General features: G+C 68.0%; 50 protein-coding genes, 1 tRNA gene and 1 other RNA gene (1 of these 52 only partly in view). 32 read left to right on the top strand and 20 right to left on the bottom strand.

Annotation, left to right across the window (positions count from 1 at the left end; translation table 11 throughout):
* Positions 1-159 precede the first annotated feature (159 nt).
* The 5 genes from AC1DNC_RS02880 (at position 160) to AC1DNC_RS02900 (ending at position 7518) form a co-directional block, all read left to right on the top strand.
* A complete protein-coding gene (locus AC1DNC_RS02880; RefSeq protein WP_476861059.1) occupies positions 160-1512 on the top strand; it encodes a glycoside hydrolase family 76 protein in 1353 nt (450 codons plus the stop codon).
* A 165-nt stretch (positions 1513-1677) separates the two neighbouring features.
* Positions 1678-2715, top strand: a complete 1038-nt coding sequence (locus AC1DNC_RS02885) for an iron ABC transporter substrate-binding protein (protein WP_476861060.1) — start codon at positions 1678-1680, stop codon at positions 2713-2715.
* 3 nt (positions 2716-2718) lie between these two features.
* On the top strand, positions 2719-4311 hold the full coding sequence (locus AC1DNC_RS02890) for an ABC transporter permease (protein WP_476861061.1): 1593 nt from the start codon (positions 2719-2721) through the stop codon (positions 4309-4311).
* Entirely contained in the window at positions 4308-5483 is a 1176-nt protein-coding gene (locus AC1DNC_RS02895) for an ABC transporter ATP-binding protein (RefSeq protein WP_476861062.1), read from the top strand. Before AC1DNC_RS02890 ends, AC1DNC_RS02895 begins: the two co-directional genes overlap by 4 nt.
* A gap of 106 nt (positions 5484-5589) precedes the next feature.
* Positions 5590-7518, top strand: a complete 1929-nt coding sequence (locus AC1DNC_RS02900; RefSeq protein ID WP_476861063.1) for a glycogen debranching N-terminal domain-containing protein — start codon at positions 5590-5592, stop codon at positions 7516-7518.
* Here AC1DNC_RS02900 and AC1DNC_RS02905 read toward each other — a convergent pair.
* A complete protein-coding gene (locus AC1DNC_RS02905) occupies positions 7471-8283 on the bottom strand; it encodes a phosphatase PAP2 family protein (RefSeq protein WP_476861064.1) in 813 nt (270 codons plus the stop codon). The genes AC1DNC_RS02900 and AC1DNC_RS02905 overlap by 48 nt on opposite strands.
* Positions 8284-8324: 41 nt before the next feature.
* Complete coding sequence (locus tag AC1DNC_RS02910; protein ID WP_476861065.1) at positions 8325-8942, bottom strand: YdeI/OmpD-associated family protein; 618 nt, start codon at positions 8940-8942, stop codon at positions 8325-8327.
* Positions 8943-8985: 43 nt separating this feature from the next.
* On the opposite strand from AC1DNC_RS02910, the gene AC1DNC_RS02915 reads away from it, so the two are divergent.
* The 7 genes from AC1DNC_RS02915 to AC1DNC_RS02945 all read left to right on the top strand — a co-directional run bounded on the left by AC1DNC_RS02915 (position 8986) and on the right by AC1DNC_RS02945 (position 15749).
* The gene (locus AC1DNC_RS02915) at positions 8986-9780 is read left to right on the top strand and encodes a VOC family protein (RefSeq protein ID WP_476861066.1); all 795 of its coding nucleotides are present in this window, start codon (positions 8986-8988) and stop codon (positions 9778-9780) included.
* Positions 9781-9826: 46 nt separating this feature from the next.
* On the top strand, positions 9827-10366 hold the full coding sequence (locus tag AC1DNC_RS02920) for an NUDIX hydrolase family protein (RefSeq protein WP_476861067.1): 540 nt from the start codon (positions 9827-9829) through the stop codon (positions 10364-10366).
* 121 nt (positions 10367-10487) lie between these two features.
* Positions 10488-11594 carry a DUF6707 family protein gene (locus AC1DNC_RS02925; RefSeq protein ID WP_476861068.1) on the top strand — a complete coding sequence of 369 codons (1107 nt, stop codon included), beginning with the start codon at positions 10488-10490 and terminating at the stop codon, positions 11592-11594.
* Positions 11595-11672: 78 nt separating this feature from the next.
* A complete protein-coding gene (locus AC1DNC_RS02930; protein WP_476861069.1) occupies positions 11673-12398 on the top strand; it encodes an SRPBCC family protein in 726 nt (241 codons plus the stop codon).
* A gap of 33 nt (positions 12399-12431) precedes the next feature.
* Positions 12432-13730, top strand: coding sequence for a tRNA guanosine(34) transglycosylase Tgt (gene tgt, locus AC1DNC_RS02935; RefSeq protein ID WP_476861070.1), 1299 nt, complete (start codon positions 12432-12434; stop codon positions 13728-13730).
* 131 nt (positions 13731-13861) lie between these two features.
* Positions 13862-14611: a dienelactone hydrolase family protein gene (locus AC1DNC_RS02940; protein WP_476861071.1), complete on the top strand. Its 750-nt coding sequence runs from the start codon at positions 13862-13864 to the stop codon at positions 14609-14611.
* A gap of 175 nt (positions 14612-14786) precedes the next feature.
* Positions 14787-15749, top strand: coding sequence for a type IV toxin-antitoxin system AbiEi family antitoxin domain-containing protein (locus AC1DNC_RS02945; RefSeq protein WP_476861072.1), 963 nt, complete (start codon positions 14787-14789; stop codon positions 15747-15749).
* A 61-nt stretch (positions 15750-15810) separates the two neighbouring features.
* Here AC1DNC_RS02945 and AC1DNC_RS02950 read toward each other — a convergent pair whose 3' ends face one another.
* Both AC1DNC_RS02950 and AC1DNC_RS02955 read right to left on the bottom strand, forming a co-directional pair.
* Entirely contained in the window at positions 15811-16509 is a 699-nt protein-coding gene (locus AC1DNC_RS02950) for a queuosine precursor transporter (protein WP_476861073.1), read from the bottom strand.
* 264 nt (positions 16510-16773) lie between these two features.
* Complete coding sequence (locus AC1DNC_RS02955) at positions 16774-18165, bottom strand: MFS transporter (protein ID WP_476861074.1); 1392 nt, start codon at positions 18163-18165, stop codon at positions 16774-16776.
* Between the two features lie 142 nt (positions 18166-18307).
* Here AC1DNC_RS02955 and AC1DNC_RS02960 point away from each other — a divergent pair, with 142 nt between their 5' ends.
* Positions 18308-19171 (top strand): hydroxymethylpyrimidine/phosphomethylpyrimidine kinase, encoded by an 864-nt coding sequence (locus AC1DNC_RS02960; RefSeq protein WP_476861075.1) that lies wholly within the window; start codon positions 18308-18310, stop codon positions 19169-19171.
* Between the two features lie 241 nt (positions 19172-19412).
* On the opposite strand, the gene AC1DNC_RS02965 is transcribed toward AC1DNC_RS02960, so the two are convergent.
* From AC1DNC_RS02965 to AC1DNC_RS02975, 3 genes are all read right to left on the bottom strand, one after another.
* The gene (locus AC1DNC_RS02965) at positions 19413-20687 is read right to left on the bottom strand and encodes a serpin family protein (RefSeq protein WP_476861076.1); all 1275 of its coding nucleotides are present in this window, start codon (positions 20685-20687) and stop codon (positions 19413-19415) included.
* Positions 20688-20938: 251 nt separating this feature from the next.
* Complete coding sequence (locus AC1DNC_RS02970) at positions 20939-22687, bottom strand: pyruvate dehydrogenase (protein WP_476861077.1); 1749 nt, start codon at positions 22685-22687, stop codon at positions 20939-20941.
* A 361-nt stretch (positions 22688-23048) separates the two neighbouring features.
* Positions 23049-24533, bottom strand: coding sequence for a helix-turn-helix domain-containing protein (locus tag AC1DNC_RS02975; RefSeq protein ID WP_476861078.1), 1485 nt, complete (start codon positions 24531-24533; stop codon positions 23049-23051).
* A 168-nt stretch (positions 24534-24701) separates the two neighbouring features.
* Between AC1DNC_RS02975 and aceA the strand changes: the two genes are divergently transcribed.
* The gene (gene aceA / locus AC1DNC_RS02980; protein WP_476861079.1) at positions 24702-26030 is read left to right on the top strand and encodes an isocitrate lyase; all 1329 of its coding nucleotides are present in this window, start codon (positions 24702-24704) and stop codon (positions 26028-26030) included.
* Between the two features lie 310 nt (positions 26031-26340).
* Positions 26341-28005, top strand: a complete 1665-nt coding sequence (aceB, locus tag AC1DNC_RS02985; protein WP_476861080.1) for a malate synthase A — start codon at positions 26341-26343, stop codon at positions 28003-28005.
* A 234-nt stretch (positions 28006-28239) separates the two neighbouring features.
* Here the strand turns inward: aceB and AC1DNC_RS02990 are convergent, their stop codons facing one another.
* A complete protein-coding gene (locus AC1DNC_RS02990) occupies positions 28240-29388 on the bottom strand; it encodes an MFS transporter (protein WP_476861578.1) in 1149 nt (382 codons plus the stop codon).
* Between the two features lie 194 nt (positions 29389-29582).
* Between AC1DNC_RS02990 and AC1DNC_RS02995 the strand changes: the two genes are divergently transcribed.
* Together AC1DNC_RS02995 and AC1DNC_RS03000 are read left to right on the top strand one after the other, a co-directional pair.
* Positions 29583-30119 (top strand): N-acetyltransferase family protein, encoded by a 537-nt coding sequence (locus tag AC1DNC_RS02995; RefSeq protein ID WP_476861081.1) that lies wholly within the window; start codon positions 29583-29585, stop codon positions 30117-30119.
* 72 nt (positions 30120-30191) lie between these two features.
* Positions 30192-30908: a DsbA family oxidoreductase gene (locus AC1DNC_RS03000; RefSeq protein ID WP_476861082.1), complete on the top strand. Its 717-nt coding sequence runs from the start codon at positions 30192-30194 to the stop codon at positions 30906-30908.
* 15 nt (positions 30909-30923) lie between these two features.
* On the opposite strand, the gene AC1DNC_RS03005 is transcribed toward AC1DNC_RS03000, so the two are convergent.
* Entirely contained in the window at positions 30924-31172 is a 249-nt protein-coding gene (locus tag AC1DNC_RS03005) for a hypothetical protein (RefSeq protein ID WP_476861083.1), read from the bottom strand.
* A gap of 176 nt (positions 31173-31348) precedes the next feature.
* Here AC1DNC_RS03005 and AC1DNC_RS03010 point away from each other — a divergent pair, with 176 nt between their 5' ends.
* Positions 31349-31987, top strand: a complete 639-nt coding sequence (locus AC1DNC_RS03010; protein WP_476861084.1) for a TetR/AcrR family transcriptional regulator — start codon at positions 31349-31351, stop codon at positions 31985-31987.
* Positions 31988-32059: 72 nt separating this feature from the next.
* On the opposite strand, the gene AC1DNC_RS03015 is transcribed toward AC1DNC_RS03010, so the two are convergent.
* A complete protein-coding gene (locus AC1DNC_RS03015; RefSeq protein ID WP_476861085.1) occupies positions 32060-32740 on the bottom strand; it encodes a LytR C-terminal domain-containing protein in 681 nt (226 codons plus the stop codon).
* Positions 32733-33032, bottom strand: coding sequence for a type II toxin-antitoxin system VapB family antitoxin (locus AC1DNC_RS03020; RefSeq protein ID WP_175322235.1), 300 nt, complete (start codon positions 33030-33032; stop codon positions 32733-32735). Before AC1DNC_RS03020 ends, AC1DNC_RS03015 begins: the two co-directional genes overlap by 8 nt.
* 212 nt (positions 33033-33244) lie before the next feature.
* Here AC1DNC_RS03020 and AC1DNC_RS03025 point away from each other — a divergent pair, with 212 nt between their 5' ends.
* Positions 33245-34156, top strand: a complete 912-nt coding sequence (locus tag AC1DNC_RS03025; RefSeq protein WP_476861086.1) for an HAD family hydrolase — start codon at positions 33245-33247, stop codon at positions 34154-34156.
* 37 nt (positions 34157-34193) lie between these two features.
* Positions 34194-35834, top strand: coding sequence for a stealth family protein (locus AC1DNC_RS03030; protein ID WP_476861087.1), 1641 nt, complete (start codon positions 34194-34196; stop codon positions 35832-35834).
* A 27-nt stretch (positions 35835-35861) separates the two neighbouring features.
* On the opposite strand, the gene AC1DNC_RS03035 is transcribed toward AC1DNC_RS03030, so the two are convergent.
* From AC1DNC_RS03035 to AC1DNC_RS03050, 4 genes are all read right to left on the bottom strand, one after another.
* Positions 35862-36806 carry a phosphodiesterase gene (locus tag AC1DNC_RS03035; protein WP_476861088.1) on the bottom strand — a complete coding sequence of 315 codons (945 nt, stop codon included), beginning with the start codon at positions 36804-36806 and terminating at the stop codon, positions 35862-35864.
* A gap of 206 nt (positions 36807-37012) precedes the next feature.
* Entirely contained in the window at positions 37013-38224 is a 1212-nt protein-coding gene (fdhA, locus tag AC1DNC_RS03040; RefSeq protein ID WP_476861089.1) for a formaldehyde dehydrogenase, glutathione-independent, read from the bottom strand.
* Positions 38225-38509: 285 nt separating this feature from the next.
* Positions 38510-38995 carry a glutathione peroxidase gene (locus AC1DNC_RS03045; protein WP_476861090.1) on the bottom strand — a complete coding sequence of 162 codons (486 nt, stop codon included), beginning with the start codon at positions 38993-38995 and terminating at the stop codon, positions 38510-38512.
* A gap of 130 nt (positions 38996-39125) precedes the next feature.
* Positions 39126-40223, bottom strand: a complete 1098-nt coding sequence (locus tag AC1DNC_RS03050) for a M23 family metallopeptidase (protein WP_476861091.1) — start codon at positions 40221-40223, stop codon at positions 39126-39128.
* A 423-nt stretch (positions 40224-40646) separates the two neighbouring features.
* On the opposite strand from AC1DNC_RS03050, the gene AC1DNC_RS03055 reads away from it, so the two are divergent.
* Positions 40647-41558 (top strand): oxygenase MpaB family protein, encoded by a 912-nt coding sequence (locus AC1DNC_RS03055; protein WP_476861092.1) that lies wholly within the window; start codon positions 40647-40649, stop codon positions 41556-41558.
* A gap of 93 nt (positions 41559-41651) precedes the next feature.
* Here the strand turns inward: AC1DNC_RS03055 and AC1DNC_RS03060 are convergent.
* Positions 41652-41736 (bottom strand) — tRNA-Ser (locus AC1DNC_RS03060).
* Between the two features lie 225 nt (positions 41737-41961).
* Here AC1DNC_RS03060 and ffs point away from each other — a divergent pair.
* The 5 genes from ffs (at position 41962) to AC1DNC_RS03085 (ending at position 48019) form a co-directional block, all read left to right on the top strand.
* An RNA gene (gene ffs, locus AC1DNC_RS03065) (signal recognition particle sRNA small type) lies at positions 41962-42058 on the top strand.
* Between the two features lie 27 nt (positions 42059-42085).
* On the top strand, positions 42086-45223 hold the full coding sequence (locus AC1DNC_RS03070) for a DNA polymerase III subunit gamma and tau (protein ID WP_476861093.1): 3138 nt from the start codon (positions 42086-42088) through the stop codon (positions 45221-45223).
* A 51-nt stretch (positions 45224-45274) separates the two neighbouring features.
* On the top strand, positions 45275-45874 hold the full coding sequence (gene recR, locus AC1DNC_RS03075; RefSeq protein WP_476861094.1) for a recombination mediator RecR: 600 nt from the start codon (positions 45275-45277) through the stop codon (positions 45872-45874).
* Positions 45875-45882: 8 nt separating this feature from the next.
* The gene (locus AC1DNC_RS03080; protein ID WP_476861095.1) at positions 45883-46452 is read left to right on the top strand and encodes a GNAT family N-acetyltransferase; all 570 of its coding nucleotides are present in this window, start codon (positions 45883-45885) and stop codon (positions 46450-46452) included.
* A 208-nt stretch (positions 46453-46660) separates the two neighbouring features.
* Positions 46661-48019 carry an aspartate kinase gene (locus tag AC1DNC_RS03085; protein WP_476861096.1) on the top strand — a complete coding sequence of 453 codons (1359 nt, stop codon included), beginning with the start codon at positions 46661-46663 and terminating at the stop codon, positions 48017-48019.
* 72 nt (positions 48020-48091) lie between these two features.
* Here the strand turns inward: AC1DNC_RS03085 and AC1DNC_RS03090 are convergent, their stop codons facing one another.
* Together AC1DNC_RS03090 and AC1DNC_RS03095 are read right to left on the bottom strand one after the other, a co-directional pair.
* The gene (locus tag AC1DNC_RS03090) at positions 48092-48325 is read right to left on the bottom strand and encodes a hypothetical protein (protein WP_476861097.1); all 234 of its coding nucleotides are present in this window, start codon (positions 48323-48325) and stop codon (positions 48092-48094) included.
* Between the two features lie 212 nt (positions 48326-48537).
* Positions 48538-48762: a hypothetical protein gene (locus tag AC1DNC_RS03095; protein WP_476861098.1), complete on the bottom strand. Its 225-nt coding sequence runs from the start codon at positions 48760-48762 to the stop codon at positions 48538-48540.
* A gap of 81 nt (positions 48763-48843) precedes the next feature.
* On the opposite strand from AC1DNC_RS03095, the gene AC1DNC_RS03100 reads away from it, so the two are divergent.
* From AC1DNC_RS03100 to AC1DNC_RS03115, 4 genes are all read left to right on the top strand, one after another.
* Positions 48844-49332: a MarR family winged helix-turn-helix transcriptional regulator gene (locus AC1DNC_RS03100; protein WP_476861099.1), complete on the top strand. Its 489-nt coding sequence runs from the start codon at positions 48844-48846 to the stop codon at positions 49330-49332.
* Between the two features lie 69 nt (positions 49333-49401).
* Positions 49402-49959 (top strand): SSI family serine proteinase inhibitor, encoded by a 558-nt coding sequence (locus AC1DNC_RS03105; RefSeq protein WP_476861100.1) that lies wholly within the window; start codon positions 49402-49404, stop codon positions 49957-49959.
* A complete protein-coding gene (locus tag AC1DNC_RS03110; RefSeq protein ID WP_476861579.1) occupies positions 49952-50911 on the top strand; it encodes a 3-methyladenine DNA glycosylase in 960 nt (319 codons plus the stop codon). The genes AC1DNC_RS03105 and AC1DNC_RS03110 overlap by 8 nt, the downstream gene beginning before the upstream one ends.
* Positions 50908-51306 carry a subtilase-type protease inhibitor gene (locus AC1DNC_RS03115; protein ID WP_476861101.1) on the top strand — a complete coding sequence of 133 codons (399 nt, stop codon included), beginning with the start codon at positions 50908-50910 and terminating at the stop codon, positions 51304-51306. Before AC1DNC_RS03110 ends, AC1DNC_RS03115 begins: the two co-directional genes overlap by 4 nt.
* A 135-nt stretch (positions 51307-51441) precedes the next feature.
* Here AC1DNC_RS03115 and AC1DNC_RS03120 read toward each other — a convergent pair whose 3' ends face one another.
* Together AC1DNC_RS03120 and AC1DNC_RS03125 are read right to left on the bottom strand one after the other, a co-directional pair.
* Positions 51442-54588, bottom strand: a complete 3147-nt coding sequence (locus AC1DNC_RS03120; RefSeq protein WP_476861102.1) for a S8 family serine peptidase — start codon at positions 54586-54588, stop codon at positions 51442-51444.
* 291 nt (positions 54589-54879) lie between these two features.
* Positions 54880-55065 (bottom strand): hypothetical protein, encoded by a 186-nt coding sequence (locus AC1DNC_RS03125; RefSeq protein ID WP_476861103.1) that lies wholly within the window; start codon positions 55063-55065, stop codon positions 54880-54882.
* Between the two features lie 224 nt (positions 55066-55289).
* Between AC1DNC_RS03125 and purS the strand changes: the two genes are divergently transcribed.
* Both purS and purQ read left to right on the top strand, forming a co-directional pair.
* Entirely contained in the window at positions 55290-55541 is a 252-nt protein-coding gene (purS, locus tag AC1DNC_RS03130) for a phosphoribosylformylglycinamidine synthase subunit PurS (RefSeq protein WP_011690410.1), read from the top strand.
* A 1-nt stretch (position 55542) separates the two neighbouring features.
* Positions 55543-56072, top strand: the 5' portion of a protein-coding gene (gene purQ / locus AC1DNC_RS03135) for a phosphoribosylformylglycinamidine synthase subunit PurQ (RefSeq protein WP_476861104.1). The gene runs 229 nt beyond the window's last position; the window shows 530 of its 759 coding nt (coding positions 1-530); its start codon is at positions 55543-55545; the stop codon falls past the right edge of the window.

Raw genomic sequence — 56072 nt, forward strand, 5'->3', positions numbered from 1 at the left:
GCATCCTCCTTGATGTGGAACCGCAACCCGGCCGTGGACTGCGCGCAGCCCACCGGCACCAGGGAACATTAGTTAGTACACGTTAACTGGAATGCCAACATTGCGCACCTCGGACCCGAGATTCCGCGCCGGGGCCGCCGCCGCCACTAGGCTTGGTCCATGACCGCAGCAGCTGCCCACTCCCCCGCCCCGAACTGGTCTTTCCGTGCCGATGAGGCCGCCCGTTCGGTGACCAGGCTGTTCGGGCAGCGACTCTTCTTCCTGCCCGGCACCCACATCGCCGCGATTACCCGCCCCTCCGGCCGGATCAAGAATCTGGGCCGGCCCTGGCACTACTGGTGGCAGGCCCACTATGTCGACTGCCTGGTGGACACCGGCCGCCGCGAACTCGGCGCCGATGGCCACACTCCGGCCAAGTTCGACGGCGACAACCTGCCCAGCGCCGGCAGGCTGGCGTCCCGCTTGGTCACCGGCATCCGGCTGCGCAACTTCCTCACCGTGGTGAACAGCTACTTCGACGACATGGCATGGCTGGCCCTCGCCACCCTCCGGCTGGAAACACTCGCCGAGGACTCCCGCAAGACCTCCGGCCGGCGCCGCAATGCCAAGGTCCTCAAGAGCCTCACCCTCCAGTTCGACTCGGCCTCGACCGACGACCTGGGCGGCGGCACGTTCTGGAGCAAGAAGCGCGATTTCAAGAACACTCCGGCGACGGCCCCGGTGGCCTTGTACTACGCCCGGACCGGGCAGGCGGCCAAGGCCCAGGCCCTGCTCGACTGGCTGGACGCCAAGCTCTACGACCCGGAACAGGGCATGTACCGGGACGGTCTCCGGATCGCTCCGGGCGGCGAGCTCGTGCTGGAAAGCGCCATCTACACCTACAACCAGGGCCCGGTCCTGGGCGCACTCCTGGAGCTCGGCGGCGAGGCGAACCTGGAACGGGCAGCCGCGCTGGTGGCCGCCGTCGGGCGCAACCTCACCGTCCAGGCGCCGCTGCTGGGGCGCAAGGGCACGGTGCTCCGGTCCGAGGGGACCGGCGACGGCGGACTGTTCACCGGAGTCCTCGTCCGCTACCTGGCCCTGGCCGCCGTCGACGAACGGCTTTCCCCCGAGACCCGCGCCGAAGCTGCCCTGCTGGTGACGGACACCGCGGAGGCCTTCTGGGAAGGCCGCCGGCTGGTCGCCGCGCAGGAGCCGTTGGCGCGCAAGGGTGCCCGGCTCGTCTTCTCGGTCCGTCCGGAACTGCCGGCCCGACGGACCTACCCGGCGGGGTCCGTCGTCGAACTTTCCACGCAGCTGCAGGCTTGGATGGTGCTCGAAGCGGCGGCATCCATCGCCGGCAAGCTGCCCGCCGTCGGGAAGCCGGCCGATGGCGCAGTCGACGGCGCGGCCGGCGCCGAAGAGGCCGACGTGGCCGGTACTGAAGAGGCAGGGACCGGCGCCGAAGCCACCCGCGAGGGCGGTGCCGTGGAAGCTGCTGCACCGGGCCCGAACAATCCCACGGGGAATTAGGTCACGCAATAGTTTCGTAATTCGTGTGATCCTACTCACTTAAGACGCTTTCGGCTTGGTTGCTTAGGTTTGGCTAACCTACAGTTTTTCGTAGTGAGCATGCCCTAACTTCCCCGCTCACGGAGGTTAGGCACCTACGACCTTTTCCTTGCAGAAAGTAGCCTCATGAAGATCCGCAACAACGCGCTGGCGGGCATCGCCCTGGCCGCGACCGCCGCACTCAGCCTCGCAGCCTGTGGCTCCGGCAGCACTACCGGAGCCGACGGCAAGCCCGCCGGCGAGATCACGGTCTACAACGCCCAGCACGAATCACTCACCAAGGAATGGGTGGACGCCTTCACCGCGGAGACCGGTATCAAGGTCACCCTGCGCCAGGGCGACGACACCGAGATGTCCAACCAGATCGTCCAGGAAGGCGCGGCATCCCGCGCCGACGTGTTCCTCACCGAGAACTCCCCCGCCATGGCCCAGGTGGAAAACGCCGGGTTGTTCGCGGACGTTGACAAGGCCACCGTGGACCAGGTTCCCGCCGCCTTCCGCCCCTCCACCAACAAGTGGACCGGCATCGCCGCCCGCTCCACCGTGCTGGTCTACGACAAGGCCAAGCTGAGCCAGGACAAGCTGCCCAAGTCCATGCTGGATCTGGCCAAGCCGGAGTGGAAGGGCAAGTGGGCGGCGTCGCCCTCCGGCGCCGACTTCCAGGCGATCGTCTCCGCCCTGCTGGAACTCAAGGGCGAGGCCGCCACTGAGGAATGGCTCAAGGGCATGAAGGAGAACTACAAGGCGTACAAGGGCAACAGCACGGCCATGAAGGCGGTCAACGCCGGCGAGGTGGATGCCGCCCTGATCTACCACTACTACTACTACGGCGACCAGGCCAAGACCGGCGAAAACTCCAAGAACGTCACGCCGTACTACTTCAAGAACCAGGATCCCGGCGCGTTCGTGTCCGTCTCCGGCGGCGGCGTGCTCAAGTCCTCGAAGAACGCGGCCGCGGCCCAGGCCTTCCTGAAGTTCATCACCGGCAAGAAGGGCCAGGAGGTGCTGCAGAAGGGCACGTCCTTCGAGTACGCGGTCGGCTCGGACGTCCCGTCCAACGACAAGCTGGTTCCGCTCAAGGAACTGCAGGCACCCAAGGTCGATCCGGCCAAGCTGAACTCCGCCAAGGTCACCGAGCTGATGACCAAGGCGGGACTGCTCTAGGCAGTGACAAAAACGCTAACGGCTCCCGGAACCACCGGAAGCACGACGACGGCGGGCAGGGGCAAGCGCCCCCGCCCGCCTTTCGGCGTGTCCGTGGTGGCGATCCTGGCCGTCCTGATAGCCCTCTTTTCGCTGATTCCGCTCGGCTACGTGGCATACATGACGGTCGCCACCGGCTGGGACACCGCGGTGGGCCTGATTTTCCGCGCCCGGGTAGGCGAACTGCTGCTCAACACCGTGCTGCTCACCCTGGTCACCGTGCCGCTCTGCCTGGTCCTCGGGGTGGGCGGCGCGTGGCTGGTTGAACGCACCAGCCTCAAAGGCCACAAGTGGTGGGCTGTGCTGCTGGCCGCGCCGCTCGCGGTGCCGGCCTTCGTCAACAGCTACGCCTGGGTCTCCGCCGTGCCCTCGATGGGCGGACTCTGGTCCGGTGTGCTGATCGCGACGCTGTCCTACTTCCCGCTGGTTTACATCCCGGCGGCCGCGACCCTGAGCCGCCTGGACCCGGCGATCGAGCAGTCCGCCGCCTCTCTGGGCCTGGGCGCGTGGCGCGCCTTCTTCCGCGTGGTGCTGCCGCAGCTGCGGATCGCGATGACCGGCGGCGCGCTGCTGGTCTCGCTGCACCTGCTGGCCGAGTACGGCGCCTTCGCGATGATCCGCTTCGACACCTTCACCACCGCGATCATGGTCCAGTACCAGTCCACTTTCAACGGGACAGCCGGGAACATGCTGGCCAGCGTGCTGGTCTTCCTCTGCCTGATCCTGCTCCTGGTGGAGGTCCGCAGCCGCGGCACCGCCCGCTACGCCCGGGTGGGCTCCGGCGCGCAGGCCCGCGCCCTGCGCCTGCCGTTGCGCGGTTACCAGCTGCCGGCGCAGCTGTCGCTGCTGGCTTTGACCGCGCTGGCCTTCGGCCTTCCGCTGACCTTCGTGCTGCGCTGGATCTTCGCCGGCGGACCGGACATCTGGGCCGCCGAGGAGTTCCTGCCGGCGCTGCTGCAGACGCTCGGTTACGGCCTGGCCGGCGCCCTGGCCACCACCGTCATCGCGTTCCCGATGGCGTACCTCGCCGTGCGGCGTCCCGGCTGGTTCAGCAAGGCCCTGGAGCTCTCCAACTACGTCACCAGCTCCATGCCCGGGATCGTCGTGGGCCTGGCCTTCGTCACGGTCAGCATCCGGATGGCACCGGACCTGTACCAGACCACCGCACTGCTGATCGCCGCCTATGTGCTGCTGTTCGTGCCGCGGGCGCTGGTGAACCTCCGCTCCGGGCTCTCGCAGGCGCCGAAGGAGCTCGACGAAGCAGCCCAGGCCCTCGGCAAGCCGCCGCTGCTGGCGTTCCTCCGCGTCACCCTGCGGCTCACCGCCCCGGCCGCGGCCGGCGGCGCAGCCCTGGTGTTCCTGGGGATCGTGAACGAACTGACGGCCACGCTGCTGCTCTCGCCCAATGGAACCCGCACGCTGGCCACCGAGTTCTGGAGCAAGAGCAGCGAGATCGACTACGCCGGCGCCGCGCCGTATGCCTTGCTGATGATCCTGATCTCGGCACCGATGACCTACCTCCTCTTCCAGCAGTCCAAGAAAGCAGCGGGACAGTGACCGAACAAAACCCCTCCCGGCTTCCGGAACCACGGATCGCACCCTCCGTGGCGCCCAGCACCAACAGCCACCTGGAAGTCGAGGCCGTCACCAAGAACTTCGGTTCCCAGGCCGTCCTCAAGGGCGTCAACCTTTCCGTCGCGAAGGGCGGCACGACGGCGATCGTGGGGCCCTCCGGCTCCGGCAAGACCACACTGCTGCGGCTGATCGCCGGTTTCGAGCACCCGGACACCGGAAGCATCTCCCTTGATGGCCGCAAGGTGGCCGGCGACGGCGTCTGGGTGCCCGCGCACAAGCGCCACGTCGGCTACGTGGCCCAGGACGGCGCCCTCTTCCCGCACCTGACCGTGGGCCAGAACATTTCCTTCGGGCTGGACGCCGGCAAGCTGCCCGGCGGACACCGCGGCGTCAAGGCCCGTGTCGCGGAGCTGCTCGAAATGGTGGCACTGGACCCGGCCATGGCAAAGCGGCGCCCGCACCAGCTCTCCGGCGGCCAGCAGCAGCGCGTCGCCCTCGCCCGCGCCCTGGCCCGTGAGCCCGAGCTCATGCTGCTGGACGAGCCGTTCTCCGCGCTCGACGCCGGACTCCGCGTCGCCACCCGCCGCGCCGTCGGCAAGGTGCTCCACGACGCCGGCGTGACCACCATCCTGGTCACCCACGACCAGGCCGAGGCACTCTCCTTCGCGGACCAGGTGGCGGTGATGCGCGGCGGCAAGCTGGCGCAGATCGGCAACCCGTTCGTGGTGTACACCCGCCCCGCGGACCGGGCCACCGCAGAGTTCCTGGGCGACGCGGTCATCCTCGACGCCTGGATGGAGGGCTCCCTGGCCACCTGCTCGCTGGGCGGTATCCCGGTGCGCCGGCCCCCGGCGCAGGGCCGGGTCCAGCTCATGCTCCGGCCCGAGCAGATCCGGATCGCCGAGGACGGCCCCATCCGCGGCACCGTGGTGGACACGGACTACTTCGGCCCGGAGACCACGGTTCGGCTGAAGCTGGCGGTGCCCCCGGTCCTTGCCGAAGGCGCCGTTGCCGACCACCGCTACCCCGGTGGCGGCGAGATCATCACCATCCGGCACTGGAACGCGTCCATCGCCCGGCCCGGCACCGAACTGTGCCTGCGGGTGGTGGGTGAGGCCGTAGCCTTCCCGATGGAAGACACCGCGGAGGGCTAAGCCCCGCCGGCGCGGCATTCCAGGGCGGCAGACCCAGGCCTGGCACGCGGTCGGCCGCGCGGGCGGCCCTAGGCCCCGCCCGGACCCGCAACATAGGCTGGAGCGCATGACTGTTCAGCCAGCACTTCACCGTCAGCACTGTTCCGTGGCCGCCCCCACCCAGTTGTGGCTCGACGACGACGGCCGCCTCGCCGGCGCATCCGACGCCGGCTCAACCGACGGCGGCACCGGCACGGGCGGCTGGTTCACCGGGCTGCTGCACGGGGACACCCGGATGTTGTGCCGCGCCGACGTGACCGTCAACGGGTTCGCACCGGAACCCACCACGGTGGAGGCGTCCCCCGGCGGCATACTCCAGGTCCGCGGACTCGTGCGCGGCATCGAGGGGCCCACCGAGGATCCCGCCGTCGAACTGCTGCAGACCTGGACCGTCACCCCCGGCGCCGTGCGCGTCTCGCTGCGGCTGAGCACCTCGCTGGAGGCCCTGGACGCCGAAATCCAGGTGCAGCTGGCCGCGGACTTCACCGACATGACCGCCATCCGGCTCGGCCGCTACCGCGACCCGATGCACCCCTCTTCCGCGGATGATTCCTCGGTCCGTTGGAGCGAGGACGGCAAGACCTTGGCCGTCTCGGCGCCCGGCAGGGTGGCCGCCGGCGAGCGGCTGGTCTGGCGCGGGACGGCCGGACGCGGCAAACCGCTGGAAGCGGAATGGCAGGCAGTCCTGGCCGACGCCGAGGACGCCGTGGTGCCCGCGCCGCCGTCGGCCTCGCGCCGCGTCCGGGCCCAACCGGAAGGGGCACTGGGCCGGCTCCTCGACAACTCCCTCGACGAACTCGACGGGCTCCGGCTGGCGGGCCGCAAGGCGCCCGATGCGCCGTTCCTGGCAGCGGGCGCGCCCTGGTACTTCACCCTGTTCGGCCGGGACTCGCTGTGGGCGGCGCGGCTGATGCTGCCGCTGGACGCCGCCCTTGCCGCCGGAACCCTGCGCGCCCTGGCCGCTTACCAGGGCACCAAGACAGACCCAGCGGCGGCGGAAGAGCCGGGCAAGATCCTGCACGAACTGCGGGCCAAGGAACTCGTGCTGGAAAGCCAGGCCCTGCGGCTGCCCCCGGTGTACTTTGGCGCCGTCGACTCCACCCCGCTGTGGCTGTGCCTGCTGGGCGAACTCGGACGCGCCGGCACCGATGACGCCGCGGTGCGGTCGCTGTTGCCCAATGCCGCCCGCGCCGCGCAGTGGCTGCTGGCCGCCGGTGCCGCCGGCGTCGGCGCGGCCCCCGGGAATCCAGCCAACGGCGGCTTCCTCAGCTACCAGGACACCTCCGGCCACGGCCTGAGCAACCAGGGTTGGAAGGACTCCCGGGACGCCATGCAGTTCCGCGACGGCCGGCAGGCGGACGGCCCCATTGCGCTCTCCGAGGTGCAGGCCTACGCCTACCAGGCAGCCGTGGAGACCGCGGAATTGTTCGACTCGTACGGCGAACCCGGAGCCCAGGAGCTGCGCGACTTCGCCGCGGCGCTGAAACTGAACTTCCGCGAGCGCTTTTGGGTTGAGGATGACCTGGGCCGTTTCCCGGCCATGGCACTCGATGGCCACGGCGAACCGCTGGACATCCCCGGCTCCAATATGGGGCACCTGCTGGGCACCGGGATCCTCGACGCCGCGGAGTCGCGCCTGGTGGCCGACCGGCTGCTCAGCCCGGACCTATTCTCCGGCTACGGCCTGCACACCCTCTCCCGGCGCGCGGCGGGATTCTGGCCCTTCAGCTACCACTGCGGCTCGGTCTGGAGCCACGACACCGCCATCGCGATCCGGGGCCTGCTCAGCGACGGCTTCCTTGACGAGGCACGGGTACTGGCAGAGGGCCTGCTGGCGGCCTCGGAGTCATTCGGCCACCGGCTCCCCGAGCTGTTCGCGGGCGTCACCGCGGCGGAATCGAGGCGGGCGGTACCGTATCCCGCCTCCTGCCACCCGCAGGCGTGGTCCTCAGCCTCTGCGGTGGTGCTCGCCCAGACCCTCGGCGTGGCGTTCTAGGTCGGCTGCGTCCTCGCGTGTCTCCTCGCTCGTGTCCTCGCCTGCTTCCTCGGCTGCGGCCGAAGACCGGGCGCCCCGCAGGCCATCCACCAGGACCACGAGGCCGGTAACGGCGACGGCCAAGCCGAGCGAGGCCACGACGTCGGTCAGCCAGTGGTAGCCGAGGTAGAGCCGGCTGAAGGCGACAAGCAGCGTGCCGAGGGCAGCCGCCGCATAGGCGAGCACCGCCGTCGAGCGCCGTGCCGTGCGTGCGCCAGCGCTGCCCAGCAAGAGATACACCAGCACCAGCAGGAAGACGCCGGCACCGAGGGTGTGTCCGGAGGGGAAGGACAGGGCGTCGTCGGGTCCCATCAGGAAGCCGGCGGCCGAGGGCCTGCCGCGCGCCACCTCGTGTTTGATCACCGTGGACACCGCGAAGGCCGCCACCATCGCGCCGAGGAGCAGTCCCGGACGCCAGATTTCGCGCTTCCGCACCGCCCAGCCAAGGGCGAGCAGGCCCCCGATGACCGTCATCCAGCCCGGTGAGGTGACCGTACTGACGGCCGCCAGGATCCCCGTGGCGATGGGCGATCGGCCCTCCACCAGGGCGTCGTGGACGCCGCCGTCGAGCAGCGCGAGCCCCGAGTCGGTTTGGACTGCGGCCAGCATGAGCCAGAACACGGCCTCGCCGCCCACCAGCAGGCCCGCGGCGGCAAAGAACAGCGTGCGCTGCGAACGCGGGGTGCGGAGGACGCCGCGGGAGGACCCGCGTTCGGTGTTAAGCATTGGACCATTTTGCCAGCCCAGGCTGTCGGGACCCCGGACGGTTACCGGGAAGTCGCTGAAGGCCCGGCGTGCGGCCGCCGGCTTTGCGGGTGCGGCGTTTCGAAGCGTGCGAGCATCTCCACGAAGCCGGCGATCTTCCGTTCCCGGGTGGCGGCCTGTTTGACCGCGTTGGTCCGGTAGATCAGCGCATAGCGGTTCACGGACGTTAACACCTCGAACATGGCCTGCGCCCGCGGGTCCGCCGCGATCGCCGCGGCAAGGTCCTCCGGCACTTCGGCCGAGGCCTGGCCTGAGTAGGCCGCTTCCCAGCGGCCATCGGCCTTGGCGCTTTCGACGGCGGCGCGCCCGGCCGCGGTCATCCGGCCGGCCGCTTCGAGGCGCCCGACGCGCTCCACGTTCCGCGCCGACCACACACTCTTCGGGCCGCGCCGGGTCATCCGCTGGAAAGATGTCTCGGCGTCCCGCCGCCTGCCCTGGCCGTCGATCCAGCCAAAGCACAATGCCTCCTGCACGGCGGCCTCATAGTCGAGTTCGGTCACCGAGCCGCCCTTCTTGTGCAGCACCAGCCACACGCCGGGGCTGTCCGCGTGGTGCTGCTCCAGCCAGGCACGCCACTCGGCCGCGTCGTTCACCAGCAGTTCCCTTAGCTCAGCAGCCATGGCACCATTGTGCTCCCAGCCCCCACCCACCCGGGAGATACCAATGCTGCGTGTCCGTCCCATCCATTTCACGTCCCGCCTCGATCAGTGGGAGCGACTGCTGACCGACCTGGGCATGGTTAAGACCGTCGACGAGCCCACCTGGCGGGAGTTCGACGCCGGTGCCGGCCGGCTGGCGCTGCACTTCGCCGAGGAAGGGTCTGCGGCGGATGGCACCACCTCGTTCGGCGTCGAGGTCGGGGACCTGGCGGAGTTTGCCCGGCGCACCAACGAAGCTGGCGCCTCGGCTGGCAGCACAGGTGGCCCCACGGCGGAGCTGATCGATGCCGACCACGGTTCCTCCTGCCGGGTCTCGTCGCCGGACGGGTTCAGCTTCCTGGCCGACCCCGCCACCCCCGCGGCCGACGGAAGCTGGTCCACCGATGCCGAGGCGGACCCGGACCTGGCCGTGGTCGCCGTCTGGTTCGCGTCCGACCCGGGGGCCGCGGCCCAAACCTTGCGCGACATCGGCGCTCGGCCCCGCCCCGTGCCGGGAGCCACCGGCGTCGGCGTCTCAGGTGCTGACACCTTCGAAACGGAAGCGTTCACGGCGAAGAACGGCGGCGTCCTGATGGTCGGCGCCGCCGGTCCCGCGGCAGGCGCCGGGACCGCAGGGCTGGCTTTCGAATACGACGGTGACCTTGACGCCTTGCGGGAGCGGCTCGGGGACGCCGGGCACGACGTCGCCGTCGTCGAGGAAGCCGCCGTACCGCTCCTGCACGTCTTCAATCCCGATGCGGACGGCACCGCCGCCCACCCGCATGCCCTGTGGATCGCGGCGGCCCCGGAGCCCGCATAGGCAGGGTAACCACGCCCGGGGAACGGGTATGGGGTAGAACTTAACCATGAACGTTCGCACTCCCGACCCCAATCCCGGCTGGCTTTCCGACGACGATCTCTTCGAGGCCCGCGGCCGGCTGCCCATGGTCTACGTCGAGGCCGTGCCGGTCCGGCTTGACCCGCTCGGGTTCGTGAACGAGGTCGGCACTCTGCTGCAGGCCGACGAGGACGGCACCATGGTCCGGTCCCTCGTGTCCGGCCGGGTGCTGTACCGCGAGACCATCCGGGCCGCCCTGCTGCGCCACATGGAAAAGGACCTCGGCCCGCTCGCGTTCCCGCAGCTGCCGATCAGCCCGGTCCCTTTCACGGTGGCGGAATACTTCCCCTCCCCGTCGCACACCGGCTTCACCGACGACCGGCAGCACGCCGTCGCGCTGGCCTACATCATCCCCGTCACCGGCGAATGCTCACCGCGGCAGGATGCCCTGGAACTGACCTGGATGACCCCGGAGGAAGTCATGAGCTCGGACGTGCAGCTGGAGTTCAGCGGCGGCCGCGGTGCCCTGATCCGCCAGGCGCTGGCGTACGCGGGCGTCGGCCACTAGGAGACTCTGCCCGGGAGCCGCTGGACCGTCCGGGGACGCCCGGCCCACCCCCGCGTCCCCGACTTCGCGCGCCGGTCTTTGTAGACTGTTGAGCGGACCGAAGAGAAGTTAAGGACTCCAGATGACCCACCCCACAGCCTCACTGAGCTACAGCGAACGGCAGGCGGGATCTCTGCAGACCGGGGATCTGCTGCTCCTGCCCGACGCCACGCGCACCGCCGAAATCCAGCGCGTGGACATCGACAATGACGATTTCGGTTCCCCCGCCATCGTGCGCGCAACCCTCACCGGGGGCGGCGTGCTGCGGATCGCCGCCGGCACCACGGTCCTGATCCAGGACGCCGTTCTTGAGGCGCCGGGGCTGTCGCCGGACGACGCCGGCCGGCGGGACGACGATGCTCCGCTGCCCGGTTCCGTCGAGCCCTCCCCTGCCTCCATTCTTTCCGACGCCGACGGCGCCTCCGATGGGGCCTCCGACGACGACGGCGCCGCTCCGGGACTGCAGGCAGTTCCGCTCCGGGGCGCGGAGGACGGCCGTCCGACGTCGACGCCGGCCGTCGTCGTTCCACCCCCTCCGTTGGCCCCGCCGGTCGCCAGCGGGCCGAGCGAAGCCGACCTGGCCCTGATCCCCATCGCGGCGGGCACCCCGGAATCCGTGGTGGAGGCCGCGGCCGAGGCGCACCCCGAGGCGCTGGGAGTGCTTCTGCTCAGCGACCGCCTTACCAAAGGCATCAACACCAAGTCCGGCAGCTGCCTCAAGGACCTGAGCGATCTGGCCCATGAACTGTTTGTCGTGCTCAAGGACGCCGACAACGCGCTTGCCGTTGCGGACCTGCTCAACGTGCTGCCTTTCGACGGGAACCCCGGCCGCTGGGCGTCGGTGGAGGCCTCGCTCGCGCTCTCCAGCTACATTTGCCGCCAGCGCGGCGAAGATGACCGCGCTGCTGTGTACGAGAAGTTCCTGCGGGCGCCGGACGCGATGGAGACGGACCCGTTCAAGGCCCGGATCAACGCCAAGGTTCGCCAGCGCTCCCTCAACGAGCCGAACCTGTACGACAAGGAAATCTTCCGCGCCATCGACAATTCCAACCCGGACGCGGAGCGCGAATGGCGGCTGCTGCGGCTCGAGGCCCTGCTCTTCCTGCGTGCGCACGGCGGCTCGCAGACCATCGGCGGCCCCGAAATTGAGCGCCGCATCGGCAACGAACTCGAGTCCGTCCGCTCCTGAGCACGGCGCTGGCCGCGGGCGGCTTCGGGCACCGTTTGGCCCTACCCCGGTGCGGCCCGGCGTTGTAGATTCACCCCCATGACGAACAATCTCAGCGTGGTGATCAACTCCGACGCGCAGCAGGTCTGGACGATGCTGCGCGAACCCGCGAAGGTAGCCCAGTGGCACGGCTGGGAGGCCGACGACCAGGCCGCCGAGATCAACGCGATCTACTTCGGTCCCAACGTGGTAGAGAGCGCGGACCACACTTCACTCGTCGTCGACGGCGGCGACATCTTCACCCTCAAACCGGTCCCCAACGGCACGGAAGTCAGCGTGACGCGCGCTGCAATCGACCACAACTCGGAGTGGGCGGCCTGGGACGAAGACATCACCCAAGGCTGGCTGACCTTCCTGCACCAGCTCCGATTCGCCCTGGAACGGCACCCGCACGGCAAACGGCGCACCTTCTTCTTCTCCGTGCCCGGGACCGAGGGCTCCGCGATTGAAAAACTCGGCCTGGCAGACGTGCCCGCCCCCGGGGAGCCGTATTCGCTCACCCTGGCGACGGGCGAAGAGATCTCCGGGAAGGTCTGGTTCCGCAGCAACCACCAGGTGGGCCTGACGGTCCACGGTTACGCCGAGCACGGGGACGGGCTGCTGATTGTGGCGGACCAGCCCGTCATCCCCGAGGTCCGGCCCGACGGCGGCTCGCTGGGGATCATCTCCACTTACGATCTCGGCGCGCACCAGCTCGAAGCAACCCGCAGCCACTGGGACACCTGGCGGGCTGAGAACTACCCCACATCGGACCCGCTGCACTAAGGTTTCCGCGGTGTTAGCTGGCACACTTGAACGGTGCCAGCTAACACCGAACCCACCTCTTCATCCCTGCTGCCTGCCCGGCAATCCGAGTTTTCCTTCCGGGTGGGCAAGCGCCTGAGCGAAACGTGCGCGCCGTCGGACGCGCAGGTCGCGGAGAACGGCGGGGAATTCCTGGGCCGGACCGGCACCATCACCACCCCGCACGGTGAGATCCAGACGCCGGCGTTCATCGCCGTCGGCACCAAGGCCACGGTCAAATCCGTGTTGCCCGAGTCCGTCGCCGAGCTCGGCGCGCAGGCCGTGCTGGCCAACGCCTACCACCTCTACCTGCAGCCGGGCGCGGACATCCTGGACGAGGCCGGCGGGCTGGGCGCGTTTATGAACTGGCGGGGGCCGACGTTCACGGACTCCGGCGGGTTCCAGGTGATGAGCCTCGGTTCCGGGTTCAAAAAGGTCATCGACATGAAATCCGTCGACCACTCCGGCCCGGACGACGCCGTCGCCCCCGGCAAGGAACGCCTGGCCCACGTGGACGAGGAGGGCGTCTGGTTCAAGAGCCACCTCAACGGCGACCGGCACCGCTTCAGCCCCGAAATCTCCATGAATGTGCAGCACCAAATCGGCGCGGACATCATGTTCGCCTTTGATGAGCTGACCACGCTGCAGAACTCCCGCGGCTACCAGGAGGAGTCGCTGGAGCGCACTCGTCGCTGGGCCGAACGCTGCATCACCGAGCACTTCCGGCTCACGGAAGAGCGCGCCGGGAAGCCGTATCAGGCGCTCTTCGGCGTCATCCAGGGCGCCCAGTACGAAGACCTGCGCCGCAAGGCCTGCCGGGACCTCGGCGCGATGAACTTCGACGGCTTCGGCATCGGCGGGGCGCTGGAGAAGGAAAACCTGGGCACGATCGTGCGCTGGTGCAACGAGGAACTGCCGGAGAACAAGCCGCGGCATTTGCTGGGCATCTCCGAGCCGGACGACATCTTCACCGCGATCGAGAACGGCGCGGACACCTTCGACTGCGTCTCGCCCACCCGCGTGGCCCGCAACTCGGCCTTCTACCACCCCAACGGCCGGTTCAACCTCTCCGGAGCCATGTACAAGCGCGACTTCGGTCCGCTGCAGGAAGGCTGCGATTGCTACGCCTGCCTGAACTACTCCCGCGCCTACATCCACCACTTGTTCAAGGCCAAGGAAATGGTCTCGGCCACCCTGATCTCCATCCATAACGAACGTTTCGTGGTGAAGATGGTCGACGACGCCCGCCTCGCAATCGAGAACGGCACCTTCTTCGAGTTCAAGGCCGAGACCCTGGGGCGGTACTACTCCTAGGATCGCGGTTCCTTCTGCCGTTCCCTCCCGCCCGTTCCCTCCCGCCGTTTCGACGGTTCCCTGCGCGTTCGACGCGGGTAAACGTCGAGCGCGCAGGGAACCGTCGAAATGGCGTCGGATAGGCTGGCCGGATGGTTATCGAGATTCCCGCCGCAGACGGAACAGCCGAGGCCCTAGTGGCCCGCCCCTCCACCGGCGAGGGCCCCTTCCCGGGCGTCATCCTGTACATGGACGCCTTCGGGCTGCGCCCCCGCATGCAGGACATGGCGCAGCGCATCGCCGACTGGGGCTACGTCGTCCTGGCCCCGAACGTCTTCTACCGCGAAGGGACGGCGTCCGAGCTCGCCCCGGCAGGGGACATGACGACGCCGGAGGGCCGCGAGGCTGCCGGCGCGGCAGCCTTCCCGCGGGTCGGGCGCCTCACCGCGGACAAAGCGCTGCCGGATATTGACGCGTGGGTGGCTGCCCTTGGCAAGCTCGACGGCGTCGCGCCCGGCCCGATCGGCGTCACCGGCTACTGCATGGGTGCACGGCTTGCCGTCCGCACCGCCACCGCCCACCCGGACGCGGTGGCAGCCTGCGGCGGCTTCCATGGCGGCGGCCTCGCCACCGACGAGCCCGACAGCCCGCACCTGGGACTCGGCAACGCCCGCGCCCGGTTCGTCTTCGGCCACGCCGACCATGACCGAAGCATGGACGCCGACGCCGTCGCCCGGCTCGGTGCGGCCCTGGACGGGGCGGGCTTGGATGCCAGCAACGAGGTTTACGCCGGGGCACCCCATGGCTACTCGATGGCGGATACCTCCGCTTTCCACCCCGAGGCCACCGAACGGCACTTCCGCGAGCTCCGCGAACTCCTGGACGGCACGCTCGAGGCCTGACGCGGGCGCTCCCCCAGCGCCCTCGACCGGGACCTGGTCCCGGCGCCGTTTCGACGGTTCCCTGCGCGTTCGACGCGGGTAAACGTCGTCCCCGCGGGGAACCGTCGAATCGGCGATATCCACATACGCCCACGGATCCCTTCAGCGCGCCGGGCGCGTGGTCAAAGCTGGTCCCATGCCTACAAAACTTCCCGGTGACGGGACCCTCTGGCGCACGGACCAGCTCCTGGCCTCCGGACTCAATGCCCGCGCCATCGCCGTGCTCGTCCGCGACGGAAGCCTGGTCCGGCTTCGCCGCGGCTGCTACGGCCGGGGCGACTGGTGGCGGGACCTTGACGCCCCGTCCCGCCGTCGTCAGCTGATTTCTGCCCACGCGCTCGGAACGTTGACGACGTCGGCGGGCGGATTCGTGTACAGCCACGTCTCGGGTGCCAGCCTCCACAGACTTCGGCTGTGGAAGGTCGATGACCGCGTGCACCTCACCCAGGCCGGCTGCCCCTCGGGGATTTCGCATGGGCGCGACGTCGTCGCCCACACCAGGCGGGTGGCAAGCCGCGAGCTGTGCTTCGTGGACGGATGGCCTTGCACGTCCCTGGAGCGCACCGTCGTCGACTGCTGCCTGATGTTTACCGTGCCGCAGGCCGTGATCCTGGTCGATCATGCGGCCCGTCTCGGAGCGGACCTTGGCATGATCCGCGCTGCGTGTGATGCCCTCGCCGGCCGCAACGGTGTGGTCGCGCTGCGCCGGGCGCTCGAACTGGTCGATGCCCGCTCGGAGTCCGCCGGCGAGAGCCTCACGAGGGAACTGCTGCACCGGCTCGGGATCAGGCCGCCGGAACTGCAATACAGCGTCCTGACCCCGCTCGGGGAATACCGGATGGACTTTGCCTGGCCAAAGGTCAAGGTTGCCCTCGAGTTCGACGGCAAGGGCAAGTACTTCGAATACCGGCCCACCGGGGAGGTCCTGTTCGCAGAGCGGCAGCGGGAGAAGGCGCTGACGGAGCAGGGCTGGATATTCCTGCGGATCGAATGGAAGCACTTGTTCAACGAGGTGGAGTTCAAATACCGGGTTCTCAGGGCGTTGAACCGCGGCGCCGGGGCCGATTCATCCCCGTTTCGACGGTCGGCTGCCGGCTAGGCGTTTCGCAGCGTCGAGCGGGCTCGGAACCGTCGAAACGGACGGGGTGGCGCAGGCGCCGCTAGACCGCCCCGTAACTCGGTTCGCGCCTCTTGACCCAGCCAATGGCGAGCGTGGTCAGCGGCACGAAGGCGAACTCCACGAGGGTTTTGTACAGGAAACCCACGAGGACGTAGTTCACAAACATCGCGACGTCGGAGATGCCGATGACGGAGGCGGCGATGCTGCAGAAGATCAGCGTGTCCACGAATTCGCCGGCCACCGAGGAGCCCATGATCCGGGCCCAGAGCGATTTCTCCCCGGTCCGTGCCTTCATTCTCACCAGGATCCAGGAGTTGATGGTCTGGCCGGCGAGAAAAGCCAGGAGCGAGGCGAGCACGATCTGCGGGACCGGGCCCAGGGCACCTTCCAGCGCGGACTGCTTGGCCGCGCCGTATTCGTCGTCGAAGCCGGGCAACGCGATGATCACCCAGTAGCAGAGCGACGCGAAGACGGACAGTGCGAAGCTGGTGATGATGGCCTTACGCGCGACCCTGAAGCCGTAGACCTCGCTGATGACGTCGCCCAGGATGTAGGCCAACGGGAAGAGGAAGAACCCGCCGTCGGTGATGATCGGACCGATCGCCACGCCCTTGGAGGCGCCGATGTTGGACAGGATCAGCACCACGGCCATGACGGCCAGCATGATGCCGAAGTATGGGGACCCGATCGAGGCGAACTTTGGCGGGGCCGCAGCCGGCAAGGTCTTGGCGGAAGTCATGTGTGGGTCCATTCTTAGTGGTTCGCTCGGCGGTCCGTGACGCGTGCACGCCCGGGACGGCCGGCTGTATTAGCACTGGGGGTTCCTGCGGCAGGTGGCCCGGAACCGTCTCTATTCTCCCACCTACCCGGCACGCTTCCGGCGTCACTCCCGCGCAGCCGTTAACGACGACGGTGCGCCGTTTCGACGGTTCCCGGCCAATTCGACGCTGCGGAGCGTCGTGGGCGCAGGGAACCGTCCAAACGGCGAACTTACCGAAGTACCTTAGCGGCGCGAGGCCTCCACGAGGTCCTTGCCGTCGTCCTCGCGGGCGGCGGCGGGATGCCAGGCGTGGCCCTGCTCGTGGTCCAGGTGCGTGGACTTCTTGTTCTTCAGCGCGAAGATGTAGACCAGCAGCGAGATCGCGATGGCCACGGTGACGTAGGTGAAGAAGAGCTCCTCCTGGCCGGCCTTCTGCAGCGCCGCACCAATCAGCGGAACGGTGCCGCCGAAGAGCGAGTTGGCGATCGCGTAACCCAGTCCGACGCCGAGGGCGCGGATGGACGCAGGGAACAGTTCGGCCTTCACCAGGGCGTTGATCGAGGTGTAGCCGCCGACGATCAGCAGGCCGCCCATCATCAGCAGGAACGCGGTGAACGGGTCCTTGGTGCCGGCCAGGGTGGAGAGCAGCGGCCAGGTGAAGAGCACGCCGGTGATGCCGAACCAGAGCAGCAGCGGCTTGCGGCCCACCTTGTCCGAGATGATGCCGTAGACCGGCTGGAGCAGCATGAAGATGAACAGCGCCCAGAAGTTGATCACGGAGGTGTCCGTCTTGGCGATGCCGGAGGTGTCGTTCATGAACTTCAGGATGAAGTTTGTGTAGGTGTAGAACGCCACGGTGCCGCCGAGGGTGATGCCGATGCAGACCAGCAGCGGCTTCCAGTAGCTGGTGAACAGCAGCTTCATGGTGCCCGGCTGTGCTTCGCCGGCCACCGCGGGGGCCTTCGCGGCCTCGATCTGTTCGGCCGAGACGGTTTCTTCCATCGACCGGCGCAGCCACAGGACCACGAGGGCCGCGACGCCGCCGATCGCGAACGGGATGCGCCAGCCCCACTCGCCCAGGTCCGCCTTCGGCATCACGTTCTGCAGGATGACGAGGACCAGCAGGGCCAGCATCTGGCCGCCGATCAGTGTGACGTACTGGAAGCTGGAGAAGAAGCCGCGGCGCTTGGTGGTGGCGGCCTCGGACATGTAGGTGGCGCTGGTGCCGTACTCGCCGCCCACCGAGAAGCCCTGGATCACGCGGATGAGGACCAGCAGGATCATCGCCCACAGGCCGATCACCTGCTGGGTCGGGAGGACCGCGATGGCGAAGGACCCGGCGGACATCATCGTCACGCTCAGGGTCAGGGCGGCCTTGCGGCCCTTGCGGTCGGCGTAGCGGCCGAAGAACCAGGCACCGATCGGGCGCATCAGGAACGACGTCGAGAACACGGCCATCGCCTCGAGCCCGGCCTGCAGGTCGTCCTTGGAGTTGAAGAAGTGCGACTGGAAATACGCCGCGAAGACTGTGTAGACGTAGAGGTCGTACCACTCGACAAGGTTGCCGGCCGAGCCTTTGAGGATGTTGCCGACGGCTTTTCGTGTCTGGGCCGCTTCGGACAGTTGGGTGCTCATCAATGAACCTTCCTGGATCCGGCGTCGCAAGGCAGCAACACCGTCCGCCACCTTAGTTGCCGTGATTCAGAACACTTGGGTTTTGGTCATATTGGTCATGAGCACAATGCGGCCGGTTTTCCGTGAGTGGCAGGATGGGTCCATGACTTCTTTCGCTGTGGACAACGTGACCTCCGACGCCGACGCCTACCCCGCCATAGCCCTGACCATCGCCGGTTCCGAGGCGACCGGCGGCGCGGGCGCACAGGCAGACCTGAAGACCTTCCAGGAACTGGGCGTTTTCGGCATCGCGAACCTGACCTGCATCGTCTCCTTCGATCCGAAGGACAACTGGAACCACCGCTTCGTCGCGGTGGACCAGCAGGTTATCGCCGACCAGCTCGAGGCCACGACGGCGGCGTACGGCGCCGCGTCCGGCGCACCCTCCGTGTTGGATACGGTCAAGATCGGCATGCTCGGCAGCCCGGACGCCATTTCCACGGTGGCCTCCACGCTGGCCGATTCCGCCTTCCGCAACGTGGTGCTGGACCCGGTGCTGATCTGCAAGGGCCAGGAACCGGGCCACGCCCTGGATACCGACCAGGCCCTCAAGGCGCAGATCCTGCCGCTGGCCACGTTCGTCACGCCGAACCACTTCGAGGCCGAATCGCTCTCCGGGCTGGAGATCACCGACGTCGAATCCCTCAAGGCCGCGGCCGTCCGCATCCACGAGCTGAGCGGCGCCGCCGTGCTGGCCAAGGGCGGCGTGCGCCTGACCGGGCCGGACGCCGTCGACGTCTACTACGACGGCGAAACCCTGGAAGTCCTGTCCGCGCCGAAGGTGGGCGAGGTGGCGGTCTCCGGCGCCGGGTGCTCACTGGCCGCCGCGGTCACGGCCGAGCTGGCCAAGGGCGCCACGCCGCTGGAGGCAGCCCGCACGGCCAAGGAGTTCGTCACCGCGGGAATCCGGAACCGGGTAGCCTCGGGCGCCCCGTTCGACGCCCTCTGGCAGGGCGGCCCGCGCTAACCAGCCGCACTCACCCCGGACGCTCCCTCACATCCGGCGCTTCCCGCCGCGACCCTCCCTCACATCCGGCGCCAATTTTCCCGACGCTCCCTCACATCCGGCGCCAATCCTCCCGACGCTCCCTCACATCCGGCGCTTCCCCTCCCGACGCTCCCTCACATCTTGTGAGGGAGCGTTCGGGATTTCCCTGCCGAATGTGAGGGAGCGTTCGGGATTTTCCTGCAGAATCTGAGGGAGCGTCTCAGGAGGGGCTGGGGTTCGAAACAGTGCCCATGAACACGGGCAGTCCGGTTTCGATGTGGACGATCTCGTAGAGGAACGGCCGGTCGAAGCGGATCGCTTTTGTCTGCACCGCGCCGCTCACCGCTTTCGCGTTGATCTGGGTCACGGCGGCGGCGACGGTGCCCTTCTCCGCCACGGTGATGTTGACGGCTTGCGCTGCCTGCGTGATCTGCAGTCCCGGCTGGATCGCGTTGAAGTCGGACGCGGTTTCAAGCATTTCCCGCAGGCCCAGTCTGGCGAAGACCCTGCGCAGCTCGAAGCTACTCTGGTGGTCCCACCGGGGCAGGAAGATTTGAGTGGGGATGGGCGCCGCCGCTTCGAGGGCACTTGTGGCGTCCGCGAAGACGTTCGTGCCGGGCATGGCGGCCCCGGAATCCGGCAGAACCAGCCGCATCACGAACCCATCTGCATAGGGAAGGTCGACGGCTTGCCAGCCCTTGCCTTGGGCAAAGGAGAGGTCCCGGACGCCGGACATGGTGGGGACGGTGACTTGGAGGCCGTCCGCCGTCGTGAATGGCCGGTCGGCGGTGTCGGTCGGGTCGAAGGGGACCTTCCAGGCCGAGGCGAAGTACACGGCATTGAGCACGCTGAAGGTGTTGTCTTTGCCGTATCCGGCCGGGGCCTTCTTGATCCGGCCACCGGTGTTCTTGTTCACCCAGGCGTCGATCGCGGGTCGAGTGGCTTTCTCATCCTGGAAATTCACGGGATACACGCCGGTCCCATAGTAGCGAGCCAAGGAATCGAGATAGCGCTCCCCGGTAGGAACTCCCTTGTCCACGAAGAGCCCATTCGCGGCGTGCAGGACGGGCCGGCGCGGAGGGTTCTTTTCGTCCACCGAGCCGGGGTCGCCGTCGAAGGATTCCAAGGACGCGAGCAGGGCATTCAAGGCTTCGTCGCGGTGCTCCGCGGGGAGGCCGAGGGCCCTGTCCATCTCGGCGGCGGTCGCCCCGGTTGCGCCGGTCCGCAGCATGGTAAGGGCAACCAGCAGGCTGGTCGGGGACGCAACGACGTTGCCAGCGTCGCCACTGTCTGCGAGCAGTGCGGCACCGAGCTTTCGCGCCGACGCCCGGAGCGTGGCCAGCTCGGCCGGGTAGGCGGACCGGTCCACCGAAACCCGTTCGACGCCGTCGGCCCTGAGCAGCGCCGGCGGCGAGGCCGTGCAGGCCGACAAGACCAGCGCCAGCGCCGCAGCCGCCGCGGTTGTAAGAATCCTTAGCCTGGATTTCTGCTTCATCGCGCCCCCAAAAGCCCGCACAATGGCGTAAAACGGCGGGGATCCGCCTACGGCCAGTCAAGCACCGGCACCGGGAAAGCGCGACCGCACCCCGGTCACGATTTGGCGCCGTTTCGGGGTCGACCCGGTCCGTTTCGACGTCGGCCCGGTCCGTTTCGACGGTTCCCTGCCCGCTCGACGTATCCCGACGTCGACTCCGCACGGAACCGTCGAATCGGGGCAACCGCGGCCCCCTGCGGAACCGTGTCCGGTCAGCGCCGCGGGATGTTGCGCAGGTTGCTTCGGGCCATGCTCACGGCCTCGCCGGCGCCGCGGTTCAGCACCACCTTGGACATGGCCGTGGCGAAGCCCAGAATCTGGGCGCCCTTGATCTTCGGCGGGATGGACAGTGCCTTGGGATCCGTGATGAGCTCCACGAGGGACGGTCCGGGGTGGGCGAACGCTTCCCGGTACCCATCCTCGATCTTGGCCGGGTCCGTGACGCGGACGGCGTGGAACCCGAGGGCGCGGGCGACCTGTGCGTAGTTGGCGTCCGGAACATCCACGCCGAAGTCGGGCAGTCCGTCCACCAGCATCTCCAGCTTGACCATGCCGAGCGTCGAGTTGTTGAACACCACCACGTTGACCGGCAGCCGGTGCGCCGCGACCGTGATCAGCTCGCCCAGCAGCATCGACAGGCCGCCGTCGCCGGACACCGAGACCACCTGCCGTCCCGGGTACGCCAGCTGGGCGCCGATCGCGTGCGGCAGCGCGTTGGCCATGGAGCCATGCAGGTAGGACCCAATCAGCCGCCGGGTGCCCAGCGGGTTGATGTAGCGCGCGGTCCAGACGTTGCACATGCCGGTGTCGGCCGTGAAAACTGCGTCCTCGGCCGCGACCTGGTCCAGCAGCGAAGCGGCGTACTCGGGGTGGATCGGCTGGGTCTTCTCCACCTTGCGGGTGTACGCGCCGACGGCCTTGTTCATCAGCCGGTCGTGCTTTTTGAGCATTGCATCGAGGAAGCGGCTGCTTTTCTTCGCCTTGAGCAGCGGCATCAGCGCGGCGAGCGTGGGCAGCACGTCACCGTGCACGGCGATGTCGACGTCGGTGCGCCGGCCCAGGTTCTGCGCGGCCCGGTCCACCTGCGCCGTCCGGGTCCCCGGGAGGAACTGGTCATAGGGGAAGTCCGTGCCCAGCAGGATCAGCAGATCCGCGTCCTCGATCCCCTCGGCCGCGGCGCCGTAGCCGAGCAGGCCGGTCATGCCGATGTCGTAGGGGTTGTCGTACTGCATGAAGTCCTTGCCGCGCAGCGAGTGCCCGATCGGGGCCTTCACAAGCTCGGCGAGCGCGATCACCTCGTCATGCGCGCCGTCGACGCCGGCCCCGGCGAAGATGGCGACCTTCCCGGCGTCGTTGATGGCGTCCGCTAGCTCCCGCACGCTGGCGGGGTCGGGCACCAGCGCGGCCGGCCGGAACGCCGCCGGCGCTGGCGTTTCGGCGGTCGCCTCGAGTCCGGCGATGTCGCCCGGCAGGGTCACGACGGCGACGCCACGGAGGGCGACGGCGTGCTGGATGGCGCTGTGCATGACCCGCGGCGCCTGTTCTGCGGTGCTGATGAGTTCGGAGTAGACCGAGCATTCGTTGAACAGCCGGGCCGGGTGGGTTTCCTGGAAGAAGCTGCTGCCGATCTGCTTGCTCGGGATGTGCGAGGCGATGGCGAGCACCGGGGCGCCGGAGCGGTTGGCGTCGTACAAGCCGTTGATCAGGTGCAGGTTGCCCGGGCCGCAGGAGCCGGCGCAAACCGCAAGCTTGCCGGTCAGCTGGGCCTCGGCTGCGGCGGCGAAGGCGGCGGCTTCTTCATGCCGGACGTGGATCCAGTCGATCCCGCCCTTCGCGGCGCCCCCGGTCTTCCGGACGGCGTCGACGATCGGGTTCAGGCTGTCGCCAACAATCCCGTAAATGCGCTGCACGCCGGCAGCCTGGAGTTGTTCGACAAGCTGGGTGGCAAGTTCCTTGGCCATGGGTGCACGCTCCCGCGAGGTAGGTCGATGAGCTGACACTGGCCAATATAGTCCGCTCACCTCCCGAGCCTCTCCCAGAGGACTCTCCCTCAGATCCGGCACCCTACCCACAGACGCTCCCTCAAATCCGGCAGCAAAACGACAGACGCTCCCTCAGCTGCTCTGAGGGCGGGTCCAGCGAACCCGTGTCGGACGTGAGGCACCGTCGCCCAAAAACCCGCCGAACCTGAGGGAGCATCCCCCAAAAACCCGCGAGACGTGAAACCCGCCGGACCTGAGGGAGCGTCGCCACGAAACGCGCCGAACCTGAGGGAGCGTCGGGGTCCGGGTCGGGAGCGTCGGAGCCAGGGTCGGGGGGTGCTCAGGAGCCGGAGTGGGCCTGCAGGAAGGAGTAGACCTCGGTCTCGTCCACGCCGGGGAAGGCGCCGGGCGGCATTGCGGCGAGCAGGTGAGAGTGGGCGCGGGCCGAGGGCCAGGCGTTGCCGGCCCACTCCGAGGCCAGGGCGGCCGGCGGTCGCTTGCAGCAGCTCTCGTCCGGGCAGGTCGACTTGGACCGTTCCGTGGTGTCGCGGCCGCGGAACCACTTGACCTGCGCATAGGGCACCCCCACGGAGAGCGAGAATTCGCCGTTCGCGGAGCGCTCGGTCCGGGCCGTGCACCAGTACGTCCCGGCTGGGGTGTCCGTGTACTGGTTGTAGGCACTGAACTTGTCCGGCACGTCGAACACCACGCGGGAGGTCCAGTTCTTGCACGAGGGCTGGCCCTCGATGGCGCCGGTGTGGTCCTGCGGGAACGTCACGCCGTCGTTCTCGTACGCCTTGTAGATGATTCCGCTCTTGTGCGTCTTCTGGAAGTGCGTGCGGAGGTCCAGGTGCTCGGTGGCGAGGTTGGTGAACCGGTGCGCGGCGGTCTCGTAGGACACCGCAAACGCGTCGCGGATGTCCTCCACCGCGATTTCCTTGGCCGCCTTGGCGCGTTTCAGGAACTCGACGGTGGCCTGCTCGGGCAGCAGCAGTGCGGCGGCGAAGTAGTTCGTGGCGACCCGCTGCATCAGGAAGTCGCCGTAGTTCGTGGGGGTCTGGTGGCCCAGGACGTAGTGGCCCAGGGCCTGCAGCAGCACCGAACGGGGGTCGTGGTCGCTCCGGGCGTTCTGCGTGAGGTAAATTCTGCGGTTCTTCAGATCCGTCACCGAGCGGGTGGAATGCGGCAGGTCGCCCACATGGTGCAGACTGAATCCGAGGTGTCCGGCAATGTCCGCGATGACATGGTGGGACAGCGGGCCGGACGTGTGGCCAACGGACGCGAGGACCTTCTGCGCCTCCGCCTCGTACTCCGGGAAGTAGTTGTTCCGCTCCCGCATCATGGCGCGCAGCTCGCCGTTGGCACGGCGGGCTTCCTCCGGCGTCGCGACCTGCTCGTTGAGGCGGCGCTCCAACTCATGCTGCAGGCCCACCATGGACTCCAGTACGTCCATCGGCAGCCTTGAACTGATGCGGATTTTGGGCAGGTTCAGGGACTCGTAGATCGGGCTGCGCTGGTAGCGCTCCAGCTCAATCTCCAGGGCCGCGCGGCGGTTGGGCGGTTCCGCGCCGAGCAGTTCGTCGATGCTGACGCCGAGCGCCGCGGCGAGCTGCTGGAGCAGCCCGAGCTTGGGTTCGCGCTTGCCGTTTTCGATCAGGCTCAGCTGGCTCGGGGCGGTTCCGACGGCGGCACTCAGGTCATCAAGCGTCAGCCCCGCCGCCTTGCGCAAATGGCGGACACGGCGGCCCATGCTAATGACGTCCACCTCGGGCGTGACGGGCGAAGGCGAGGACGAAGCCTGGCGATTCCAACTGGCGGGATGCATTTATTGAGAATATGCGAAGAACCGCATTTCTTTCCATACTTTTGGTCTAGAAACCCCTTGGAAAGTGCAGAAAAGTAGTTCTCACAGAAAGATTCACCACCCGGACAACCGGCCAGCAAACCGCAGCGACGCAGGCTGGCCGGCCCCGGATCCACCAAGGAGACAAAGATGACTGCAGCATTTGAGCCCACCCAGCAGCCGTCCAGCCAGGACACAACAGAGCAGGCCGCCGCCCTGGAGCTCGAGTGGGCCGCCAACCCCCGCTGGGAAGGTGTCACTCGGGATTACTCAGCGTCCGACGTCGTCCGCCTCCGCGGCCGGGTCTCCGAGGAACACACCCTGGCCCGCCGTGGCTCCGAGAAGCTGTGGAAGCAGCTCACCGAGGAGCACAAAGAGGGCAAGTACACCAACGCCCTGGGCGCCCTGACCGGCAACCAAGCCGTGCAGCAGGTCAAGGCCGGCTTGCGGGCCATCTACCTCTCCGGCTGGCAGGTAGCCGCCGACGCCAACAACTCCGGCCACACCTACCCGGACCAGTCGCTCTACCCGGCGAACTCGGTCCCCACCGTGGTCCGCCGCATCAACAATGCCCTGCTCCGCGCCGACCAGATCGAGTTTTCCGAGGGCATCCAGACCGTTGAGGACTGGATGGTGCCGATCGTCGCCGACGCCGAGGCCGGCTTCGGCGGCCCGCTCAACGCCTACGAGCTGATGAAGTCCATGATCCAGGCCGGCGCCTCCGGTGTGCACTGGGAAGACCAGCTCGCCTCGGAGAAGAAGTGCGGCCACCTCGGCGGCAAGGTCCTGATCCCCACCCAGCAGCACGTCCGGACGCTGAACGCGGCCCGGCTGGCCGCCGACGTCGCCGGTACGCCGTCGGTCATCATCGCCCGCACCGACGCCGAGGCGGCCACCCTGATCACCTCCGACGTCGACGAGCGCGACCAGGAATTCATCACCGGCGAGCGCACCCCGGAGGGCTTCTACAAGGTCCGCAACGGCATCGAACCCTGCATCGCCCGGGCCAAGGCCTACGCCCCCTACTCCGACCTGATCTGGATGGAGACCGGCACCCCGGACCTGGAGCTGGCCCGCAAGTTCGCCGAGTCGGTCAAGGCCGAATTCCCGGACCAGATGCTGTCCTACAACTGCTCGCCGTCGTTCAACTGGCGCAAGCACCTCGACGACGACACCATTGCGAAGTTCCAGCGCGAACTCGGCGCCATGGGCTTCACCTTCCAGTTCATCACCCTGGCCGGCTTCCACGCCCTGAACTACTCGATGTTCGACCTCGCCCACGGCTACGCCCGGGAAGGCATGAGCGCCTACGTCGAGCTGCAGGAGAAGGAATTCGCCTCCGAAGCACGCGGCTACACCGCCACCAAGCACCAGCGCGAAGTCGGCACCGGCTACTTCGACGACATCGCCACCGCGCTCAACCCGAACGCATCCACCCTCGCCTTGGTCGGATCGACCGAAGAGGGCCAGTTTCACTAATCCCCAGCCGCCCCCTCCGCTCGCAAGCTCGCGAGGGAACCCGGCGGCTGTGGGCCCATCTCGCCGCCCCGGTGAGCTGGTCAGCCAGCTCACCGGAAGGCACGACGGCGGCCGGCACCTCGGGGTGAGCCACCGGGGGCCGGGAAAGGTAATCCGGAAGCGTGCGTAAAAGGGGCCCTGTCCCCGCCCGTCCGAGCTCTGCGAGGACGGGCGGGGATGGGGAATAGCACGCGGAGGAATGCCTTTTTCGGCCCCGAACCACGTCACCATTCGCCGTCGAACTTGCTTCTTCTCTAAGGAGAGATTTGAAATGAACAGCTTCACTGACAACTTCACTATCAACGGGGTTACTTTGACCGCGCAGCCGATTTGCCGGCAGGGCGAGGTGCTTACTCCGGACGCGCTGGCGTTTGTTGCCAAGCTGCACCGGGCCACCGCGGAGCGCCGGCAGGAGCTGTTGCAGGCCCGGCAGGAACGCCGCCAGCAGATCAGCAAGGGCCAGGATCCGCGTTTCCTGCCCGAAACCGAGTCCATCCGCAACGATCCGGAGTGGCGCGTGGCTCCCCCGGCACCGGGGCTGACGGACCGGCGGGTGGAGATCACCGGCCCGGTGGATAAGAAGATGACCATCAATGCGCTGAACTCCGGCGCCAAGGTGTGGCTGGCCGACATGGAGGACTCGTCCACGCCGACGTGGCGCAACGTGATCCAGGGCCAGCTGAACCTGACCGATGCGCTGGAGCACCGGATCGACTTCACATCCCCGGAGGGCAAGGAGTACAAGCTCCGCGCTGCCGAGGAACTGCCCACGATCGTGGTCCGTCCCCGCGGCTGGCACCTGCCGGAAAAGCACATGCTCATCGACGGCGCCCCGGTGGCCGGCGGCATCGTGGACTTCGGTCTGTACTTCTTCCACAACGCCCGCCGCCTGATCGCCCAGGGCAAGGGACCGTACTTCTACCTGCCGAAGATCGAAAACCACCTCGAGGCGCGGCTGTGGAACGACATCTTCGTCCTGGCCCAGGACCTGCTGGGCATCCCGCAGGGCACCATCCGCGCCACGGTCCTGATCGAGACCATCACGGCCGCGTTCGAGATGGAGGAGATCCTCTACGAACTGCGCGACCACGCTGCGGGCCTGAACGCCGGCCGCTGGGACTACATCTTCTCGCTGATCAAGAACTTCCGCACCCGCGGCCCGCGCTTCGTGCTCCCGGACCGCGGCCAGGTCACCATGACCCAGCCGTTCATGCGCGCCTACACCGAACAGCTGGTGCGGGCCTGCCACAAACGCGGCGCCATGGCGATCGGCGGCATGGCGGCGGCTGTCCCCAACCGCAAGGACGAGGAAGCGAACGCCATCGCCTTCGAGAAGGTCCGCGCCGACAAGACCCGCGAGGCCGCAGACGGCTTTGACGGCTCCTGGGTGGCCCACCCGGACCTGGTGCCGGTGTGCAGCGAGGTGTTCGACGGCGTCCTCGGCGACCGCCCGAACCAGCTGGACCGGCTCCGCGAGGACGTCACCCCCGACGACCGCGCCCTGATCGACATCTCCTCCACCACGGGGACCATCACCGAACAGGGTGTGCGGAACAACATCGAGGTGGGCATCCGCTACATCGAGTCCTGGCTGCGCGGCAACGGCGCGGTGGCCATCCACAACCTGATGGAGGACGCCGCGACCGCGGAAATCTCCCGCTCGCAGCTGTGGCAGTGGATCTTCTCCCGGGCCATCACGGACGCGGGCGACGTCATCACCCGCGAGTGGGTGGAAGACATGCTGGATGAGGAAGTCGCCAAGCTGGAACGCTTCGAGGGCGACCGTTTCGCAGACGCCCGGGACATCTTCGAGGAGGTCACGCTCGGCAATGAGTTCCCGGCCTTCCTGACGCTGCCGGCCTACGACCGTTTCCTGCACGAAGCCCGCGACGGCGCCAAGACCGCAACCAGCGGCACCCACCTGGTGGCCGTCTAGCCACCTACGCCGGGCCCGGGCGCCACCCAGGCGTCCGGACCCGGCCCCGCCAGAATTCCGTCCGCCGGGCTGCCACGCCCTTCGCAACAGGCTCCCCGAAATCCGGGGCGGCAGCCCGGCAACGGAAAACCCCTTCCGAGCACCCGACATCGGCGTCGAACGGACACTTGAGGCCCATGTTTTCCACAAAACATGGGCCTCAAGTGTTGGCGCGGGCAGCCCCGCGCCGTCGTTTCAGTGCGCCTTCGGGATGTGGCGCAGGGACAACGCGCAGCCCACGATGAATAGGGCCACCGAGCCGAGGATCATCAGCAGCGGCCCGGTCCAGGAACCCGAGATACCGTGCACGTAGCCCAGCAGGGTGGGGGCCGCGGCGCCGAAGCAGTAGCCGGCGCCTTGGACGACGGCGGACATCCGGCCGGCCGAGGCCTGGTCGCGTGCCAGCCGGATGATGGCGATGAAGATCAACGTGATGCCGCCGCCCTGGGCCACGCCGCCGAAAGAGGCCCACAGCCACCACAGCCCGGGGGCCAGCAGGAGCCCCACCGGCACCGTCAGCCACAGCGCGCCCAGGGTGAGTCCGACCGTCGTCGTGCTGGCAAGCCGGGCCACGAGCGGAACGCCCAGGCCGCCAGCGATCGCTAGGATCTGGAACAGCGAGGATCCGGCACCGGCCGCCGACGGCGCCAGGCCGAGTTCGTCGGCGAGGAGGCTCGGCAGCCAGGCGGTAACGCCGTAGTAGGAGAACGCCTGTCCGGCGAAACCCGCCGTCAGCGCCACCGTGATCCAGCGCGATGCGGGCCGTCCCGCCGTCCGGGTCGGGTCCGCCCCCGGGATTGCTTCCGGCCGGAACGAGCTGCTGCCGGCAGCCAACACCCACACTGCGCCGGCCGCGACCGCGAAGAGGGCGCACGCCGCGATCGCCGGACGCCAGCCGAGCATCTCGGCCAATGGAGCCGTAATCATGGACGTGACAAAGGAGCCGATGTTCAGCGTGGCGGTGTAGGTGCCCATGGCAGCGGCCTGTTTCGCCGGGCTGAAGTCCCGCCGGATGATCAACGGGACCACGATGTTGCCGATCGTGATGGCGATACCCAGGATCACGGTGCCGAGCATTACGAGGGCGCCCCCGCCGGCGGAGCGCACCACGACGCCAAGCAGCACGCCCAGCAGGGTCAGCGTGATTGCGAACTCCGGGCCCAGCTTCCGGCCGGTCAGCGAGGCCAGCGGCGCGGCGAGCGCGAAACAGAGCACCGGGATGCCCGTCAGGAAACCGATTTCGACCGGTGAAAACCCGAGGTCGCGCTGCATGTCCCCCACCACCGGCGCGACCGCCACGAACGGCCCGCGCATGTTGAGGGCGATGAGTCCGATCGCGATCATCAGGAGCCCGCCGCGCGGGATCTTCGCCAAGGCGCTCACCCCACGGTCCCCGGGCCGACAGCCGGGCAGAAATATGTTTTCATCAGTCCCATTGCTATCACGCGCCGCTGCGGCCCGCGCCGCACCCGCCGGAACATGACGCACCGGGCTTCACGATAGACAAGCCGCGCGGCCGGCGGACTAGGGTTTTTGGCATGACGCACCACATCCGGAGGGCCACGGCCGCCGACGCCGGTCCGCTGGCCGAACTTGCAGCCATCACCTTCCCGCTCGCCTGCCCGCCGGAGTCCCGGCCGGAAGACATAGCCGCGCACCTCGCAAACACCCTCAGCGAAGGCAATTTCCGCGCCTACCTGAGCGATCCGGATGTCACTGTCCTCGTGCTCGACGCGGAAGGGGCCCTCCGCGGCTACAGCCTGCTCGTGGACCGCCCCACCCAGGATCCGGACGTGTCGGCCGTCCTGGAAGCCGTACCAAGCACCGAGCTCAGCAAGTGCTACGTCCACCCGGACCACCACGGCCTCGGTGCGGCGGCCGAACTCATGCAGGCCAGCATCACAGCGGCGGCGGCTACCGGCGCGCAAGGTCTCTGGCTTGGCGTGAACAGCCAGAACGCACGAGCCATCAGGTTCTACGAGAAGTCCGGCTTCCGAAAAGTCGGCACCAAGTCCTTCAGGTTGGGGACCACCGTGGAGCACGACTTCGTGATGGAACGTCTGCTCGCCCCCTGAGCGCCCCTATCCCGGGAGGCACCCGGAAGGCCCGCCGGGAATGGAGCGGGGCCCGGCCGGGTTGTCGCCAGCATGAAGATTGAGATCTGGTCCGACGTGGCCTGCCCCTGGTGCTACATCGGCAAGCGCCGCTTTGAAACCGCCCTCGCGGCATTCCCGCACCGCGACGCCGTGGAGGTGCAGTGGCGCAGCTTCCAGTTGGACCCCTCGCTGCCGGAGCACTACGACGGCACCGAGCTGGACTACCTGAGCACCCGTAAGGGGATGGCGCCGGAGCAGGTCAGCGGGATGTTCGAGCACGTGGCGGCAATGGCCAGCGCCGAGGGCCTCAACTACCGGTTCGACGACGTCGTGGTGGCCAACAGCTTCACCGCCCACCGGCTGATCCACCTCGCCGCCGCGCACGGTAAGCAGGACGCCGCCAAGGAACGCCTGCTCAGTGACCATTTCGAGCACGGACGCGACATCGGAAACCGCGACTACCTCACCACCTTGGGCCTCGACCTCGGGATCGACGCCGCCGAGCTGGACGAACTGCTCGGCTCGGACAAATACGCCGACGCCGTCCGGCAGGACTTCGCCGAGGCCCGGGCCCTCGGCATCAGCGGCGTGCCGTTCTTCGTCATCGACCGCAAGTACGGCTTCTCCGGCGCCCAGCCCGCGGAAACTTTCACCGCCGCCCTGGAGCAGGCCTGGCAGGAAAGCCACCCGCTGGTGATGGTCGACGCCGGCGCTGCCGCGGCCGGCCAGGACGGCGCGGCGTGCGGCCCGGACGGCTGCGCTGGCTGAATCCGCGGCCGGAGCCTAGGCGGGCTGGGCCAGGGCTGCGTTTGGCCCGAGGCCCAGCGCCGGCCCTCTCCGGACGATCTCCAGCGCCTCGACGTCGAGCAGTTTGCGGGCGCCGGTCCGGGCGTCCAGGATCCAGAACAGCTCCATCAGCGGGATGGTCTGGGTGACCCGCCCGCGGTGAAACAACTTGCCGTTGTGCCAGGCCTCGACTTCGTCCCCCGTGGCCAGTTGCGCGCACGACCGGATCACATTTTCCGTACCCATAGCGATTTCCTCCCCATCGGCGCCCCGCCGTCGGGACTCCGTTGGCACCAGCATGCACGGGCGAGGTTTCGGGGGCGTTTCCGGTGCGTGTTTTTCTTGCGACCCCCGGCCATGGCCTGGGCCTTTTGCGCCTCAGTCCGGATCTTTTTAGTGACAGATCGCGCTAAAGTGTCCGTATGCCTAGGATTTCGGCCGCGAGCAACGCCGCCCAACGAGCCGAGACCCAGCGACGAATCCTGACCGCGTTCGGCGAGCTGCTTTTCACGCACGGGCTGCCCGGCCTGACCATGACCGACGTCGCCCGGCACGCCCGGATCGGCCGCACCGCCGTCTACAACTACTACGCGGACATCGAAGAGCTCCTCATTGCCTACGCCCTGGACGAAACCGAGCGCTTCCTCGTGGAGCTGCGCGATTCCCTGTCCTCGCTGGAGAACCCGGTGGAGCGGCTCGCGCTCTACGTGCGCGCCCAGGTAGCGGACCTAAGCCGGCGCCACCTGCCGCCGGGCCCGGCGATGGGGGCCGTCCTGTCCCCTGCCTCCTTTGCCAAGCTGGCGGACCATGTGGGCGAACTCAGCCTCCTGCTCCAGGACATCCTGCGCGACGGCATGGCGCAGGGTTATCTCCCCGAGGCTGACATCACCCAGCTCGCCCAGCTCATCCACGGAACGCTCTCGTCCAGTGCGGCCCGGGGCGACGGGGCGGGGCCCGACCCGGAAGCGGAGGCGCGGATCACCCGGACGGTGCGCTTCATCCAGCTGGGTGCCGGGGCCAGGTTCGACGACGAGGGCCACCCCCTGCGCCTCGGCGCGTAGCCATGCTCGGCCCGGCCGGTCTGGCCCGGCTAGTCCGGGCATCCGGAGCCCGGGCTGCTTATTGGCGGCTGATCAGGGCTTGGGGCTGACCGGGACGATGGTCGGCACGACGGGCAGGCTGGGGTCCTCGACCACCCGGCGGGTTTCCCGCGGGCAGCTGAGCTTGCCCGGCGTCTGGTCCACGAGCCCCGGCTTTGCCAGCGCCTTGAAGTCACCGGTCAGGATGACGTCCACGGTTGCATCGCTGCGGCCGTCCTGGACGTAGTCCGACCCGGGCACGTTGCGCTGGACGCTGAACGCCGCGGACTGCCCGGCGGCCCCGGACACTACCAGCGCCACCCCCCGGTAGCCGGACTCGGTGTTGCCCACCGCGCCCACCCGAAACTTGCGTGCCACGAAGTCGTTGGCCACCGTCCGGGCCAGACCGGGCCGGCTCGTCGAGTTGTAGACGTTCAGCTTGATCTTCGAGGGCGGCGTGTAGTCGTACGTCGCCCCGGGGCAGAGCGGCGCAGCCGCCTGGCTGCGCTCCGCCGTCGGGAGCTTGATCTGGCCGTTCATGATGGCCAAGGCCACCACAATGGCCGAGGCCACAAGGGCCACCAGAAGCACCAGGACGACGCCGTGAAGAATGCGCCGACGCATCCTTACGGGGTTGTCCAGCTCGTCCTGCTCCGCGAACGTCGCCCGCAAATCGGAGCCAGTGATGACATTGTGGCCGTGCAGGACCGTGAGATCCTTCGGTTTCCTAGCCATTTATCACCAGCACGCGGGCGTGGATCGCGGTGCGCTGGTGCAGTGCGGTGCGGACGGCTCGGTGCAGGCCGTCCTCGAGGTACAGCACGCCGCGGAACTCCACCACGTGCGGGAAGAGGTCGCCGAAGAAGGTTGAGTCCTCGGCCAGGAGCGCCTCGAGGTCAAGGGTGCGTTTGGTGGTGACGAGTTCATCCAGCCGGACCGGGCGCGGCGGCAGCGCCGCCCAGTCCTTGGGCGTATTGAAACCATGGTCAGGGTACGGGCGTCCCTCGCCCACAGCTTTGAAGATCACCATGCAAGCCTATGGAAGATCCCTGGCCAGGGGAATCAAAGAGGCCACGACGCCGGAGGTTGTGGCCAAACAGTGATCATTTGTCATCGCAATATCCCGCCGTGTCACTGCCGTGCGCAGGATTGTCACACCGGCGTCCGCCACTCCCGGGCGCGGGCGTCATAAGACCGCCGCCGGAGGCGAAGTCCAGGTCCGGCTGAGAGAATGGAAGCATGACTGACACCGCGACCTCCGCCCCGGCGCCCTCGGCCCCGCCGCTGGCCCTGCTGCTCGACGTCGACGGCCCGGTGGCGAGTCCCGTCACCCGCACGGTCCAGCCCGGGATCATCGCGGACCTGCTGGCACTCGCGGAGGCAGGAATTCCGGTGATCTTCAACACCGGCCGTTCCGACGCCTTCATCCGCGAGCAGGTCATGGCGCCGATGATCGCCGCGGGAATGCCGGCGGGAATCACCATCCACGCCGTATGCGAGAAGGGCGCCGTCTGGTTCAGCTACACCGCGTCCGGGGCCGGCCAGGTCCACGTGGACCGGGAGCTCGCCATTCCGCAGGCATTCGGGGACGATGTGCGGCGGCTCGTCGCGGAGGACTATTCCACCCACATGTTCTACGACGAGACCAAGCGGGCCATGGTCTCGGTGGAACAGCACATCGCCGTCGCCAATTCCGACTACCGCGAGGAACAGGCGCTCTTCGACGCGGACGCGATGGAACTGATGGGCCGCCACGGCCTCGGGGTGGTGCGGCTGGACCACCACGCCCCAAACAGCGATGACCAGATCGACTACCGCGTCGACCCCACCATCATCTCCACCGACATCGAATCCGTCCGACTCGGCAAGGATCTCGGCGCCAGCCGGGCGGTGGAACTCCTGGCGGCCCAGGGCATCACGCCGCAGGCCTGGCGGACGGTGGGTGATTCGCGCACCGACTACGCCATGGCGGACTGGCTGCACCATAACGACCACCCCGTGAAGCATGTGGACGTCCGCCCAGCCGACGGTATTCCGGTCAAGCCCTACGCAGTCCTGACCGCGGCCGACCTGGGGCTCGGCGCCGAGGTCATCCACGACGACGCCGGGGCTGCCTTCCTGCGTCACTGGCGTACCGCCGTCGCCGGCTGAACGCCCCGCACCGGGCCGTTTTGCGGCCGGGGTTATTATGCAATTAGAGAACCACGCACCACCTACAGCTCGGAGAGTCGACATTACAGACGCATTGATCCAGGACGAGATTTACTACGGCAGCCAGGCGAGCGAGGACAACTACGCCCACGCCGAGGTCACCTCCCCGGCCGCCGTTGCCAGGCTCCGGACCCGCACCGACGTGGTGCGCCGGCACGGCCGGTACGCGCTGATCAATGAGAACCGAACCCCGTACCAGGCCATGGTGGAGGACCTGCTGTTCGTCCGTTCCGTGCTGGACGGAGCGAAGCTGGATTACCTCCTGGTCCGCGGCAACAACGACCGCCCAGTTATCGCCGTTGACTGGAAGAACCGCCGGGAACTCCGGGCCGCCCTGGTCGAGGCCTGCCGGGACGAACCGTTCTACTCCATGACCGTGGACGCCAAGAAGAAGTCCTCCGTGCTGGTAGCCGACGGCGAGCTCTCGCCCAACCGCCAGGCCCGGATTTTCCGCCTGTACCGCCCCCATGTGGAACCCCACGGCGGGCTCGAGTTCGGCGCCTCGGCCGGAGTCCAACTGGAGCTCTGGAGCTTTGAAGGCGACCAGCTGATCCTGCCGATCGAGAACTCGCTGACCCGGCGGACGCTGCTGGCCCAGGACGCCGTGCGCGGCACCGTCGAACGCTATGGCCACACCTGGCCCACGATCGAGAACATGTTCGCGGACCACGCCAGCGACATCAACTTCGACATCGACATCGTCTTCTCATGGGTGGATGGTTCCTCGCCCGAATACATCGCCGCGCGCAAGGCACGGATGGCCGGCGTCGTCGTCGGCGAGGGCGACGACCACGAGGCCCGCTTCCGTCAGATCAACGAGCTGAAATACGCCCTGCGCTCGGTCTACATGTTCGCGCCGTGGATCCGGCGGATCTTCATCGCAACCGACTCCCCCGCGCCCGAATGGCTGGCCGACCACCCCGCCGTAACGATCGTCCGCAGCGAGGAGTTCTTCGCCGACCCCTCGGTGCTGCCGACGCACAACTCCCAGGCCGTCGAATGCCAGCTCCACCACATCGAGGGTCTGTCCGAGCATTTCCTGTATTCTAATGACGACATGTTCTTCGGCCGGGCAGTGCGGCCGGACATGTTCTTCACGCCCGGCGGAATCACCAAGTTCATTGAGGCGGAGACGCGCATCGGCCTGGGCGACAACGACGCCGAGCGGAGCGGCTTTGAAAATGCTGCGCGGGTGAACCGCAAGCTCCTCTGGGACCGGTTCGGGAGGATCACCACCCGGCACTTGGAGCACACCGCAGCCCCGCTCCGGCGCAGCGTTGTGGCGCAAATGGAGGAGGAGTTCCCGGCCGAGTTTGCGAAGACGGCCGCCAGCCGCTTCCGGGCCGCGGACAACATCTCCGTGACGAATTCGTTCTACCACTACTACGCCCTGCTGACCGGCTTGGCCGTTACGCAGACCGCTGCCAAGGTCCGGTACGTGGACACGACGGCCCGGGCAGGCCTGAACTACCTGCCCAAGCTGCTCTCCAAGCGGAACATGGATTTCTTCTGCCTCAACGACGGAAGCTTTCCGGAGGTACCGGCCGAGGAACGCGCGGAGCTGGTGACCGATTTCCTGGAGAAGTATTTCCCGATCAAGGCCCCCTGGGAGAAGTAGCGGCGGAGATCGCGGCCGCTAGCCCGCCTAGTTCCGCGTGGTGATCCGGCGGTGGCCGGGCGCCTGCGCCGGATCCTCAAGCCGAGCCTGGCGCGGATACCGGATGCCGGCGGCGGTGATGCGCCGTTGGGCCTCCTCCGCCGTGACGTATTCGCCCACCGCGGGCAGGGTGTCGCCCACCTGCACCACCGAGTGCACAATCGTGTGCTCGTAAACGTGGACGAGGTTGAAGGACTGCCCGCTGTCCCGCCCGCGGCTGCCGCCGACGGGGACGTTCAGGTCCTGGGTGTAGCAGGTGGCGGACGCGACCGAAACCGGGATGCCGGCGAACATCGCCGTCGTTGAATAATGCAGGTGGCCGCCCAGGATGGTGCGCACGTCCGAGTTCCGGAGAACACCGGCCAGCGCGGCCTGTCCGCGCAGTTCCACCAGCACGGCCAGATCCAGCACCGAGGGTACCGGCGGGTGGTGCAGGGCCAGGATGGTGCCGTCGGGGGCCGGGGTGGAGAGCTCCGCGGCCAGCCACTCCAGCTGCTCGGCACTCAGTTCGCCGTGGTGGAACCCGGGCACCGAGGTGTCCAGCGTGATGATCCGCAGGCCGTTGATGAAGTAGCTATGGTCCACGGGGGCGTCGTCCGCCGGCTGCTCCAGGAGCCTGGTCCGGAAGTTGGCCCGGTCGTCGTGGTTGCCCATCGCCCAGATGACCTTGGCTCCCATCGCCCTGCAGGCAGGTTCCACGATGGCGAGCAGCTTCGAATAGGCCTCAGCCTCGCCGCGGTCCGCCAGGTCGCCGGTAAAAATCACGGCTTCGGGGCGCGCGCCGGAAGCGAGGACCTGATCGAAAACTTGTCTGAGCCGGGAGTCGGCGTCCACCGCCCCGTGCAGGGGATCCGTGCCGCCGAGCAAATGCGAATCACTCAAGTGGAGTAGGAAATGACGCGGCCGGGGGTGCTCGGCCTCGATGAGTTCCATTGCAAACCTCCCTGGTTGGGTGGCGGCAGTGCCTCCAGCGTCCCTCTCAGTAATCTCTATCCAACCAGACATTCGGCCAACAATGTGCAAACCCCAGTAGGCATATTTGAAAAAAGGCACAAATCGAGTAGACCGGCGGACACATACGGGCTTACGTATATGCCGGATGTGTCCGCCGGAAAGTGGATTACTCGTATGCCGTGCGGCTAGCTCAGGTAGCCGTTCGGGTTGAGCACGTACTTCGTGGCGGCGCCGGCGTCGAATTCGGCGTAGCCCTTCGGTGCGTCCTCCAGGGAGATCGCCTTGGCGTTGACGTTTTTGGCGATGCTGACCCTGTCATGCAGGATCGCCATCATTAGGCCGCGGTTGTACTTCATCACGGGACACTGGCCGGTGGTGAAGCTCAGCGATTTGGCCCAGCCGGTACCCAGGCTGAGCGAGAGTGCGCCCTTCTTGGCCGCCTCGTCGACGCCGCCCGGGTCGCCCGTCACGTAGAGCCCGGGAATGCCGAGCGCCCCGCCGGCCGCCGTCAGTTCCATAAGGGAATTCAGCACGGTCGCCGGCGCCTCCTTGGCGTCATGGCCGTGCCCCTTGGCTTCGAAGCCGACGGCATCGACGCCGCAGTCGACCTCGGGCACGCCCAGGATCTGCTCTATCTGCTCGGCGGGCCCGCCCTTGGACAGGTCCACCGTCTCGCAGCCGAAGGAGCGTGCCTGCTTCAGCCGGTCCTCGTTCATGTCACCAACAATGACGACCGCCGCACCCAGCAGCTGCGCGCTGGTGGCAGCGGCCAGGCCCACGGGCCCGGCCCCTGCGACGTAGACAGTGGAGCCCACGCCGACGCCGGCGGTCACAGCGCCGTGGAAGCCGGTCGGGAAGATGTCCGAGAGCATGGTCAAGTCCATGATCTTCTCGAGGGCCTGGTCCTTGTCCGGGAACTTCAACAGGTTCCAATCCGCATACGGAACCAGGACGTAGTTGGCCTGGCCGCCGACCCAGCCGCCCATGTCCACGTACCCGTAGGCGCTGCCCGGCCGGTCGGGGTTGACGTTCAGGCAGATGCCGGTCTTGCGCTCCTTGCAGTTCCGGCAGCGTCCGCAGGCGATGTTGAAGGGGACTGAACAGATGTCCCCCACCTTGATGAATTCGACGTCCGGGCCGACTTCCACGACCTCGCCGGTGATCTCATGGCCGAGCACCAGGTCGGCGGGGGCGGTGGTGCGGCCGCGGACCATGTGCTGGTCCGAGCCGCAAATGTTCGTGGCAACGGTTTTGAGGATTACGCCATGGCGCACCGACCGGCCCACGTTGGCGGGGTTGACCCCCGGGCCGTCTTTAAGTTCGAAGGTGGGGTAGTCAATGTCGATCAGTTCGACTTTTCCTGGCCCTTTGTAGGCAACGGCTTTGTTTCCTGTCATCACTTTCCTCCTGGTTTCACGGACCCCAATGTTGAGTGCCCAGTTGTGATTCACGAAGCATTCTGATGCGCCCTCCACGGGGCCGGGTCGGCTGCACTGCCGACGGCAGGCGCGTTTGCGCCGCAGGTAAGCCCGGAATGTCGGAGGGTTTCGCCAGTCTAGGCCGGAAGCATGCTTAGGGGTAGGGCCCCTTGTGCCCTTGCGTTACCGTCGGCTGTCCCAATAGGGACGGGACCGGGCAAACGGTAGGCAGCGAAGGCCGCTGAAGGCCGCTGAGGCCGTGGTTCAGCCGAGCGCCTGCCGGACTGCCTCGATGACCTCGGGTGAGTCCGGCTCCACGGTGGGTGCGAAGCGGGCCACAATTTCGCCGTCGCGGTTCACCAGGAACTTCTCGAAGTTCCATTTCACCAAGCCCGGCAGGAGGCCGTTCTTGAACTTTGTCAGCTGCGCATAGAGCGGGTGCTGGTTCTTGCCGCGGACGTTGGCCTTCGTAGTCAGCGGGAACGTGACGCCGAAGTTGCGTTCGCAAAACTCGGCGATTTCGGCGTCGGCGCCAGGTTCCTGGCCAGCGAACTGGTTGCAGGGGACGCCGAGGACGGTGAAGCCCTCGTCACGGAACTTGTTGTGAAGCGCCTCCAGGCCGGCGTACTGGGGCGTGAAACCACACTGGGAGGCCACGTTCACCACCAGCACCACCTGGCCCCGGAACCGGCCAAATTCCGTTTGGGTGCCGTCGTTGAGCGTCAGCGGGATGGAGTGCAGGGATGTCATGGGTGGTTTTCCTCGCGGGCTTGGGGGCAGGAACAGTTGACGATGGTGATTCGGCACCAAGGCGCCCGGGTATGGGTACGGCTGCCGCACTGCGGCGTCGGAGTGGCTACGACGTCGGGCCGGTGGCGAGTTACGGTGTCGGGCCGGTGGCGAGCCCGAGGCCGCCAGTCGGCTCGGTGGCAGCCGTCTCCTGCGGGACGGCGGGAGAGGTGGGCGTCGGAGCGGGGGCGACGGGGGCCGACGCCGGGTCTGTCGCGGCGGGGGCCGGCGCTGGCGTGGCGGTCGGTGTGGGAGCCGGAGTCGGGGTCGGCGTCGGCGTCGGCGTCACCGCTGGTGCGGGCGGCACGGCTGGATCCGACGGGACCGCGGGCGTGGGCGTGGGGGTGGGTGTGGGCGTCGTCGTTGGCGCGGGAATCGGCGTCGGGGTCGGGCTCGGCGTCGGGATAGCGTGCGGGGAGGACGTCGCGGTCGGTGACGGCTTGGCCGAGGGACCGCCGGGATGCCCGGGCACAGGCTTTTCCTGCACGCCGCCGGTGACCGCCTGGGTGTGATCTTTCGCCACCGGAACCGCCCAGTCCGCGCCGGAGCTTCCCGGGCTGCCGGCACCGGACTTCCCCGCACCCGGGGCGTAGCTGACCATCGGGATGTCCTCAAGCCGGTCCACCTGCCGGGTCGGAAGGAACTTCCAGTCCAAGGGGTTGGTGTGGGAGCCGTTCAGGATCGTTTCGAAGTGCAGGTGGCAGCCCGTGGACGAGCCCGTGGTGCCTACCTTGGCGATGACCTCGTCCACGGCCACCGACTCGCCCTTCTTCACGGCAATGCCCTGAAGGTGGTTGTAGGTGGTGATCAAGCCGTTTCCGTGGTCGATTTCCACCCGGTTCCCGCCGCCCCAGGGATGCCATCCCACCGCACGGACCACCCCGGCATCGGCCGAATACACCCGGGTTCCGCACGGGGCGGCGAAATCCTGGCCCCAGTGGAACTCCCCGGCGGTTCCGGTCAGGGGGCTGGTGCGCAGCCCGAACGGGGACGACTCAAAGAGCCTTTCGAGGGGTGCCATCAGGAAGCCCTTGGGCGGGCGCGAGAGCCCTGCCGACGCGACCCGGAGCTCGACGTCGCCGTCCTTGGACGTGGTTTGGACCGTGGTCCGGGAGAAGGAAACGAGAGCGTGCCGGTCTGCGGTCAGCGCTGATGTCCCCCGGCCGGCACCTCCCGGATCGCCGGGCACCCCACTTCCGCGGTACAGCAAACCCGGTCCGGGAGTGCCTGTTGCGAGCGAAGGCTGCGACGCGGGACCGGATACGGCGAGGGGGGGTTCCGGGGGGCCAAAAACCAGCAGGGCGAGGGCAAGTCCGGTGACAGCCGCCAGCGAGCGCGGCACAAGACCCAAGGGCCTGGCCTGTCCACTCGATGAGTTTCCCCAATGTTTTCCCACGATGCGACTCCTGCGAATCTGTCCGCCAGGCCCAAGCTCGTCGGACCCACCCCCTATGTGAACACACTCGGCCGGGCCTGTGAACCTCCAAACTGCCCGGGTTCGCGGGCGTTCGGACCAATTCCGCGTCAGCGTCGGGCGGACAGCGGCGCGTCCCAGTAGCCCCGCCGGGAAAACAGGTACCAGCCCCGCACCGGCCGGGTAAGAATAGGGGGTATGCGCAATGTCCTCAGGGAATGGCAAGTCGAACTCAAACAGACGTTCACCGGAACGCGGGACGCGGTCCCGGAGTGGGTGGGACACCTCGCTGAGGGAGACGACGCGGGCTTCCACCTGCCAGGTTCCGCCGTCTGGGCCGTGCACGGGGACATGCCGACGATCGTGGCCGGTATCCGCGCTTTGCTCATGCAGGCACTGCACCCGGGCGCACTGGCCGGGGTGCACGACCATTCCCGCTTCCGCGAGGACCCCCTAGGCCGGCTGGCCGGGACCATCCGCTGGATTTTCACCGTCACCTACGGGTCAACGGGGGCTGCCCGCGCCGCGTCGGGGTGGGTGTTGCGGCTGCACGAGTCGGTGCGCGGGGAATACACCGACGGCCACGGCGCGCTCCGGCAGTACGCGGCGAACGACCCGGAGCTGCTCCGCTGGGTGCACATCGCCTTCACCGACGCGTTCCTGTCCGCGCACAAGCTCTGGGGCCGGCCGATTCCGGGCGGCCCGGACGCTTACGTCCGCGAGTGGGCGCAGGCGGGGACGCTGATGGGCGTCGAGGAGCCGCCGCTGAGCGAGGCGGACATGCGCCGGCAACTCGACCGCTGGTACGACGACGGCGAACTCGCCTCGGGCGCCAAGGTTGCCGAAACCGTGGCGTTCATCCGGGATCCCCCGCTCCATCCCGCGCTCAGGCCCGGCTACCGGGTGCTCTTCGCGGCGGCGGTGGCCAGCTTGGAGCCTAAATACCGGGAGATGCTGGGGCTGCGGACCGCGAGGCTGGGTCCAATTCCGTTGCCAGTGAAGCTTGCGACGAGACTCACCCTGGGCGTCGTCCACCTGGCCCTGGGCAGGGTGGGCCCGAGCGAGCAGGCCGCACGTGCACGGCTCCGGCGCCTGGGGTACGCGGGCTAGGCGAGCCGGCGGGGGTTTGGGGGCGGGCCCACGGTGCGGCGGGGTGTGCCCGGAACGCAAAAAGGCCCCGGTCCAATGGACCGGGGCCAAACGCGGAGAATGGGGGATTTGAACCCCCGAGGGCGTTAACCCAACACGCGTTCCAGGCGTGCGCCATAGGCCGCTAGGCGAATTCTCCAGTTGCTTCTGAATCAAAAGCAGATACTAGACTACCTGAACTTCCCCGCTTCGCCCAATTGATCCCCCCGCCCGGCCCCCAACGGACATGCTCCACGCTCAGATCCCGCGACGGACATAGCCCCACTATGCCCACTCCCCGGCCCGAAAAATGGGCATGTCCCACCGCGGCCAAGCGGGCCAAACCCCGGATTCGGGCCAGGCCGGATCGTCGGGTAAACTAATCGACGGCCCCTCATGTGGCGTCATCCTGTTGAACTCCCCCAGGACCGGAAGGTAGCAAGGGTAAATGGGCTCTGGCGGGTGCATGGGGGGTCTTTTATGTCTGTGCCGATTGGTAGGGTTTAGCTGTGACTGTTACTACCGCTCTTTACCGCAGATACCGCCCCGATTCGTTCGCGGACGTTATCGGGCAGGAACACGTCACCGACCCGCTGATGACGGCCCTGCGGAAGAACCGCGTCAACCACGCCTACCTCTTTTCCGGCCCCCGCGGCTGCGGTAAAACCACCTCCGCCCGCATCCTGGCGCGTTGCCTGAACTGCGCCGAAGGCCCCACTGACACTCCCTGCGGCGTGTGCCCCAGCTGCGTCGAACTCGCCCGCGGCGGCGCCGGTTCTCTCGACGTGATCGAGATCGACGCCGCGAGCCACGGCGGTGTGGACGACGCACGTGACCTGCGGGAACGAGCCACCTACGCACCGGTCCGCGACCGCTACAAAATCTTCATCATTGACGAAGCCCACATGGTCACCTCGGCCGGCTTCAACGCGCTGCTCAAGATCGTCGAAGAGCCGCCGGAACACATCAAGTTCATCTTCGCCACCACCGAGCCGGACAAGGTGATCGGGACGATCCGGTCCCGCACCCACCACTACCCGTTCCGGCTGGTACCACCGGAACCCCTGATGGCGTATCTGGAACTGCTCTGCCAGCAGGAGAACGTCCCCGTGGCTCCGGGCGTACTCTCGCTCGTCATCCGCGCCGGCGGCGGCTCCGTGCGCGACTCCCTCTCCGTGTTGGACCAACTCATGGCCGGCGCCGGCCCCAACGGCCTGGACTATGAGCTCGCCGTGGCGCTGCTGGGCTACACCCACGCCTCCCTGCTCGACGACGTCGTCGAGGCCGTCGCCGCCTCCGACGCCGCCACCGTGTTCCGCGCCGTGGACCGCGTCATCCAGACCGGCCACGACCCCCGCCGCTTCGTCGAGGACCTGCTCGAGCGTTTCCGCGACCTGATCATCGTGCAGGCAATGCCGGAGAGCGCCCAGTCGATTCTTCGCGGCATGCCCGCGGACCAGATCGCGCGGATGCAGAACCAGGCACACAACCTCGGCGCGGCCGAACTGTCCCGCGCGGCGGATGTCACCAACACGGCCCTGACCGAGATGACCGGCGCAACCTCCCCCAGGCTGCACCTCGAACTGCTGTGCGCCCGCATCCTGCTGCCCAGCTCGGAGCAGACCGAACGCGGCATCGCCGCCCGGATCGATCGGGTGGAGCGGCGCCTGAATTACGCCGGGAACGACGTCGGAGCACCCGCCGCCGTTTCGGCGCCGGCCGCCACGCCATCCAACGCTCCGGCCCCGGCAGCCGCGCCGGCGCCCACCCTCGCGCCCGCAGCCGCCCCGGCCCCCGCCCCGGCCCCAGCCCAGACTGCTCCAGCCGTCGACGGCGCGGCCGCAGCTGAGTCCCCGGCCGCTCCCACTGCCCCTGCCCCTCAGGAAATCCAGCCGGAACGATCGACGATCACCGCCCCGCGGGTCAGCACCAACGACTGGCCGGTCGAGGAACCCGCAGCACCCAAGGGCGCCTCCCGCCCCACCCCCGCGCCAGCAAGCCGGCCGGATGTTCAGGCCAACCGTCCGGAGCAGGCACCGCCGGCGTCCGCGCCGGCAGGATCGGGCCAGAGCGCCCCGCCCGCACAGCCCGCCCCGTCCCCGGAGGCTCGGCCCGAACCAGCCGAGCGGCCAGCGGCGAGTGTCCCTTCGGCAGTTCCTACACCGGCACCCGCCCCGGCCTCCGCGCCAGCGTCCGGTTCCGGACCCGACGTCGAGGTCCTGCGCCGTGCATGGCCCGAGATTCTGCAGACCCTGACCAAGATCAAGCGCAGCACCTGGGCGCTCGTCGAACCCAATGCGCAGGTCGGACACTTCGAGGACCAGGTCCTGACGTTGTCCTTCACGACGTCCGGGCTCGCCGGAGCCTTCGGCCGGGCAGACCACGCAGAAAACCTGCGCCAGGCGATCCACAAGACGATTGGCATCGACTGCCAGATCACGGCCGTGGCCGGCGGCACCAACAGCGCAGCGAGCTCTGAGCCAAACCCAAAAGCGCCCGCTAGCCGGGAGGCTGCGGCTCCATCGGCGCAGGCGGCCACCTCGGCCGACGTCGCCTGGGGCCTGGCCCCCGCCCCTGCCACGGCCGGGCCCGCCCCGGATTCCGCGTCGGCAGCCGGCAGCCCGGCAGGCGGCGGAGCCGATACACGACCCGACGCCGCAACGGTAAAGGCCGCCCCGGAGCAGGCGCCTGCCTCAGCGCCGGAGCCCGCCCCGACAGCGCCGGCCCCTGCCGTTGCAGCGGCCCCGACCGCACCGGCCCCTGCATCGAGCAACGCGAGCGCTGGCCCAGCCGCCAAGCCGGCTGACGGCCCGATGCCCGAGGAGGCCGGTTCCTACTCGTACCCGGACGAGGACTGGGGTCCCCCGCGGGACGAGGATGCGCCGCCGCTGGATGAAGAGCCGCCGATGGACTGGAATCCCTCAGCTGCTGCAGCCGCCCGGCCCGCACCCGCTGCGGCGCCCACGCCGGAACGGCCCCGCCCCGGCAACGCCGCCCCCACCCCGGCAGCGGCAAAGGCAACGGCAACCGCAACTGCAACTGCAGCGACGCCGGCTCCGGCCCCCACGACCACTTCCGAGGACCCGTGGGCCCGCGCCGTCGAGCAGTCCCCCGGGGTCTGGACGGTCGGTACGGAACTGAATGTGGGGCGGCACTCCGCCCCGGAGGCCGCAGCAGAGTCCGCGCAGCCCACCCCCGAGCCGGAGCCTCCCCACTATGAATCTGCGGCTGCCCAGATTCCCGAGCCGGTCGGCGCGTATTCGGCCGGATCCGGAGCGGGCTTCGCCGGTTCCGCTGCCGCCCGCGCCCCCGAACCGCAGCTCGCCCCGGCCGCCTCCGGCCCTGCGGTCATCACGGCAGCGGCATCCCCGGTGGTGGCGACGGCTCCGGTCGGCGCTCCGCCGTCGTCGGGACGGCAGAGCCTTTACCAGCGGCTGTCCAACAGCCCCGAGGCGGAAGCCGGACGCGCCAAGGCACCGGCGCGCGCCGCCGTCGCCACGAGCTACGTACAGGACATCCCCAGCGCCGACGACGAAACAATCGAGGAGTCGGGCGTCTTCGGCCGCGCCGCCGTCGAGCGTATTCTGGGCGGGAAACTGCTCGAAGAGCGCTCCCTGGACGGAAGCCCGTTGGCTCCGCGCTTCTAGCCCTCCCGGCGGCCGCCCGGCCCGCCACTCCCCCAAACGAACGAGGACATTGTGTACGAAGGTGCAGTTCAGGAGCTGATCGACGAGCTCGGCCGGCTGCCCGGCGTCGGACCCAAATCCGCCCAGCGGCTTGCCTTCCACATCCTCGAAGCCGATCCGCAGGACATGAAGCGCCTGGTCGAGGCCATCACGACGGTGAAGGAGCGGGTGAAGTTCTGCACCGTGTGCGGCAACGTCACCGAGCAAGAGCTGTGCAACATCTGCCGGGACCCGCGCCGCGACCCCGCCGTGATTTGTGTCGTGGAGGAGTCCAAGGACGTACTCGCCGTAGAGCGCACCCGGTCCTTCCGCGGCCGGTATCACGTGCTGGGCGGTGCCATTAACCCGATCGCCGGGATTGGCCCGGAACAGCTTCGGATCCGCGAACTGCTCACCCGCCTCAATGACGGCGCCATCCAGGAAATCATCATCGCGACGGACCCCAACCTCGAGGGTGAGGCTACGGCCACCTACCTCGCACGGATGCTCAAGTCGATCGGCATCACCGTCACACGGCTCGCGTCCGGCCTTCCCGTAGGCGGCGACCTCGAATACGCCGACGAGGTCACCCTGGGCCGGGCCTTCGAGGGCCGCCGCAACGCCCTGAGCTGACGGTTGCCGTGACACAAGGCGGCGCCGCCCCTGCTTCGATCAGCACCGAACGCCTGATCTTGCGCCCCTTGACGGCCGACGACGACGGCGCGCTCCTGCGGTTCCGCGGCCACCCGGAAGCCGTGCGCTATCTCTCCCACCAAGCCTTCAGCGCCGAAGAGAACACGGCCAGGCTGCGGAAGATACTCAACAGTGCTGCTGCGTCCACCGCGGAGTGGTTCAACGTGGGTTGGGCGATACAGCTCCGAGGAAGCGGGGAGGTCATTGGCGACGGCCGGACCTGGAACTCAGACGCTCCTCCCGCACCCGGCAGGATCCCGGCCCACGCGGGGAGCCTCGGCTACATCCTGCACCCGGATCACCACGGGCTGGGCCTCGGCAGCGAGGCTGCAGGCGCCCTCGTGGAATGGTTGTTCACGGTCCGGGCAAGCAGGACGGTGTTCGCCGGGGTCTACGAACCGAACCTGCCCTCACGCCGGCTGCTGGAGAATCTGGGATTCCGGCCCGATCGCTACTTCACCGCGGCCGAGGACACTGCGGGCAAAAAACTCCCGTCGTGGCGGTACCGGCTCGACTGAGTGGGTGGGCGATGGACATGCTCAACGGCCCCTGCCCCGAATGGACATAGAGTGCCCGGAAGCGCCCGGGCCTGTCTGGCATTCGGTCACAATTAAACTCCGGGACGCCCGCGGCGATAAACTTGCCTCAGAAGCAGCCGTCGCGCCGACTGGCCGCGCTGTTTGGTTGCTTCGCCCAGAACCCCGATGATCCAGTGAGGGTGCGCGCATGAGTTTGCCCACTACCGAAGTCCACCCCGGACCGCAGCCGCAGCCGCTGCCCGCGATTCCTGCCGCCACCAAGCACCTCGTCGTGAAGAAGTTCGGCGGTTCCTCCGTGGCGGACGCGGAAGGCATCAAGCGCGTTGCAAGGCGGGTTGTGGACGCCCACAACGCAGGTGACGAAGTCGTCGTCGTCGTCTCGGCAATGGGTGACACCACCGACGAGCTCCTCGATCTGGCCGGCCAGGTGACCGATTCGGCCCCGGCCCGCGAGATGGACATGCTCCTCTCCGCCGGCGAGCGCATTTCCATGGCGCTGCTCGCGATGGCGATCAACAAGTACGGCGCGTCCGCCCAGTCCTTCACCGGGTCCCAGGCAGGCATGATCACCGACGGCATCCACGGCAAGGCCCGGATCATCGACGTCGACCCGCACCGGATCCGCACCGCCCTCGACAAGGGGCACATCGCGATTGTTGCCGGCTTCCAGGGCATGAGCCGGACCACGAACGAGATCACCACGCTCGGCCGGGGCGGTTCGGACACCACGGCGGTGGCGCTGGCGGCAGCCCTCGACGCCGACGTCTGCGAGATCTTCACCGACGTTGACGGCATCTACACTGCGGACCCGCGCGTTGTCCCGTCGGCACGGAAAATCGACAGCATCTCCAGCGAGGAAATGCTGGAGCTCGCCGCGTCCGGCGCCAAGATCCTGCACCTGCGCTGCGTGGAATATGCGCGCCGCTTCGGGGTGCCGCTGCACGTCCGTTCCTCATTCAGCCAGAACGAAGGCACCTGGGTCCTGCCCAGCGCCGATGACAAGATCACGATTCAAGAGGGAGTTGCCTTGGAGCAGCCAATCATCTCCGGCGTTGCACACGACCGTTCCGAAGCCAAGGTCACGGTGGTTGGCGTTCCGGACATCCCCGGCAAGGCTGCGGCGATCTTCCAGGTCATCGCGGACGCCCACTCCAACATCGACATGATTGTCCAGAACGTCTCCACCCACGGCACCGGCCGGACGGACATCTCCTTCACGCTGCCGATCGTCGAGGGCGCCGATGCCCTGGCCGCCCTCCGCGCCGCCCAGGCCGAAATCGGCTTCGAGAGCATCGAATACAACGAGAAGATCGGCAAGCTGTCCCTGATCGGCGCGGGAATGCGTTCGCACCCGGGCGTCTCGGCACGGTTCTTCGCGGCGCTCTCCGAGGCCGGGATCAACATCAACATGATCTCCACCTCGGAAATCCGCATCTCCGTGGTAACCCATGCCGATCTGCTGGACGACGCCGTGCGCGCCATCCACAAGGCGTTCGACCTGGACAGCGAGGACGAGGCGACGGTCTACGGCGGCACGGGCCGCTAACGGATTCCAGGCAAAACCTGAAAAGGGAGCGGCGGTTGCCGCTCCCTTTTCCGTACCCTTGTGGCTTGGTTGTCAGACTTGTTCTTTCGGCAGGTCTTCCCGGCGGACTGCGTAATGGTGTCCCTGGGAGTCGGTCTCTACCTCGAAGCCGGCGAGATCAGTCTCCGAGGCGTGCTCGTAGTCATCGTGCTTGTGCACGACCGGTGCGGAGTAGTCCCCCCGCGAGGCAGGGCCAAACAGGAACCGCACCCAGGCTGACGGGTGCAGGCGCCGGCTCAATGCAGCCTTCCTCAGCGCATGTGCCATATTTCCCACCCCCTCTCCTGCTGACGGGCCACGTCCTGCTAAATGGCCATCTGGAACAGCGGTGGCGCGGGCGGCGCCAGTGACCCAATTTTACGCCCGGCGGCGGGAAAAGGCGCGGCGGGCTTGGGCGGGAAAAGGCGGCCGCCGCGCGGCCCGTGGACGGCCAGACAGCGGCGCGTGGCGGGCCAACGTCCGCGGCCCGGCCCCGTCACTTAGCGCAGCGACTTGTCCTCGGGGTTGCGGGGCACCACGTAGGTGCTGCCGTCCGGCCGGTGGAGGGTCTCCCACTGCTGGGTCTCGGCCTGCCGCTGGGCCAGCAGCTGGCGGTTCTGCTCGCTCATCTCATGGCCGAGCGAGGTCCGGCTGGCCGGTCCAAAGATTGCCCGCAGCTTACCGGTGGCCCGCATGAACCGCTGGGCGGTGTTGTCCTTCGCCATCGCTTCCAAGACTCCTTCGTACGAGTGGGTTCCATCAGTGTACGCTAATAATTAGTGCACTAACTATTTGAAGGAGGCTCTATGACCGACGTCATCGCAACTCCCGGAACCCCCGTCGCGGACGAGGATCTCCTGCTGGAACACCAGCTCTGCTTCGCCCTGACCGTCGCATCGCGCAGCGTGGTGGGCGCCTACAAGCCCGTGCTCGACAAGCTGGGGCTCACGCATCCGCAGTACCTTGTGATGCTCTGCCTCTGGGAGTCCAGCCCCCGGTCCGTCCGAGACATCAGCGACGCCCTCGCCCAGGAACCGGCCACGATTTCGCCGCTGCTCCGGCGGCTCGAAGCGGCGGGTTACATCACTAGGCAACGCGCCGAGGGCAACGAGCGCAGCCTCGCCGTCCGGCTGACCCCGGCCGGCGCAGCACTGCGGCAGCAGGCGACGGCGGTCCCGGGCACCATGATGGCCCTGCTGGGCTTGAACCGGGAGCAGGTGGGCGAACTGCACGGCGCCATGATGCGGCTCATCGCCGCCACCCGGTCCGCAGACGGCGGCGCTGCCGGAAGCTAGGGTACTTCCGGCCCGGCACCCCGAGGCCCTGCGGCGCTAGAATGAGGCTGAGACCGAGGAGAAGAGCCCATGCGCAAGAACCAGATTCCCACAGCGCTCATCTTGATGACGGCCGTCGGACTGGCCGCCTGCTCACCAGGCGGCGGACCGGCCCCGAGCCCCTCGTCCACCGGCCCCGCGTCCGCCTCCGCCTCGTCGCCGGGCGGCACCCCCTCCGCCGACACCGAAACCACCGCCCCGGCGCCCTCGCCGTCGGCCGAGGCCCCTACCGCGGGGCCTGGGCAAGGCAACGCCGAGCTGGCCATCATGATCAAGCCCTCCGAAACTGCCAAGGCCGTCAGCTACACCCTGGTCTGCAAAAACGGCGTTCCCGCGGCAGAGAGCAAGCACCCCACGGCCGCTGCCGCCTGCGCCGCCCTGAAGAAAAACGCGGCGCTCCTCAGCCCCTCGCCCCGGGCCACGAACCAGGCATGCACCCAGCAGTACGGCGGCCCCGACCAGGCGACGGTCACCGGCTCGGTGGACGGCAAGGCGGTCGAATCCAAGTTCAGCCTGCGGGACGGCTGCGAGATCGCCCAGTGGAAGGCAGCCAAGGACATTCTGGGCTCAACCGGAGGGGCTGTCTAAACTGCAGCACCTTCCGCAGGACGATTGGCTTGCGCGCGAAGCCGCCCACCAGCAGCGCGTCCGCACCTACTCCGATCCCTACCTCGCCCGCCGCTCGGCCGGCCAAAAGCACCCGGTGGAGGACTTCCTCTTCACCTACTACACCCAAAAACCGGGCCAGCTGCTGCGCTGGCACCCGGGCGCCGGCGTCGTGCTGTCCGGGCCGGCCGCAGCGGAACGCTCCGGTTGGAAGTACTACCGCACTCCCGACGCCGACGAGCTCGCCGCCGCAGGGCTGGCGCCCGGGACGGACGCAGTGACCGTCGACGTCCGCCGGTTCCTCAGCGAGCGGCGCGACGCCGTTCAGTTCGCCGGCATCATCCTGGCGGGAACGGCCGCGCGGCCGGCGCAGTTTGGCTGCTTCGGCCTGCACGAGTGGGCCATGGTCTACCGGCAGGACAAGTTCGAACTGCGGCACGAGTACCTCAAGCTGCGGCTGGGTTCCGAGCAGACGGACCGGGTGGTCGAGGACAACCGGATCCGCTGCTCGCATTTTGACGCGTTCCGTTTCTACACCCCGGACGCCGTGCCGCTGAACACCCTGGAGCCGAGCCGCGAGAACCAGCGGACCATGGAACAGCCCGGCTGCCTGCACGCCAACATGGACCTCTACAAGTGGGCGTACAAGCTCGCACCCGCACTGCCCAGCGAGCTGGTCATGGACTGCTTCAAGCTCTCCTGGCGGATCCGGGCGATGGACATGCAGGCGTCCCCTTACGAGCTGAGCGAATGGGGCTACCCGCCGATCCGGATCGAGACGCCGGACGGCAAGGCCGAATATGTGGAACAGCAGCGGGCCTTCGCCGACACGGCCCAGGAACTGCGCCGGCGCCTGCTGCACGAGCTCACTCCGCTGCTGACGGCCGCAGCCGCCGACTCACCTCTTACCGCGGCACAGGAAGGACGCCCATGACTGCCAACCACGGAACTGCCAGCCCCGGAGCGGGCAGCCCGCACGACGTCGACCTCACCATCCGCCTGACGGAGGCCCCCGGCGCGCCGGAGTACAGCTTCCACCTGGTGTCCGACGACGGCGGCGGTCCGTCCGCTGCGTCCACCCTGCCGGACCCCGCTGCGGCGCTCGAAGCCCTCCGCCTTCACGGTGAGGAGGTCTTTTTCCCGCAGCCCGGCCCGCCCCGGCTTTGCACCCAGCAGTACGGTGGCCCGCAGGTGGCCGTCGTCACCGGGCGCTTCCGGGGCCGTGATGTCCACAGTGAATTCAGCCGCACCGACGGCTGCGAGATAGCCCGGTGGCGTGCCATGGCTCCGCTGCTGGGCGGCACCTCGGGCTCCACTGGCGCCACCTAAAACGGCGCCACCTAAGAACGGCGCCACCTAAGAACGGCGCCACCTGAGAACGGCGCCAGGCAAGAACAAACCAAATAACAGCGATGGCCGGCGGTGAAAACCGCCGGCCATCGCTGTTATTTGGTGTTCAGCCGCCTAGAGGGCGTTGTTCCGGACCTGCGCCGGGCCCTGGTTCATAACGGTGGCGGGAGCCCCTGCAGCAGGAGTAACCGTGGTGGCGCCCGCCGGCGTCACGACCACGCTGACGAACGTCGGCTCGCTGGCGCCGGCGAAGGTCACCCGGCCGATGTACGAACCAACTGCGAGCCCGGTCCAGTTGAGCGTGAGCTTGCCGGCCTTGCCGTTGGTCAGCTTCAGCGGGTTCGGCGAGAGGGTCGCGTTGCCGACGTTGGCGCCGAGCACTGCCGCATCCACGGAGGCCTTGCGGGCCTTGCCGTCCGGGCTGGAGTACAGGTTCGCGTAGATCGTGTACTTGCCAGCGGCCGGGTTAGCGACCGACAGAGTCTCGCTGGACGAGGACGTGGCAACCTGCTCCACGCCGCGCGGAGTGACAACCCACATGTCGAAGTCGGAGTTCGGGTCAGAAGAGAGAACCGAGAACTTCGCCAGCGGCACCCCGGCCGGAACCTGGACGGTCTTGACGAACGTCGAGGCATCCGCGAGGCCCGCGAACGGGCCCGGGACCAGTTCGACGGCGGAGGAATCCGCCTTCGACAGGCCGTCGAGGGTCATGCTGGTGGCGCCGTTCGTGCCGGAGACAACGTTGATGTCACCGGAACCGGTGGCGGACTGGGTGGTGAAGGTGACATCCTTCGGGGCCACCACGGACTGCGGGCGGACCGAGATGGGTGAGGAGACGGTCTTGCCTGCGCCCCGCCAGGTCAGCGAGCCCATGGCGAACTTGCCGAGCGCCGCGCCCTGGTTTTCGAAGCTGACCTTGAAGGTGCGCTTCTCGCCGGCTGCCTTGAAGTTCAGTGCGGCCGGAGCCACGCTGACCTTGATGCCGGGGACATTGGCCGTGACCTTGTACACGCCCGGGGTGAGTGCGGTCACCGTGCGGGTGACCTCGATCTTGCCCGTCAGGTTGCCCAGCGCGAAGGACGGGACGTTCATGTCCCGCGGCTTGGTGCTGCTCGGCAGCTTCAGGTTGACGCCCGTGCCCTGGATGAACTTCATGTAGTCCTCGATGCCAGCGTCGTAGATCAGGCCGGGATCAACCATCCGGGCCGGATCGACTTCGCCCGCGCCGGTGGCGTGGACGTCGGGGTCCTTGGACCCGTCGGCGAGCTTGACGTCGGAGGCCGTGGTCATCATGGCGGACTTCACCGCGGCCGGCGACCAGTTCGGGTTCTTGCCCAGCAGCAGGGCGCCGAAGCCGGCGACGTGCGGGGAAGCCATCGAGGTGCCGGACATGAAGCCGAACTTGGCCCCACCCTCGGCGATGGGCGACACACCTGCGAGAACGGCGACACCAGGAGCGGCGACGTCGGGCTTGAGCAGGTCAGAGTCGGTGGCCAGCAGCGGACCGCGGGAGGAGAAGCCGGCAATCTGCGGCTGGGCCTCCAGCGGCAGGCCGGTGGTGTCCTTGTTGACCAGTGAAACCTTGATGTCCGGGGTAGCGGTGACCTTGGCCTTGATGGCTGCGGTGGCCGGAGGGTTCACGTGCACGGTCGGGACCGAGTGCTGGTCAGCGTCCAGCGAGGAGTTACTCAGGTTCACCAGGATCATCCCGACGCCGCCGCCGCGCTTGACCTCGGCGCTCTTGGCGACGCGGTCAAAGACACCGCGGTCGCAGACAACAACCTTGCCGGCAACCTTGGCCGGGTCCAGCGTGTCAGGGCCGCACAGCGCCGCGTTGGCGTCTCCGGCCTTGGCCGCAGCGTTGGCTGCCAGCACGACGCCGGCGTCCTTGACTTCGCGGTTCATGATGCTGGCGCCGCGGAACTTGGTGCCGTCAGCGAATTCCACCGTGCCCTGGAGCTCCTGGGAGAAGCTGCTGGCGGCGACCGTGGTGACCCACGGCGCGCCGTGGTTGACCGTGCTGGCGGTGGGCCCGGAGTTGCCGGCCGAAGCGGCAACGAAGATGCCGGTCGCGGCCGCGTTCAAGAAGGCCACCGACACCGGGTCGATGACGGAGGTCGCGGAGCCGGAGATGGAGTAGTTCAGGACGTCGACGCCGTCCTCGATGGCCTGCTCGACGGCAGCCACGGAGGAGGAGCTGTAGCAGCCGCCCGTGTTCGGATCGGTGTCTTCCCAGCAAACCTTGTAGACGGACAGCTTCGCGGCGGGTGCGATGCCGCTGGTCAGGCCGAAGCTGCGGCCGTCAACGAAGGTCTCGACGTTCTTGTTGCCGGCAGCCGTGCTGGCCGTGTGGGTTCCGTGGCTGGCCACGTCCACCGGAGACAGCTGCTCCTCCGGGGCGCGGTCACCGGCCGGAACGTAGGTGAGGAAATCATCGGCGAAGTAGTGCGCGCTGAGGACCTTGGAGTTGCAGGCGGAGCCGTCGAAGGACGCACCGGTTCCGGTGCCCTTCTGGCACTCGCCGGTGAAGGTCTCGCCGTCGGCCTTGAGCATGGCGATCTTGCCGTCCGCGGTGCGGTAGGGCACCCCGACGACGGGGGCGCCGACGAGCGGCTTAACCTCATCGCCGGCGAAGAAGGCACTGTCCGGCGTGTAGCCGGTGTCGATTACGCCCACGACGACGCCCTTGCCGGCAGCATCCTGACCGCCGAACTTGGTGTTCCACGTCCCGTTGGGGCCGCTGAGCTTGAGGAAGTCGGTACTGGAATAATCCGGAGCGTTCTCCGTGTCGGGGGCCACCGTCAGGACGCTGGGGTCCTTGGCGAGCTTGACGGCCTGGTCCGTGGTGAGGGTGGCGCTGAAGCCGTTGACCGCAGCGGAGAACTGGCGCTGGATCTTGACCTTCTGCTTGCCCGCGACGTCCTCCTGCTTCTTCTCCAGGTGGGCGCGGTATTTTTTGACCTCGGACTTGTTGGTGTCGAGCTTCTTGCCCTTCGCGGGCTTCGTGGCGGGCAGCCCGCTCGTGCCGCCGTCGTAGGTGGCCGCCGGCTCTTCGGCCAGCAGGACGATGTAGCGGCCGTCCGGGTAGTTAGCGGGGTCCAGATTTTTCTGCGCGATTTCGGCGACGGTGGATCCCTGCGCCGGCGCCGCGGTGGCGGGCGCAATGGCGACTGTTGAAAGGAGAACCGGCAAGCCCAGGGTCAGTGCCACGGCCCTCCGGAGTCCCCCGCTTCGAAGGAAGCTCTTTCCTGGTGATTTCACGAGTGATTTGAACCTTTCAGAAGGAACGGTCCCGGCGCCATTGCCGGGGACGAGGGCTGGTTCGGGTGCGGGATCAGGAGTTGACTCTCGCCCCCAGCGGATACCAGCCGATTCATACAGTACAGACTGAGAGCCAAATATGACATAGACCACAGAGGGCTAATCGAAATTAGTCACATCGCTCGACAATCGACACGGTTCCCGGGGCATGGCAAAGCCGGGGCGGCGACGCCGCCCCGGCTTTAAACGGGAAATTAAGGGGGGCTGCTGGGCCCCGGCCGCACCGGCAGGCTACTGCCGGGGTGTTCGGACAACCTCGCTGATCCAGGCCCGCGTCTTGTCATCAAGGGGTCTGGCCACCTTGCTGGACCTGGCCGCCCGGTCCGCCTTGATCTTCTGCAGCACCATCCGGCCAAGGCCCGCGAAGACGGCGGCGGCCATCACGGGAAGCAGCACGGATTTCGATTTCTCAGCCATGCGGACATCCTACTGAGCGCACCCAGCCGAGACCATAGCCACCCGGGATCCGGGCAGCCGCCAGTGCCGCCCGGTCACGAATGCGGCGTGGTGCACGCCGCCCGGTAGAATAGGCATGCAAGCTCGCGGAGCGCCCGCATCACGCTGTCCACCACAGCGGATCGGCGTGAGACGGCACAACTCCGCTGCGCCCTTACCCAATGCTCACGCACAGGAGTTGCCGGATGCCCCGGATCGTTGTCGACGTCATGCCCAAGCCCGAGATTCTCGACCCGCAGGGGAAGGCCATCGTGGGTGCGCTGCCCCGCCTGGGCTTCACCGCTTTCAGCTCTGTCCGCCAGGGCAAGCGCTTCGAACTGACCGTTGACGGCGAGGTGACCGAGGAGATCCTGGCCCAGGCCCGGAACGCCGCGGAAACCCTGCTCTCCAACCCGGTCATCGAAGACGTCGTCAACGTCGAGGTCGTCGAGGCCTGACATGACTGAACTTCCCCTGATCGGCGAGGCCGTTGCCGTCGCCGCACACCCCCAGCTCGCGGGGGCGAGGATCGGCGTCGTCACCTTCCCGGGCACGCTCGACGACCGCGACGCCGCCCGCGCCGTGCGCCTGGCCGGCGCCACCCCGGTGGCGCTCTGGCACGCCGACACCACCCTGGGCGACGTCGACGCCGTCGTGATCCCCGGCGGTTTCTCCTACGGCGACTACCTGCGCGCCGGCGCCATCTCGCGCTTCGCGCCGCTGATGGCCAAGGTCATCGACGCGGCCAACTCGGACGCCAAGCTGCCGGTCCTCGGCATCTGCAACGGTTTCCAGATCCTCACCGAGTCGCACCTTCTGCCCGGCTCGATGATCAAGAACGACCACCTGAAGTTCCTGTGCCGCGACCAGGTCCTGCGGGTCGAAAACAACACGACCGACTGGACCCGGGATTACGCCGCCGGCCAGGAAATCACGGTGCCGCTGAAGAACCAGGACGGCCAGTACATCGCGGATGAGAAGACCCTCGA

It is taken from the genome of Arthrobacter sp. 01N442 (genome assembly GCF_056399345.1).

Bases quoted from the DNA above. Each gene is read 5' to 3' on its own strand.
- AC1DNC_RS02910 (WP_476861065.1), bottom strand. From the start codon at position 8,942: ATGGCTGCTGAGCTAAGGGAACTGCTGGTGAACGACGCGGCCGAGTGG.
- fdhA (WP_476861089.1), bottom strand. From the start codon at position 38,224: ATGACAGGAAACAAAGCCGTTGCCTACAAAGGGCCAGGAAAAGTCGAA.
- AC1DNC_RS03095 (WP_476861098.1), bottom strand. From the start codon at position 48,762: ATGGCGAAGGACAACACCGCCCAGCGGTTCATGCGGGCCACCGGTAAG.
- AC1DNC_RS02965 (WP_476861076.1), bottom strand. From the start codon at position 20,687: ATGAAGCAGAAATCCAGGCTAAGGATTCTTACAACCGCGGCGGCTGCG.
- AC1DNC_RS02960 (WP_476861075.1), top strand. From the start codon at position 18,308: ATGACTTCTTTCGCTGTGGACAACGTGACCTCCGACGCCGACGCCTAC.
- AC1DNC_RS02955 (WP_476861074.1), bottom strand. From the start codon at position 18,165: ATGAGCACCCAACTGTCCGAAGCGGCCCAGACACGAAAAGCCGTCGGC.
- AC1DNC_RS03085 (WP_476861096.1), top strand. From the start codon at position 46,661: ATGAGTTTGCCCACTACCGAAGTCCACCCCGGACCGCAGCCGCAGCCG.
- AC1DNC_RS02940 (WP_476861071.1), top strand. From the start codon at position 13,862: ATGGTTATCGAGATTCCCGCCGCAGACGGAACAGCCGAGGCCCTAGTG.
- AC1DNC_RS03000 (WP_476861082.1), top strand. From the start codon at position 30,192: ATGAAGATTGAGATCTGGTCCGACGTGGCCTGCCCCTGGTGCTACATC.
- AC1DNC_RS03030 (WP_476861087.1), top strand. From the start codon at position 34,194: ATGCAATTAGAGAACCACGCACCACCTACAGCTCGGAGAGTCGACATT.
- AC1DNC_RS02975 (WP_476861078.1), bottom strand. From the start codon at position 24,533: ATGCATCCCGCCAGTTGGAATCGCCAGGCTTCGTCCTCGCCTTCGCCC.
- AC1DNC_RS03090 (WP_476861097.1), bottom strand. From the start codon at position 48,325: ATGGCACATGCGCTGAGGAAGGCTGCATTGAGCCGGCGCCTGCACCCG.
- AC1DNC_RS02925 (WP_476861068.1), top strand. From the start codon at position 10,488: ATGACCCACCCCACAGCCTCACTGAGCTACAGCGAACGGCAGGCGGGA.
- AC1DNC_RS02880 (WP_476861059.1), top strand. From the start codon at position 160: ATGACCGCAGCAGCTGCCCACTCCCCCGCCCCGAACTGGTCTTTCCGT.
- AC1DNC_RS03115 (WP_476861101.1), top strand. From the start codon at position 50,908: ATGACTGCCAACCACGGAACTGCCAGCCCCGGAGCGGGCAGCCCGCAC.
- purS (WP_011690410.1), top strand. From the start codon at position 55,290: ATGCCCCGGATCGTTGTCGACGTCATGCCCAAGCCCGAGATTCTCGAC.
- AC1DNC_RS03025 (WP_476861086.1), top strand. From the start codon at position 33,245: ATGACTGACACCGCGACCTCCGCCCCGGCGCCCTCGGCCCCGCCGCTG.
- AC1DNC_RS02915 (WP_476861066.1), top strand. From the start codon at position 8,986: ATGCTGCGTGTCCGTCCCATCCATTTCACGTCCCGCCTCGATCAGTGG.
- aceA (WP_476861079.1), top strand. From the start codon at position 24,702: ATGACTGCAGCATTTGAGCCCACCCAGCAGCCGTCCAGCCAGGACACA.
- AC1DNC_RS02905 (WP_476861064.1), bottom strand. From the start codon at position 8,283: ATGCTTAACACCGAACGCGGGTCCTCCCGCGGCGTCCTCCGCACCCCG.
- AC1DNC_RS03015 (WP_476861085.1), bottom strand. From the start codon at position 32,740: ATGGCTAGGAAACCGAAGGATCTCACGGTCCTGCACGGCCACAATGTC.
- AC1DNC_RS03055 (WP_476861092.1), top strand. From the start codon at position 40,647: ATGCGCAATGTCCTCAGGGAATGGCAAGTCGAACTCAAACAGACGTTC.
- AC1DNC_RS03045 (WP_476861090.1), bottom strand. From the start codon at position 38,995: ATGACATCCCTGCACTCCATCCCGCTGACGCTCAACGACGGCACCCAA.
- AC1DNC_RS03035 (WP_476861088.1), bottom strand. From the start codon at position 36,806: ATGGAACTCATCGAGGCCGAGCACCCCCGGCCGCGTCATTTCCTACTC.
- AC1DNC_RS02990 (WP_476861578.1), bottom strand. From the start codon at position 29,388: ATGATCGCGATCGGACTCATCGCCCTCAACATGCGCGGGCCGTTCGTG.
- AC1DNC_RS03010 (WP_476861084.1), top strand. From the start codon at position 31,349: ATGCCTAGGATTTCGGCCGCGAGCAACGCCGCCCAACGAGCCGAGACC.
- AC1DNC_RS03125 (WP_476861103.1), bottom strand. From the start codon at position 55,065: ATGGCTGAGAAATCGAAATCCGTGCTGCTTCCCGTGATGGCCGCCGCC.
- AC1DNC_RS02920 (WP_476861067.1), top strand. From the start codon at position 9,827: ATGAACGTTCGCACTCCCGACCCCAATCCCGGCTGGCTTTCCGACGAC.
- AC1DNC_RS03100 (WP_476861099.1), top strand. From the start codon at position 48,844: ATGACCGACGTCATCGCAACTCCCGGAACCCCCGTCGCGGACGAGGAT.
- AC1DNC_RS02950 (WP_476861073.1), bottom strand. From the start codon at position 16,509: ATGACTTCCGCCAAGACCTTGCCGGCTGCGGCCCCGCCAAAGTTCGCC.
- AC1DNC_RS03105 (WP_476861100.1), top strand. From the start codon at position 49,402: ATGCGCAAGAACCAGATTCCCACAGCGCTCATCTTGATGACGGCCGTC.
- AC1DNC_RS02930 (WP_476861069.1), top strand. From the start codon at position 11,673: ATGACGAACAATCTCAGCGTGGTGATCAACTCCGACGCGCAGCAGGTC.
- AC1DNC_RS02900 (WP_476861063.1), top strand. From the start codon at position 5,590: ATGACTGTTCAGCCAGCACTTCACCGTCAGCACTGTTCCGTGGCCGCC.
- AC1DNC_RS02970 (WP_476861077.1), bottom strand. From the start codon at position 22,687: ATGGCCAAGGAACTTGCCACCCAGCTTGTCGAACAACTCCAGGCTGCC.
- AC1DNC_RS02885 (WP_476861060.1), top strand. From the start codon at position 1,678: ATGAAGATCCGCAACAACGCGCTGGCGGGCATCGCCCTGGCCGCGACC.
- aceB (WP_476861080.1), top strand. From the start codon at position 26,341: ATGAACAGCTTCACTGACAACTTCACTATCAACGGGGTTACTTTGACC.
- AC1DNC_RS02995 (WP_476861081.1), top strand. From the start codon at position 29,583: ATGACGCACCACATCCGGAGGGCCACGGCCGCCGACGCCGGTCCGCTG.
- AC1DNC_RS02945 (WP_476861072.1), top strand. From the start codon at position 14,787: ATGCCTACAAAACTTCCCGGTGACGGGACCCTCTGGCGCACGGACCAG.
- AC1DNC_RS03005 (WP_476861083.1), bottom strand. From the start codon at position 31,172: ATGGGTACGGAAAATGTGATCCGGTCGTGCGCGCAACTGGCCACGGGG.